General features: G+C 63.1%; 48 protein-coding genes and 1 tRNA gene (2 of these 49 cut by a window edge). 27 read left to right on the plus strand and 22 right to left on the minus strand.

Features of this window, described 5'->3' with window-relative positions; genetic code table 11:
• The 4 genes from CQ13_RS02110 to CQ13_RS02125 form a co-directional block, all read left to right on the plus strand.
• Positions 1–645, plus strand: partial view of a 2-dehydro-3-deoxygalactonokinase gene (locus CQ13_RS02110; RefSeq protein WP_057841333.1) — the 3' portion only. It extends 267 nt beyond the left edge of the window; 645 of the gene's 912 nt are visible here — the last part of the coding sequence; the start codon falls outside the window, past its left edge; the stop codon is at positions 643–645.
• 12 nt (positions 646–657) lie between these two features.
• A complete protein-coding gene (locus CQ13_RS02115) occupies positions 658–1296 on the plus strand; it encodes a 2-dehydro-3-deoxy-6-phosphogalactonate aldolase (protein WP_057841334.1) in 639 nt (212 codons plus the stop codon).
• A 318-nt stretch (positions 1297–1614) separates the two neighbouring features.
• Complete coding sequence (locus tag CQ13_RS02120; RefSeq protein ID WP_082637263.1) at positions 1615–2190, plus strand: TRAP transporter small permease subunit; 576 nt, start codon at positions 1615–1617, stop codon at positions 2188–2190.
• 6 nt (positions 2191–2196) lie between these two features.
• Complete coding sequence (locus CQ13_RS02125) at positions 2197–3732, plus strand: TRAP transporter large permease (RefSeq protein WP_057841336.1); 1536 nt, start codon at positions 2197–2199, stop codon at positions 3730–3732.
• 77 nt (positions 3733–3809) lie between these two features.
• Here the strand turns inward: CQ13_RS02125 and CQ13_RS02130 are convergent, their stop codons facing one another.
• Both CQ13_RS02130 and CQ13_RS02135 read right to left on the minus strand, forming a co-directional pair.
• Positions 3810–5033: a TRAP transporter substrate-binding protein gene (locus CQ13_RS02130; protein WP_156433439.1), complete on the minus strand. Its 1224-nt coding sequence runs from the start codon at positions 5031–5033 to the stop codon at positions 3810–3812.
• 151 nt (positions 5034–5184) lie between these two features.
• Positions 5185–5274 (minus strand) — tRNA-Ser (locus CQ13_RS02135).
• Positions 5275–5471: 197 nt separating this feature from the next.
• Here CQ13_RS02135 and CQ13_RS02140 point away from each other — a divergent pair.
• Entirely contained in the window at positions 5472–5819 is a 348-nt protein-coding gene (locus CQ13_RS02140) for a hypothetical protein (RefSeq protein WP_057841338.1), read from the plus strand.
• Positions 5820–5992: 173 nt separating this feature from the next.
• Here CQ13_RS02140 and CQ13_RS02145 read toward each other — a convergent pair whose 3' ends face one another.
• The 3 genes from CQ13_RS02145 to CQ13_RS02155 form a co-directional block, all read right to left on the minus strand.
• Positions 5993–7453, minus strand: a complete 1461-nt coding sequence (locus CQ13_RS02145; RefSeq protein WP_057841339.1) for a trehalose-6-phosphate synthase — start codon at positions 7451–7453, stop codon at positions 5993–5995.
• Positions 7454–7649: 196 nt separating this feature from the next.
• Positions 7650–8486 (minus strand): trehalose-phosphatase, encoded by an 837-nt coding sequence (gene otsB / locus CQ13_RS02150; protein ID WP_057841442.1) that lies wholly within the window; start codon positions 8484–8486, stop codon positions 7650–7652.
• Between the two features lie 15 nt (positions 8487–8501).
• Positions 8502–10001: an MFS transporter gene (locus CQ13_RS02155; protein ID WP_082637265.1), complete on the minus strand. Its 1500-nt coding sequence runs from the start codon at positions 9999–10001 to the stop codon at positions 8502–8504.
• Between the two features lie 275 nt (positions 10002–10276).
• On the opposite strand from CQ13_RS02155, the gene CQ13_RS40095 reads away from it, so the two are divergent.
• Positions 10277–10678 (plus strand): DUF3175 domain-containing protein, encoded by a 402-nt coding sequence (locus CQ13_RS40095; RefSeq protein WP_082637266.1) that lies wholly within the window; start codon positions 10277–10279, stop codon positions 10676–10678.
• A 151-nt stretch (positions 10679–10829) separates the two neighbouring features.
• Here CQ13_RS40095 and CQ13_RS02165 read toward each other — a convergent pair whose 3' ends face one another.
• Positions 10830–12800: a methyl-accepting chemotaxis protein gene (locus CQ13_RS02165; RefSeq protein ID WP_082637273.1), complete on the minus strand. Its 1971-nt coding sequence runs from the start codon at positions 12798–12800 to the stop codon at positions 10830–10832.
• 542 nt (positions 12801–13342) lie between these two features.
• Between CQ13_RS02165 and CQ13_RS02170 the strand changes: the two genes are divergently transcribed.
• The 4 genes from CQ13_RS02170 to CQ13_RS02185 all read left to right on the plus strand — a co-directional run bounded on the left by CQ13_RS02170 (position 13343) and on the right by CQ13_RS02185 (position 18350).
• Positions 13343–13828, plus strand: coding sequence for a (2Fe-2S)-binding protein (locus CQ13_RS02170; protein ID WP_057841342.1), 486 nt, complete (start codon positions 13343–13345; stop codon positions 13826–13828).
• Positions 13829–13913: 85 nt separating this feature from the next.
• Positions 13914–16259: a xanthine dehydrogenase family protein molybdopterin-binding subunit gene (locus CQ13_RS02175; protein ID WP_057841343.1), complete on the plus strand. Its 2346-nt coding sequence runs from the start codon at positions 13914–13916 to the stop codon at positions 16257–16259.
• Between the two features lie 15 nt (positions 16260–16274).
• Positions 16275–17075: an FAD binding domain-containing protein gene (locus CQ13_RS02180; protein WP_057841344.1), complete on the plus strand. Its 801-nt coding sequence runs from the start codon at positions 16275–16277 to the stop codon at positions 17073–17075.
• A gap of 162 nt (positions 17076–17237) precedes the next feature.
• The gene (locus tag CQ13_RS02185) at positions 17238–18350 is read left to right on the plus strand and encodes a CaiB/BaiF CoA transferase family protein (RefSeq protein WP_057841345.1); all 1113 of its coding nucleotides are present in this window, start codon (positions 17238–17240) and stop codon (positions 18348–18350) included.
• A gap of 132 nt (positions 18351–18482) precedes the next feature.
• Here the strand turns inward: CQ13_RS02185 and hppD are convergent, their stop codons facing one another.
• Entirely contained in the window at positions 18483–19601 is a 1119-nt protein-coding gene (hppD, locus tag CQ13_RS02190; RefSeq protein WP_057841346.1) for a 4-hydroxyphenylpyruvate dioxygenase, read from the minus strand.
• Positions 19602–19723: 122 nt separating this feature from the next.
• On the opposite strand from hppD, the gene CQ13_RS02195 reads away from it, so the two are divergent.
• Both CQ13_RS02195 and CQ13_RS02200 read left to right on the plus strand, forming a co-directional pair.
• Positions 19724–20188: an Lrp/AsnC family transcriptional regulator gene (locus CQ13_RS02195; protein ID WP_057841347.1), complete on the plus strand. Its 465-nt coding sequence runs from the start codon at positions 19724–19726 to the stop codon at positions 20186–20188.
• 111 nt (positions 20189–20299) lie between these two features.
• Positions 20300–20611: a DUF1272 domain-containing protein gene (locus CQ13_RS02200; protein WP_057841348.1), complete on the plus strand. Its 312-nt coding sequence runs from the start codon at positions 20300–20302 to the stop codon at positions 20609–20611.
• Positions 20612–20742: 131 nt separating this feature from the next.
• Here the strand turns inward: CQ13_RS02200 and fahA are convergent, their stop codons facing one another.
• The 5 genes from fahA to CQ13_RS02225 form a co-directional block, all read right to left on the minus strand.
• Positions 20743–22014 carry a fumarylacetoacetase gene (gene fahA, locus CQ13_RS02205; protein ID WP_057841349.1) on the minus strand — a complete coding sequence of 424 codons (1272 nt, stop codon included), beginning with the start codon at positions 22012–22014 and terminating at the stop codon, positions 20743–20745.
• A 72-nt stretch (positions 22015–22086) separates the two neighbouring features.
• A complete protein-coding gene (gene hmgA / locus CQ13_RS02210) occupies positions 22087–23433 on the minus strand; it encodes a homogentisate 1,2-dioxygenase (RefSeq protein ID WP_057841350.1) in 1347 nt (448 codons plus the stop codon).
• Positions 23434–23436: 3 nt separating this feature from the next.
• Entirely contained in the window at positions 23437–24393 is a 957-nt protein-coding gene (locus tag CQ13_RS02215; RefSeq protein ID WP_057841351.1) for an MBL fold metallo-hydrolase, read from the minus strand.
• A 36-nt stretch (positions 24394–24429) separates the two neighbouring features.
• Positions 24430–24651, minus strand: a complete 222-nt coding sequence (locus CQ13_RS02220) for a DUF2783 domain-containing protein (protein ID WP_057841352.1) — start codon at positions 24649–24651, stop codon at positions 24430–24432.
• 9 nt (positions 24652–24660) lie between these two features.
• On the minus strand, positions 24661–26274 hold the full coding sequence (locus CQ13_RS02225; protein WP_057841353.1) for an FAD-dependent oxidoreductase: 1614 nt from the start codon (positions 26272–26274) through the stop codon (positions 24661–24663).
• Between the two features lie 179 nt (positions 26275–26453).
• On the opposite strand from CQ13_RS02225, the gene CQ13_RS02230 reads away from it, so the two are divergent.
• Entirely contained in the window at positions 26454–26981 is a 528-nt protein-coding gene (locus tag CQ13_RS02230) for a MarR family winged helix-turn-helix transcriptional regulator (protein ID WP_057841354.1), read from the plus strand.
• 24 nt (positions 26982–27005) lie between these two features.
• On the opposite strand, the gene CQ13_RS02235 is transcribed toward CQ13_RS02230, so the two are convergent.
• From CQ13_RS02235 to CQ13_RS02245, 3 genes are read right to left on the minus strand one after another with little or no spacing between them, the layout of a single operon-like run.
• Positions 27006–27350 (minus strand): RidA family protein, encoded by a 345-nt coding sequence (locus tag CQ13_RS02235; RefSeq protein ID WP_057841355.1) that lies wholly within the window; start codon positions 27348–27350, stop codon positions 27006–27008.
• A 12-nt stretch (positions 27351–27362) separates the two neighbouring features.
• Positions 27363–28241, minus strand: a complete 879-nt coding sequence (locus CQ13_RS02240) for an NAD(P)-dependent oxidoreductase (RefSeq protein WP_156433441.1) — start codon at positions 28239–28241, stop codon at positions 27363–27365.
• 12 nt (positions 28242–28253) lie between these two features.
• Positions 28254–29060, minus strand: coding sequence for an N-acyl homoserine lactonase family protein (locus tag CQ13_RS02245; protein ID WP_057841357.1), 807 nt, complete (start codon positions 29058–29060; stop codon positions 28254–28256).
• A 462-nt stretch (positions 29061–29522) separates the two neighbouring features.
• Here CQ13_RS02245 and CQ13_RS02250 point away from each other — a divergent pair, with 462 nt between their 5' ends.
• From CQ13_RS02250 to CQ13_RS02265, 4 genes are all read left to right on the plus strand, one after another.
• A complete protein-coding gene (locus tag CQ13_RS02250; protein ID WP_057841358.1) occupies positions 29523–30998 on the plus strand; it encodes a caspase family protein in 1476 nt (491 codons plus the stop codon).
• A gap of 148 nt (positions 30999–31146) precedes the next feature.
• A complete protein-coding gene (locus CQ13_RS02255; protein ID WP_057841359.1) occupies positions 31147–31824 on the plus strand; it encodes an OmpA family protein in 678 nt (225 codons plus the stop codon).
• 144 nt (positions 31825–31968) lie between these two features.
• Positions 31969–32892 carry an efflux RND transporter periplasmic adaptor subunit gene (locus tag CQ13_RS02260; RefSeq protein WP_057841360.1) on the plus strand — a complete coding sequence of 308 codons (924 nt, stop codon included), beginning with the start codon at positions 31969–31971 and terminating at the stop codon, positions 32890–32892.
• Positions 32892–36041, plus strand: a complete 3150-nt coding sequence (locus CQ13_RS02265; protein ID WP_057841361.1) for an efflux RND transporter permease subunit — start codon at positions 32892–32894, stop codon at positions 36039–36041. The genes CQ13_RS02260 and CQ13_RS02265 overlap by 1 nt, the downstream gene beginning before the upstream one ends.
• A 52-nt stretch (positions 36042–36093) precedes the next feature.
• Here the strand turns inward: CQ13_RS02265 and CQ13_RS02270 are convergent, their stop codons facing one another.
• The gene (locus CQ13_RS02270) at positions 36094–36768 is read right to left on the minus strand and encodes a Crp/Fnr family transcriptional regulator (protein ID WP_057841362.1); all 675 of its coding nucleotides are present in this window, start codon (positions 36766–36768) and stop codon (positions 36094–36096) included.
• Positions 36769–36985: 217 nt separating this feature from the next.
• Between CQ13_RS02270 and CQ13_RS02275 the strand changes: the two genes are divergently transcribed.
• The 3 genes from CQ13_RS02275 to CQ13_RS02285 all read left to right on the plus strand — a co-directional run bounded on the left by CQ13_RS02275 (position 36986) and on the right by CQ13_RS02285 (position 42896).
• A complete protein-coding gene (locus CQ13_RS02275) occupies positions 36986–39022 on the plus strand; it encodes an AsmA family protein (RefSeq protein WP_057841363.1) in 2037 nt (678 codons plus the stop codon).
• Positions 39023–39280: 258 nt separating this feature from the next.
• The gene (locus tag CQ13_RS02280; RefSeq protein ID WP_057841364.1) at positions 39281–41728 is read left to right on the plus strand and encodes an adenylate/guanylate cyclase domain-containing protein; all 2448 of its coding nucleotides are present in this window, start codon (positions 39281–39283) and stop codon (positions 41726–41728) included.
• A gap of 268 nt (positions 41729–41996) precedes the next feature.
• Complete coding sequence (locus tag CQ13_RS02285; RefSeq protein ID WP_057841365.1) at positions 41997–42896, plus strand: efflux RND transporter periplasmic adaptor subunit; 900 nt, start codon at positions 41997–41999, stop codon at positions 42894–42896.
• A gap of 147 nt (positions 42897–43043) precedes the next feature.
• Here the strand turns inward: CQ13_RS02285 and CQ13_RS02290 are convergent, their stop codons facing one another.
• A complete protein-coding gene (locus CQ13_RS02290) occupies positions 43044–43880 on the minus strand; it encodes a caspase family protein (RefSeq protein ID WP_057841366.1) in 837 nt (278 codons plus the stop codon).
• Between the two features lie 413 nt (positions 43881–44293).
• On the opposite strand from CQ13_RS02290, the gene CQ13_RS02295 reads away from it, so the two are divergent.
• The 7 genes from CQ13_RS02295 to CQ13_RS02325 all read left to right on the plus strand — a co-directional run bounded on the left by CQ13_RS02295 (position 44294) and on the right by CQ13_RS02325 (position 51929).
• On the plus strand, positions 44294–46024 hold the full coding sequence (locus CQ13_RS02295) for a hypothetical protein (RefSeq protein WP_057841367.1): 1731 nt from the start codon (positions 44294–44296) through the stop codon (positions 46022–46024).
• Positions 46025–46174: 150 nt separating this feature from the next.
• Positions 46175–46906 carry a thermonuclease family protein gene (locus CQ13_RS02300; protein WP_057841368.1) on the plus strand — a complete coding sequence of 244 codons (732 nt, stop codon included), beginning with the start codon at positions 46175–46177 and terminating at the stop codon, positions 46904–46906.
• A 77-nt stretch (positions 46907–46983) separates the two neighbouring features.
• The gene (locus CQ13_RS02305; protein ID WP_057841369.1) at positions 46984–47787 is read left to right on the plus strand and encodes an LssY C-terminal domain-containing protein; all 804 of its coding nucleotides are present in this window, start codon (positions 46984–46986) and stop codon (positions 47785–47787) included.
• 152 nt (positions 47788–47939) lie between these two features.
• Positions 47940–49124: a pyridoxal-phosphate-dependent aminotransferase family protein gene (locus tag CQ13_RS02310; RefSeq protein WP_057841370.1), complete on the plus strand. Its 1185-nt coding sequence runs from the start codon at positions 47940–47942 to the stop codon at positions 49122–49124.
• Between the two features lie 32 nt (positions 49125–49156).
• Positions 49157–49357, plus strand: a complete 201-nt coding sequence (locus CQ13_RS45140; RefSeq protein ID WP_057841371.1) for a hypothetical protein — start codon at positions 49157–49159, stop codon at positions 49355–49357.
• Complete coding sequence (locus tag CQ13_RS45145) at positions 49354–49647, plus strand: hypothetical protein (protein WP_057841372.1); 294 nt, start codon at positions 49354–49356, stop codon at positions 49645–49647. The genes CQ13_RS45140 and CQ13_RS45145 overlap by 4 nt, the downstream gene beginning before the upstream one ends.
• A 164-nt stretch (positions 49648–49811) precedes the next feature.
• Positions 49812–51929 carry a S9 family peptidase gene (locus tag CQ13_RS02325; RefSeq protein ID WP_057841373.1) on the plus strand — a complete coding sequence of 706 codons (2118 nt, stop codon included), beginning with the start codon at positions 49812–49814 and terminating at the stop codon, positions 51927–51929.
• Between the two features lie 53 nt (positions 51930–51982).
• Here the strand turns inward: CQ13_RS02325 and CQ13_RS02330 are convergent, their stop codons facing one another.
• The 5 genes from CQ13_RS02330 to CQ13_RS02350 all read right to left on the minus strand — a co-directional run.
• Complete coding sequence (locus CQ13_RS02330; protein ID WP_057841374.1) at positions 51983–52702, minus strand: ribonuclease activity regulator RraA; 720 nt, start codon at positions 52700–52702, stop codon at positions 51983–51985.
• Between the two features lie 98 nt (positions 52703–52800).
• Entirely contained in the window at positions 52801–53892 is a 1092-nt protein-coding gene (locus CQ13_RS02335) for an SMP-30/gluconolactonase/LRE family protein (RefSeq protein WP_057841375.1), read from the minus strand.
• 136 nt (positions 53893–54028) lie between these two features.
• Positions 54029–55765 (minus strand): L-arabinonate dehydratase, encoded by a 1737-nt coding sequence (araD, locus tag CQ13_RS02340; protein WP_057841376.1) that lies wholly within the window; start codon positions 55763–55765, stop codon positions 54029–54031.
• Complete coding sequence (locus CQ13_RS02345) at positions 55762–56625, minus strand: ABC transporter permease (RefSeq protein WP_057841377.1); 864 nt, start codon at positions 56623–56625, stop codon at positions 55762–55764. The genes araD and CQ13_RS02345 overlap by 4 nt, the downstream gene beginning before the upstream one ends.
• A 12-nt stretch (positions 56626–56637) precedes the next feature.
• Positions 56638–57369: the 3' portion of an ABC transporter ATP-binding protein gene (locus CQ13_RS02350; RefSeq protein WP_057841378.1), read on the minus strand. It continues 33 nt past the right edge of the window; the window shows 732 of its 765 coding nt (coding positions 34–765); its start codon lies beyond the right edge, outside the window; it ends in the stop codon at positions 56638–56640.

Genomic DNA, 57369 nt, shown 5'->3' on the forward strand with positions numbered 1-57369 from the left:
TCGATCCTGAAGCAGGCCGTCGTGGTGCAGGGACAGGACCGTGATATCCGCATCCTCCCGGGAATAGCGCAACGAGACCCCAAGGCGCCAGACGTCATGCGGGGCGAGGAAACACAGTTGCTCGGCGCCTTGGGCGTCGACGCGGCCGACGACGCGCTCGTCTGCATGCCGGGCACCCATTCGAAATGGGTCAGGGCGAGTGGCGGCACCGTCGAGCGGTTCGCCACATTCATGACGGGCGAGCTGTTCGACGTCGTGTCGCGCGAAACGATCCTGTCTCACGCGGTGGCCGGCGCCGATGAAGGCGAAGATGTCGATGCATTCAAGTCAGCGGTCGTTGCCGCCTTTGAGGCGCCAGCGTTCGCTGCCAATCTGTTGTTCCAGGTGCGATCGGGTCAGCTGCTCTACGGCGGCACGCCATCCTCGGCCCGAGAAAAAATATCGGGCACGCTCATTGGTCTTGAACTGGCGGCGGGGCTCGCCGAAGCTCCCAAGGCAGGCATCATGCTGGTGGCCTCAGGTCGGCTCCAGATGCTTTACCAGTTGGCGTTTGACACGACTTCCGTACCTGTCCGATCAATCGGTGCCGAGGATGCGGTCCGTCGCGGTCTTGCTATGGCCGCTCACTCGATTTGGAACGTATGAAGGATCAGACGAATGAGCGTTGTCCCATTTCCCCCGATGAAGCGTCCGCTGGTCGCGATCCTGCGCGGCGTGAGGCCCCAGGAGGCGGCGGATCTTGTCAGCGTGCTGATCGACAGCGGCATGACGGCAATCGAGATCCCGCTCAATTCGCCGGACCCGTTCCGCTCCATTGAGATCGCCGTCAGGAGGGCGCCCGCCGGAATCCTGGTTGGGGCTGGCACGGTCTTGACGCTGGAAGCTGTCGAGCGGCTCCACAATGTTGGCGGCCGGCTTCTCGTAACTCCCAACATCGATCCTGAAATTATTGCCGGCGCCCGGGCACGCGGCATGGTTACGATGCCCGGCGTCTTTAGTCCAACGGAGGCGCTTCTCGCCGCCAAGGCGGGCGCCTCGAGCCTCAAATTCTTTCCCGCGAGCGTGCTTGGCGCGGCGGGCATCACCGCCATCCGCGCTGTTCTCCCTGCAGACCTGATGATCGCCGCCGTGGGCGGCGTCTCCGACAAAAACTTCGCGGATTACATGAAGGCCGGCATTCTGGCGTTCGGCCTCGGCAGCAGCCTCTACAAGCCCGGCATGACGGCAGCGGAAGTAGCCACGCGCGCCAAGGCAACGATCGAGGCGTACGACGTGGCTGTTCAACAGGTGGCGTAGATCAGCGAGAGTCGGTCCCCGCCCGCCCTCGCTGCTTCGCAGCTATGGCGCGGCACCCGCCTTCGCTTGCTTTCCGTAGTGCCCAGAACCAGACATTCGGCCCCTGCGGGGCGCCTAACCAGCAGGGACCTCTATTCATCTGTATGTCGCCTTCGGATTGTGCATCGCAATCCTGACCGGATCGCCGCGGCCATTCATCCGCTGGTACGCAGACGGCCGCTAAGCTAACATCGGGATCATTTGAGAGAGCGGTGGGTCGCACTGGACGGTTATCCTTATGGGGAAGTCCAAGGCCGGGCGCCGTCTGGGCATACAGCAATGGCCAACATTCCTGCTCCGCCAAAGCCCATGCCACCCCGCAGCTATTTGGCCATCATCCGTAGCATCGACAAGTTCACGGAATTGACCGGGTATCTCTTCGTCCTCTCGATCATTCCCCTGATTTGCGCCAATGTGGTCGAGGTTTTTGCCCGCTACGTCCTGGGGGATCCGACGATCTGGGCCCTCGATGTGACGACGATGTCCTACGCGACCTTGTTCATGCTGGGCTCGGCATTGGCGCTCCTGAAGGGCGCTCACATCCGCACCGATGTACTGTGGGAAGCGTTCTCGGATCGCACGAAAGGCATGATCGACAGCCTGGCGTTCCTGCTGTTCTTCCTGCCGACAATGGTCGTGCTGTTCTTCCTCTCAATAGACGATTTCCTGTACTCGCTCTCGATCAACGAACGCGGAAGCTCCGGCGCGTGGACGCCGGTCCTGTGGCCGCTGCGCGGGGTTATTCCGCTGACGGCCTTCATGCTGTTCTTGCAGGGCATCTCGGAGTTGATGAAGAGCCTCTGGGCTTGGCGAACCGGCGCATTCTTGGCCAAACACGAGAAGATCGAGGTCTGAACAACCATGACCGCGGCCGAAGCTCTCGGACTTGCCATGCTCGTCGGTATGGTCTTCGTCATTTTCATCGGCTTCCCGATTTCCTTCACGCTGCTGTTTCTCGCCCTTGTTTTTGGTGGCATTGGCCTCGGGTGGGAACAGACTTTCAATCTCGGCTACCTGCAGATCTGGGGCACGATGAAAGACGAGATCTTTCCCGCCGTGCCGCTGTTCATCTTCATGGGTTACATGACCGAACAGGCCGGACTCATGGAGCGGCTGTTCGTGGCTTTGCGCAGCGTTCTCGCGCCGGTGCGCGGATCGCTCTATGTGGCCGTAATTCTAACGGCGACTATTTTTGCGATGGCGACCGGCATCGTGGGCGCCGCGGTGACCGTGCTCGGCATCATGGCCGGATCGATGATGATCAAAACTGGCTATGACGCGCGGCTATCAGCGGGTGCAATCGCCGCCGGCGGTACGCTCGGCATTCTGGTCCCTCCGAGCATAATGCTGGTAGTCATGGGCCCGGTCATGGGCGTGCCCGTCAATCTTCTCTATTCAGCGGCGTTCGGCCCGGGCTTTCTGCTCGCAGGCTGTTATATTGCCTATACGCTCGTCCGCAGCTTGATCAATCCGAAGCTCGGTCCAGCCATGACCATGGAGGAGCGCACAGCCACCTATGATGCGATGACCACGGAAAAGGTAGGCGCTCCTGTAGTCGGATTGGGCCTCGCGTGCTTGGTCGCATTGGCGTATTTGCTGCTCGATTTGTTATTAAGCCAAGCGCGTGTGCCGCGTCTGTCGTTTACGATCGGACCGCTTAGCCTATCGGCCGTCGCTTCGGTGTTAGCTATTTTGACGGCTTACCCCTACTTCCGGAACGCCTACTTCCGCGCCGTCATGCTCGGCGTTGCGCCTTTGAGCGCGCTGATTGGATTTACCCTGGGAACCATCGTCGGTGGAATCGCCACGCCGACGGAGGCAGCCTCGTGCGGAGCTTTCGGCGCTATCCTCCTTGCACTCTTTTACGGCCGGCTCAGCATGCAATCGATCACCAATGCGGCCATCGGCACGATGGTGACCTCGGCCATGGTGCTGTTTCTGGCGGTGGCCTCGACGGTGTTTGGCGCGGTCTTCACCAAGCTGGGTACGGCGAACTTGATTACCAACTATCTGCTCGCACTTCCGTTGAGTGACTGGTGGAAGCTGGCGTTGATCATGGCGATCTTTTTCGTCCTCGGCTGGCCGTTTGAATGGCCCGTGATCATCCTGGTCTTTCTTCCGATCGTTTTGCCGGTGGTCGAAAAGCTTCAGTTTGGCTTGAACAAGCTCGACCTGCTGATCTGGTTTGGCGCACTGATCGCCGTCAATATGCAGACGTCGTACTTGAGCCCGCCCGTTGCAATGTCGGCGTACTACCTGCGGAACGTCGTTCCGCAGTGGAGCTTGAGCACGATTTACCGGGGCATGTCCGACTATATAGTGATTCAGGTCGTAGTTCTGGCGCTGCTGCTGTTGTTCCCGCAAATCGCACTGTGGTTGCCGAACCTTGTCAGGTAAGCGCGATCGGCTGCTTATCACACCAAGAAGGGCGGCCGAGGCCGCCCCTCCAGCTATGTCCTCCAGTCAAGGCCGTCTTATTCTTTAACAGGCCAATAGTGGTCCGCCTGCAAAGCGTAGGGCGGGAACATGAAGCGCTTGGCGGGCACGACCTTGGCGGCGTAGGCCTTCTGAGATTCGTAGACTTTCTTGAAGAACGGGTTCTTCGCGGCCTCCGCCGCGGCAAACTCATCCCAAGCCTTGAGGAAGGCCTGATTGACCTCGGGCGGTGTAGTGAGAAGCTTAACTCCGTGCTTCTCCTTAAACTCTGAGATCGCGTCCGCGTTTTGTCGCTGGAAGCTGGCCCACCACCGCAGGAACGTCTCTGATGTGGCCGACTTGATGGCTTCCTTGTTCTGATCCGGCAAGCTGTCCCACACGTCCTTGTTGATCGCGATCTCAGCGACAGAGGCGCTCTCATGCATGCCGGGTGTGTAGTGGTATTTCCAGACCGTATGCAGACCGAGGCGCTGATCCTCAATTCCACCGACCCACTCGGCACAATCGATCGTGCCGCGCTCTGCGGCGGGCAGGATCTCACCACCCGGCATGTTGACAACCGCCATACCCATTTTGGCGTAGAGCTGGGAGACGATGCCGGTCTGCCGGCACTTCATTCCCCTGAAGTCGGGCAGGTCCTTGATCGGACGCTTGAACCAGCCGAGTGCCTGCGGGCTCGGCGGAATGCTCGGAAATGCCACCAGATTGAGCTTGAGCTCCTTCTGGTAGAACTCGTTCCACAGATCGAGGCCGCCGCCCTCGTAGACCCATCCAATGAAGTCGACAGCATCCATGCCGAAAATGCCCGCCGGTGTATTGGCGAACAGCGTCGCGGTGACGCTCTTGCCGTACCACCAGTAGGAGATGCCATAGGCACCGTCGATCACCTTCTTGTGCGTGGCATCCAGGATCTCGAACGGCGGAACGACCGCGCCGCCCGGCAGCGCCTCGATCTTGAGATTGCCGCCGGTCAGCTTGTCGACGCGGTCGGCAAAAAACTTGAGAGCATCGTGCGTGGTGGATGACGGCGGAACCGCCGATTGTATCTTGAGGACCCGAGGCTGTTGGGCGAGCGCTGTGCCCGCGAACGCCAACGTGGCGGAGGTTGCTGCGAACAGAGCGACTTTCCTAAGCGAACTCATTTTCATCGACGTCTCCCTCCCCTTTTGCTTTTTCTCCCTTTTGGCAGAGTGCGGGCGACCCAGGGGCGGCCAGCACACGAATAGCCTACAGCGGTGAGGTGCTGTCAGCCAGTGCGGCACTCTGGCTCGTAAGCTGCCCGTAAGATGAACCCGCAGGCCATTAAAACAGCGGTCCGGCCGCCGTTTCAGGATTGGATCAGACAGCCGCTTGGGGCCCCTGGCAGCGGCGAAGCTGTTCAGATGGATCGGCTAGCTAGACATTTTGGGAGTCTGGCGGAGAGAGTGGGATTCGAACCCACGGTACGGTTTCCCGCACACACGCTTTCCAAGCGTGCGCCTTAAGCCACTCGGCCATCTCTCCGGAGGCCCTCTCTTGAAGGGGCAGCACTGATTTTGCAAGGGACGCCGGGCACAGCCCTCAAAATTTCCCCAATTCATTGAATTTGCTTAGCAATTTGGCACGTTCAGCGCCGGATGATCAGTGCTTCCCGGGACCCTTGAACCGGAATCCGGCCACGATCGACGACCACGGTGGCAACGCAATTGGTGGAGGACGGCATGATCATCGCGCGGGCGCTTCTGTTCGCTATCCTTTTGTCGGCGTTTGCGGGCGCCGCGGCGGGCCCGGCAATGGCGCAGGCCTGCACGCGTCAGGGCGTGGATGTCAGCTGCGATGACGGCCGGCGCGGCATCTTCGCGGGCGACGCCATCGTGTGGGCCGACGGCTCGCGATCGAGGCTGGCCTCGCCGCATCCGAGCGTCATCATCGGCAACAAGTCATCCGTCGTCATCGGCCCCGGCGTGTTCGCCGGCTCAGGCAAGGGCGGCATGGTGCCGATGGAGAATCCGAGCGCGCCGAACAAGGCGCGCTGCCCGGTGCTGGATGGCGTGTCGTATTGCCATTAAGTGCGGCTTGGGTTGCCGAGCACTTTGATTTCGAACTCAGGATGAGGCGTTAGCTCGCTTGAGCTGGGGCCCTCGAACCCTTTCGGTTCTGATTGAATCAGAACCGGGCTCTAGATTCTTGTTTTGACGCGTTTTCTTGACGCGAACCGGTGTCCACTTCGCTGGAAAACGCTCTAGTGATACCGCGCGTTGGTGTTGCTGGCGGAACGAAGCGGCCATAGCGGGGGCTCCGCCAGAACAGGCGCCAGTTCGCTGCGATCGAGCTGGCTTTCGCGCAACGCGTCGGTGAAGTCGGCGAACCATTGCTGGATGGTATGGCCGCGCAGCTTCGCCATCATCGCCTCCCAGCGCATCCGCCGTTCGGTTAGCGGCATCGACAGCGCGATCGCAATGGTGCGCGCCATGCCGTCGATGTCGTGCGGATTGACCAAGAGGGCAGTGTCGAGTTCGTTTGCGGCGCCGGCAAATTTCGACAGCACAAGCACGCCAGGGTCGACCGGGTTTTGCGCGGCGACATATTCCTTGGCGACGAGATTCATGCCGTCCTGCAGCGGCGTGACCACGCCAACCTGCGCGGTGCGATAGAGGCCGGCGAGCACGGCCTGGCCGTAGCCCTTGTTGAGATAACGGATAGGCGTCCAGTCGACTTCGCCATGAACGCCGTTGACGTCGCTGACCAACCTTGCGACATCGCTCTGCAGATTGCCGTAGGCCTCGATCGCACCGCGCGACGGCGTTGCGATCTGCAGCAACGACACCGTGCGCGACAGCGACGGGTGCAAGGTCCACATCCGGTCGAACGCCTTGATGCGGTTGATCAGGCCCTTGGAATAATCCAGCCGGTCGACCCCGATCGCGAGCTTCTCGCCATTCAGGCTGCGCCGCAGCCGCGAGACATCCGGATGGGTCGACGCCTTCGTTGCCAACTGCGCGAATAGCTGGGGATCGATGCCGATCGGAAATACCGCAGCGCGCGTTCGGCCGTAGCGCGAAATGATGACGCCGTCATGCACGACGAGGCCGAGGTCGGACTGCGCGTAAGCCAGGAAGTTCTCGCAGTCTTCCTCGGTCTGGAAGCCGATCAAATCATAGGCCAGCATCGCCTCGACCAGCTCGCGATGGTGCGGCACGCCGCCGATCACTGCGCGGGCCGGCCACGGCGTATGGAGGAAGAAACCGATCGGCTCAGTGACGCGGAGATCGCGCAGTTCGGCGCCGAGCGCGAGGAAATGGTAGTCCTGAATCCAGAACGCCGAATCCGCTTTTCGGAATCGCAACAGCGCGCGCGCCATGAAGGCGTTCACCTCGCGATAGCTGAGATAGTCCTCCTGCGAGGCGCGGATCAGATCGGCGCGCGAATGCAGCGCCGGCCATAGTGCGGAATTCGCAAAACCTTCGTAATAGCCGCCGTAATGCGCGGCCGGCAGGTCCAGCATCGCCAGTGCGCCGGCGCCGAGCGCTTCGATCTCGGCAAATGGTTCCTTCAGGTTCCCGTCACGAACCCGGCCGCTGGAGCCGACCCAGATGGCGCCCAACTTCTCGACAATCGGCAACAATGCCGCCGCGAGTCCCCCCGTCATGGGTTCGTTGGGTTTTCCGCGCGAAACGCGGTTAGAAACGACGACGAGGTTCACAGGTCCCCTCCCGTTGATACGCCCGCATTAACAGCCATTCATCAATATGGTTCCTGATCACCCTTTCAACGAATTGAAACCAAATTCGGGCTGCAGCGTGCAGGAACTCACCGGAACTCACGAAAAATAAAATTTGCCGCGAACCTCGGCGTCAAGCGCGAGAATCTGTGTTCGAATCTCGTCGAGACGAAAAACATTATGGCAGTGTTGCGTCCCTTTCGTCATCAAGCAGGTGTGTAAGGAATTCCCTGACGTCGCTGGGCGCATCGAAATGCCCGGCCACGCCTTTGGCACGGCGGCCGACGGAGAAGGCGAGGCCATCGAGGTCGGGCATGATCGCAAAGACGCTCTCGTCGGTAACGTCGTCGCCGATGAAGAACGGACGGCGCCCCTTGAACGGCTCGCGCGTCATCAATTCGCGCACGCCGCTCGCCTTGGTGAAGCCGGAATGCTTGATTTCGCAGACACATTTGCCCGGCAACACTTCAATCGGCGCATTGGGCAGATCGGCCCTGATCAGCGACACCGCGGCATAAATCGCCTTCTCGGCATGCGGCGCGAGGCGATAGTGCAGCGCCAGCGAGTAGCCCTTGTCCTCCAGCAATATTCCCGGGCTCAGCTTTGCGATCGCCGCCAGCCGGCGCTTCAACTCCCTATCCATCGGCGGGGCGTGGGCGGCCACCGAGTCGCTGTCCGGTTCGATCCGCATTTCGGCGCCGTGGCCGCCGACGGCCGGGAATTGATCGGGCGCGAAAATCAGGTCGATATCGTTGAGCGAGCGGCCGCTGACCAGCGCCAGCGCGCCGTTGGTCCTGACCAGCAGGCGGTTCAATGTCTTCGCCAGCCCCGGCGGCACCCACACTTCGCGCGGCGTCGGCATCAGATCGAGCAGCGTGCCGTCAATGTCGAGCAGAATGGCGGACTCGCTTAAGTGCGGCACCATCGAGCGTGGCACCGGAACAGTTTCCAGCGCGGCATCGTCTTCGCGGGCAATATCGTCTTCCAATGACATTTCGGCCAGATCCTGATTCATGTCGTCCATCTCATCCTACTCCACACATGCGAGCGGCCGTGCGACAGATTCGAGCGATTTGCGCTCGGCCGCAATGGCATACCGCCACGCGACAGCGGCGGCCACGATCATCAATGCCGACCCGAACAGGTAGCCGGCGAAAACGCTGTTGCGCGATCCAGTATCGATCAGCGCACCGAACAGGGCCGGTCCCACCACGCCGCCGACGCCCGTTCCAATCGCGTAGAACAGCGCAATCGCGAGCGCGCGCACCTCCAGCGGAAATGTCTCGCTGACGGTCAGATAGGCCGCACTCGCCGCCGGCGAGGCAAAGAAGAAGATCACCATCCAGGCGATGGTCTGGGTCTGCGCGCTCAAGGCGCCAATCGAGAACAGGTAGCCCGACAGCGCGAGCAACAGGCCGGAAATGCCATAGGTCGCCGCGATCATCGCGCGGCGACCGATCGTATCGAACAGCCGGCCGAGCAACAACGGCCCGAGGAAATTGCCCGCCGCAAAAGGCAGGATGTACCAGCCGACGTCATTTGACGGAATGCCGAAGAAATCGGTCAGCACCAGCGCGAAGGTGAAGAAGATGGCGTTGTAGAAGAATGCCTGCGAGGCCATCAGCACCAATCCAACCATCGAACGCCGCCGGTAGGTCGTGAACAGCGTATGCGCCACCTCACCAAGCGGCGTGTGGCTGCGCATCCGTAAGCGGATCTTCGGGAATATTTCGTCGGCCTCATGATCAGGATGCCGCTTCGAGGACCTCTCGATGCCGTCAACAATCGCGTGCGCCTCCTCGGGACGGCCATGGATCATCAGCCAGCGCGGGCTTTCCGGAATCCACATCCGCATCACGAACACAATCAGGCCGAGTGCGGCGCCAATGAAATACGCCATACGCCAGCCGAGATCCGGCGCCAGCACGTTGGGATCGAGCAGCACGATGGCGGCGACCGCGCCGATCGCAGCCCCAATCCAGAAACTGCCGTTGATCACGAGGTCGGTCCAGCCACGATAACGCGCCGGCACCAACTCCTGAATCGTCGAATTGATCGCGGTATATTCGCCGCCGATGCCCGCCCCCGTCAGGAAGCGAAACAGCGCGTAACTCGCGACGTTCCACGACAGCGCGGTGGCGGCGGTCGCGCTGAGATAGACCGCGAGCGTGATGAAGAACAGTTTCTTGCGCCCGATCCGGTCCGTCAGCCAGCCGAAACCGAGAGCGCCGAGCACGGCGCCGGCGAGATAGGCGCTGTTGGCGAGACCAACATCAAGATTCGAAAATTGCAGCGTCGGGCTCTCCTTCAGCGCGCCCGACAAGGCGCCGGCCAGCGTGACTTCCAGCCCGTCGAGAATCCAGGTGATGCCGAGTGCGGCCACGACGCGGGTATGAAAGCCGCCCCAACGCAGGCAATCGAGCCGCGTGGGTATGCTGGTCTCGATGACGCGAGCATTGTCCTGCTCCAGCGACGTAGTGGACGCGCTCTCAGCCACTGCCGCCCCCCGCCATATCGCTTTCACATCCATCGGATTTAGCCAATGAAAAAGCACCCCGGAACGCCCCAGCCCCAGGGTTTTCACGCTCAATTGCGGCAAACATGGTGCCCGCCGTGAAGATAACGCCTTTCAGAGGGTGCGGTTCCGGAGACTTTCGCATGGCGAAATTGCATAGCTGTCGCCGTGCTCTGCGTATCGTGCGGGGCCGATCGACATCATAGCGAGCGCAACTCACAACGACTGTCATACTCCGCGAAGGCGGTATTCAGCACGCACGACTGAATACGACTTCGCGTTCTCGACGCATCAAGGGAACCGAACAATCAGGCGGCCGTTTTCGGCAAAACAGCAATGGAGTCGAACATGGCCGAACGGCGAAACCACGGACGACCGCAGCCCGGAAGAGCAGCCGCACGACAACGGCGAAGAAACCATCGCCGAAACGGTGGTCGCAACGAGTAACACGGGAAAGCGACGCGCTCGATCTGAAGCGCGGCGTCTTCAAGCAGACCAGTGCGAAGAAGATCGCGGCATCGCTCAAGCGCTCCGCCGAGCACAGTGCGCGCCGCAAGTCGGGCGCCTATCGCTCGGCACTGTCGATGCTGACCTTCTACATCAACCGCGCCGGCAAGACGTTGCCGAAAACACAGCGCGCGCGACTGGAGCGCGCGAAGGTGGAACTGAAGCACCAGTTCGGGAGGGAGTGATCTGTCGTCCCTTGCGAGCGCAGGGACCCCGAGCGTGAGCGCAATTGCGCTCATCGCGGCGCCGCGGCCACTTGCAAGAGGCACTCGGGTTGGTTGCTCGGCAACAATGGTCTGCGGTGGTTATGAGCCCCTGCGTTCGCAGGAGCGACAATCATGCTGCCCTGATATTCGCCATGAAGCGATCGAGTTCTTCGCGAAGGCGCGTGCTTTCGCTGGATAGCGTGCGGGCCGAATCCAACACTTCCTCGGACGCCGATCCGGTTTCAGTCGCGCCGCGATTGACGTGCATGACGTTGGCGGCGGCCTCCTGCGTGCCTTGCGCGACGTTCTGGACGCTGCGCGCAATTTCCTGCGTTGCCGCGCTCTGCTGCTCGACGGCGCTGGCGATCGTCGCGGCGATGTCGGAGATCCTGCCGATGGTGCCGCCGATCTCCTTGATCGCGGCGACCGATTCCTGCGTCGCGCCCTGCATGCCCGAGATGTGACTGGAAATCTCGTCGGTCGCCTTCGCGGTCTGACTGGCGAGCGATTTGACTTCGGATGCAACCACGGCAAAGCCGCGGCCGGCATCGCCCGCGCGGGCGGCCTCGATGGTGGCGTTCAGCGCCAAAAGGTTGGTCTGCTCGGCAATCGCCGTGATCAGCTTGACCACGTCGCCGATCTCCTGCGCGGCACGCGACAGCTTGCCGATCCGCCCGTCGGTCTGTTCGGCCTGACGCACGGCGGCCTTTGCAATCTGGCTGGATTCCTTGACGCGCCGCCCGATCTCGTCGACGGAAGCCGACAGTTCCTCGGTCGCGGACGCCACCGACTGCATGTTGGTGGAGGCTTCTTCCGAGGCGCCGGCGACCTGGCTTGAGAGGCTCTGGGTGGTTTCCGCCGTCCGCGTCAGCTTGCCGGCAGCGGATTCGAGTTGCACGGCCGAGGACGACACGTTGGAAACGATGGCGCCGACTGCAACTTCGAATTCGTCGGCGAAGCGAATGAGTTCGGCGCGGCGCGCAGCACTCGCCGCCTTGTTCTGCGCTTCCTGGGTGGCGGCATCGCGCTCGGCGCGGGCAATCGCCTGCACCTTGAACTCCTCGACCGCGCTTGCCATCTCGCCCAGTTCGTCCTTGCGGCCGAGGCCGGGCAGCACGACTTCGAAATTGCCGGCGGCGAGTTCGCGCATCGCGTTGCACATCGCAATCATCGGCCGGGAAATACCTTTGCCGAGGAAGAAGGCCCAGACACAACCGAGCAAAAAGCCGCCGGCGGCAAGGATCAGGATCAGCCGCTCGGTCTCGCCGATGGTCGCGTCCGACTCGGCTTCGAGCCGTTTCTGATCGGCCAGGAGGTCCGACTTCATGGCGCCCGAGCCCTTGTTGATAGCGGCGGCCGATTCCGTCATTTCCAGCGTCAGCTCGTCGATCTCCTTGGAATTGTCGACCAGCTTGGCGAGCGACTTCTGGTATTCCTCCAGCATGCCGGAGATTTCCTTGATCCCCTCGCGGATCTTTTCGTTGTTCGACGAAATCGCCTTGAGCGCGTTCTCGACGAATTTCAGGCGCGCCATTGCGCTGGCAGCGACCGTCTTATCGGAATTGACCACGAACGTATTGGCAAGCGCAGTGACCGCCTGAAACTGTTCGGTCACCTTCTTCGCGCCGAGCGTGATCACCGGCATTTCGTCATCGTCGGCATTGCTCGGGAGATCGTCCAGCTTGTAGCGCAGCGAGTTGCCGGTGCGGGTGAGCTGGTTCTGCGTGACGCGCGCACTCTCGTCCTTGACCTTGACGATGTCGGCGAAAATCTTGGTGAAGGCGCGGAACTCCCGCTCCAGTTTCGCGACCTGCTCGAGCCGCGTCGGATTGGTGGTCCCCTTCATCGAGGCAATGATTGCGTCCTTCAGGCCGGCCTCGGCAGCTAGCGCCGCCTTGCCGTCCTCTTCCTTTCCGGTCGCCACGAAATAGCGGGCGAGCGACCGGTAGGAAATCAGTTCGCGGTCGATGTCGCGTGACAGATCGGCCTCCAGCACGCTGCGCCGGTAGGACTCCACGCCGGCCGAAACCCGCTCGAACCCGAGATAGGCAAACCCCATGCTGGCGGCCGAAATCGCCAGCACGACGGCAAAGCCGAGCATTATCTTGGCGCGGAACCGCAGGGTCGGGAGCTTGAAAGACGAGCCGCCACGCTTCAGAAATCGCACGTCACCCCCCGTTTTCGTTCTGAAAAACAGGCATCGGAAGCCCAGCCCCCGATCCGGTGCGCAAAGTTAAGGCAGAATGGATAAGGGCGGGTAAATCTGGGCAAAACTTGCAAGGGGTTGCTCTTATCCTCCCCTGGAGGGGTCCGAGACGAGCAAAGCTCGCTCGTGGGTCGGTTCGCGTGGAGCGAAGCGAAATGCAAAACGGGGTGGGGTGGTCTCTCCACTCGGGCACTGATCGTGAGGTGATACCGTCACCCCACCCCGCCACGCATCTTACGATGCGCGGCGACCCACGAGCGAGCTTCGCTCGTCTCGGACCCCTCTAGGGGAGCGTAAGAAAAATTCGCGTCGAGAGTCTTCGGCACGAAGCCGCGCCAATGTCATCACAATGACAGCGCCGACCAAAATCCTAGTTGCAAGTTCCTTCGCCGCTGTTTCTAATTGGAATAATTATAAAACATCGGGAGGTACCACGCGTGTCTACAGTCAAGCTGACGGTAAACGGCAAGGCCGTCTCGGCCGAGGTCGAAGACCGGACCCTTCTCGTCCATCTCCTTCGCGACCATTTGAACCTGACAGGCACGCATGTCGGCTGCGACACCAGCCAGTGCGGCGCCTGCGTCGTCCATATTGACGGCCGGGCGGTGAAATCCTGCACCGTGCTGGCCGGCCAGGCCGCAGGCTCGACCGTGACCACCATCGAGGGCATCGCCAAGGGCAACGAACTGCACCCGATGCAGGCAGCGTTCCGTGACAATCACGGCCTGCAGTGCGGTTACTGCACCCCGGGCATGATCATGTCGGCGATCGATATTGTGCACCGCCACAACGGCAATCTCGACGAGGCAACCGTCCGGCACGAGTTGGAAGGCAATATCTGCCGCTGCACGGGCTACCACAACATCGTCAAGGCGGTGCTCGACGCCGCCGGACGCATGAAGGTCGCACAGGCGGCAGAATAACTGGCGCAGGCCAGCATTTTCCGAATTCGACACCGCGGCTCGAGAGAAATCGCGGAAACAATAATTCCGGTCGGGAGGACAGGACATGGGCGTTGAAGGCATTGGCGCAAGCGTCGTGCGCAAGGAAGACCGCCGTTTCATCACAGGCAAGGGCCGTTACGTCGACGATATCAAGCTGGTGGGCATGACCCACGCACACTTCATCCGCAGCCCGCACGCACATGCGAAGATCAAGAGCATCGACACCTCGGCGGCGATGGAGATGCCGGGCGTGGTCGGCGTGCTGACCGGCCAGCAGATCGTCGACGACAAGATCGGCAATCTGATCTGCGGCTGGGCGATTACCTCCAAGGACGGCACCGGCATGAAGATGGGTGCATGGCCGGCGATGGCGCCGGAGACCGTGCGCTTCGTCGGCCAGGCGGTCGCGGTGGTGATCGCCGAGACCAAGAACCAGGCCCGCGACGCGGCCGAGGCCGTGGTCGTCAACTATGAGGAATTGCCGGCCGTTCCGGACATTCGCGCCGCGATCAAGCCGGGCGCGCCGCAACTGCACCCCGAGGCTCCGGGCAACGTGATCTACGACTGGACCATCGGCGATGAAGCCGCGACCGATGCCGCATTCAAATCCGCAGCCAACATCGTTTCGCTCGACATCACCAACAACCGCCTGGTGCCGAACGCGATGGAGCCGCGCGCGGCGATCGCGGAATATAACGAACCTGAAGAGCATTTTACGCTCTACACGACCTCGCAGAATCCGCATGTCGCCCGCCTCGTGCTGTCGGCGTTCTACAACATCGCGCAGGAGCACAAGCTGCGGGTGGTGGCGCCTGACGTCGGCGGCGGTTTCGGCTCAAAAATCTTCATCTACCCCGAGGAGATGGTGGCGCTGTGGGCCTCCAAGAAGGTCGGCCGTCCGGTGAAGTGGACCGGCGACCGCACCGAAGCCTTCCTGACCGACGCGCATGGCCGCGATCACCTCACCAAGGCTGAGATGGCGTTCGACAAGGACAACAAGGTCACCGGCTTGCGCGTGAAGACTTACGCCAATCTCGGCGGCTACATGTCGCTGTTCTCCTCCTCGGTGCCGACCTATCTCTATGCGACGCTGCTGTCGGGCCAGTACAACATTCCCAACATCTTCGCCGAGGTGATCAGCGTCTACACCAACACCGTTCCGGTCGACGCCTATCGCGGCGCGGGCCGGCCCGAGGCAAGTTTTGTGGTGGAACGGCTGATGGAAACGGCGGCGCGGCAGTTGAATGTCGATCCGGCCGAGTTGCGGAAGAAGAATTTCATCACGCAGTTTCCGCATCAGACGCCTGTGATCATGGCCTATGACATCGGTGACTTCCACGCCTCGCTCGATGCCGCAATGAAGGCGATCGACTATGCGGGCTTCCCGGCCCGCCAAGCAAAAGCGAAATCCGAGGGCAAGCTGCGCGGCCTCGGCGTCTCCTGCTACATCGAGGCCTGCGGCATTGCGCCTTCAAAGGCGGTCGGCAGTCTCGGTGCCGGCGTAGGTCTGTGGGAATCGGCGGAAGTGCGCGTCAATCCGGTCGGCACCATCGAGGTCCTGACGGGATCGCACAGCCACGGCCAGGGCCACGAGACGACGTTCTGCCAGCTCATCGCCGAGCGCCTCGGCGTTCCCATCAGCCAGGTCCAGATCGTCCATGGCGACACCGACAAGGTGCAGTTCGGCATGGGTACCTACGGCTCGCGCTCTGCGGCGGTCGGCCTCACTGCGATCCTGAAGGCGATGGAAAAAGTCGAAGCGAAGGCCAAGAAGATTGCGGCCCATCAGCTCGAAGCATCGGAGAACGACATCGTCATCGAGAATGGCGAGTTCAAGGTCGCCGGCACCGACAAGTCGCTGGCGCTGCCGATGGTCGCGCTCGCGGCCTACACCGCGCACAACCTGCCTGACGGCATGGAGCCAGGCCTGAAGGAGGGCGCATTCTACGACCCGACCAACTTCACCTTCCCGGCCGGCGCCTATATCTGCGAGATGGAAGTGGATGCCGGCACCGGAAAGAGCACCTTCGTCAACTTCGTGGCGGCGGATGATTTCGGCCGGCTGATCAATCCGATGATCGTCGAAGGCCAGGTCCATGGCGGCCTCGCCCAGGGCATCGGCCAGGCGCTGCTGGAGGGCGCGGTGTACGACTCATCCGGCCAGCTCGTGACCGCGTCGTTCATGGATTACACCATGCCGCGCGCGGACGACCTGCCCTCCTTCAAGCTGTCGCACACGACGACGCTATGTCCGGGCAATCCGCTCGGCGTAAAGGGCTGCGGCGAGGCGGGCGCGATCGGCGCGTCGGCCGCCGTCATCAACGCCATCACCGATGCGATCGGCAACAACAAACTCGAAATGCCGGCGACGCCCGATCGGGTGTGGCATGCCATTCACGGCAACGCGTAAAAGGGGAGCACAGCCATGTACCAGACAACCTATCACCGCCCCTCTTCGGTCGACGAAGCAGCAAGCCTGTTCACCAAGGGTTCCGACGCGAAATATTTGGCCGGCGGCCACACGCTGATTCCGGTGATGAAGCAGCGGCTGGCCTCGCCGTCCGACGTCATCGATCTCGGCAAGATCAAGGAGTTGGTCGGCATCGAGCCAACCGGTGACGGAATAATGATCAAGGCGGCGACGACCCATCACGACGTGGCCTCGAGCGAAACGGTGCAGAAGGCACTCCCGGCGCTGGCTTACCTCGCCTCCCTGATCGGCGACCCGGCGGTGCGGCATCGCGGCACCATCGGCGGCTCGCTCGCCAACAACGATCCCGCGGCCGACTATCCGGCGGCGGTGCTGGCGCTCGGCGCCACCGTGAAGACCAACAAGCGTTCGATATCGGCGGATGATTTCTTCAAGGGCCTGTTCTCCACGGCGCTCGATGACGGCGAAATCATCACCGCCGTGTCGTTCCCGGTTCAGGCCAAAGCGGGCTACGCGAAGTTCAACCATCCGGCGTCGCGCTTTGCCCTGACCGGCGTGTTCGTCGCAAAAACCCCGGCGGGTGACGTCCGCGTCGCCGCCACCGGCGCATCGCAAGACGGCGTGATGCGAGTGCCCGCGATCGAGGCGGCGCTGAAGGCCAACTGGTCGGCCGCCGCGCTCGATAACGTCAAGATTTCCGCCGACGGCCTGATGAACGACATTCACGGCACCTCGGACTATCGCGCCAACCTGATCAAGGTGATGGCGCAGCGCGCGGTGACCGCCGCCGGCTGATCAGCGCCTGCACGCGACTTTGACATGAGCGGCGCGCAGCGATGCGCGCCGCTTTCGTATTTTGGCTCGATTCTCGGCAAAAGAAGCTTGCCAGGGCCTCGCTTCGGCGGGACAATTTAGCTAATCAACTAATTAAGACGTTCCCTTGGGAGAGAAAACAACGTGCTCGATCAACCAGCCCCCCAATCCGCCACCCGCACCTCCGGCCCGCTTACAGGCTTCCGCATCGTCGAATTCGCCGGCATCGGCCCGGGTCCGTTCGCCTGCATGATGCTGGCCGACATGGGCGCCGAAGTCGTAACGCTTGACCGCATCGGCGCGAAGAAGAATCTGAAATCGGTGGCGGGTCGCGGCCGCAAAGTCGTCGAGCTCGATCTCAAGGACAAGGCTGCTGTCGCGCAGGTGCTCGACCTGCTTAGCAATGCCGACGCGCTGATCGAAGGTTTCCGTCCCGGCGTGATGGAGCGGCTGGGCCTCGGACCCGATGTGGTGATGGCGCGCAATCCGCGGCTGGTGTTCGGCCGGATGACCGGTTGGGGCCAGGAAGGCCCGCTGGCGCACGCGGCCGGCCATGACATCAACTACATCTCGGTCACCGGCGCGCTTGCAGCGATCGGCACCAAGGAGAAGCCGGTGCCGCCGCTCAACCTGGTCGGCGATTTCGGCGGCGGCGCGCTCTATCTCGTGGTCGGCGTGCTGGCGGCGCTATTGGAAGCGTCGAAGTCCGGCAAGGGCCAGGTGGTGGATGCGGCGATGTGCGACGGCGCGGCGTCGCTGATGTCGATGTTCTTCGACATGACCGCGATCGGCCGCTGGGTCGAAGGCCGCGAGCAGAATTTCCTCGACGGCGGCGCGCATTTCTACGGCATCTATGAATGTTCCTGCGGCAACTTCATTTCGATCGGCTCGATCGAACCGCAGTTCTATGCGCTGCTGCGCCAGCATGCCGGCCTCACCGACGCCGATTTCGACGCCCAGATGGACCGCAAGGCCTGGCCGGCACTGAAGGAAAAGCTGACAAAAGTGTTCAAGAGCAAGACCCGCGAAGACTGGTGCAAGATCATGGAAGGCACCGACATTTGCTTCGCGCCGATCCTGACGATGGCCGAAGCGCCGAAGCATCCGCACAATGCCGCGCGAAATATTTTCGTCGAGCGCCACGGCGTAATGCAACCGGCGCCCGCGCCGCGATTCTCGCGCACGCCGTCGGCGATCCGGGATGCGGAGAAGGCGGATATCGGGGAGTTGACCAGCGCGTGGAGGGCGGGGAGGTAAACTCTCCGTCGTCCCCGCGCACACGCGCGGATCCATAACCACAGGGTTTGCTTGTGAGACGCAACTCACTCCCGCGCAAAATCGTGAAATCACGCGGTATGGGTCCCGGCTCAAGGCCGGGACGACAACAGGCTACGCTGCATTCCCCACATTCAACACGCCTCGCCGGATCTGATCCTCCTCGATCGATTCGAACAGCGCCTTGAAGTTGCCCTCACCAAAGCCGTCATCGCCCTTGCGCTGGATGAATTCGAAGAAAATCGGCCCGATCGCGTTCGCGGAAAAGATCTGCAAGAGCACCTTGGTGTGGCCACCATCAACCACGCCCTCGCCGTCAATGAGAATGCCGTGGCGCTGCAGGCGGGCGACGTCCTCACCGTGCTGCGGCAGGCGTGCGTCGATCTTCTCGAAATAGGTATCCGGCGGCGACGGCATGAACGGTAATCCGGCCTCGCGCAGCGTCTCGACGGTACGGTAGATGTCCCGCGCGCCGCAGGCGATGTGCTGGATGCCCTCGCCGCGATAGATGTTGAGATATTCCTCGATCTGTCCGGAGTCACCGGCATCCTCGTTGATCGGGATCCGGATCTTGCCGTCCGGGCTGGCCAGCGCACGCGAGAACAGGCCGGACGCGCGGCCCTCGATGTCGAAGAAGCGAATCTGGCGGAAGTTGAACAGCTTTTCGTAGAAGCCGGTCCAGACGTCCATTCGGCCGCGATGGACGTTGTGGGTGAGGTGATCGATGTAATAGAGCCCGGCGCCGACGGGCCGGGGATCGCGCGCGCCCAGCCATTCGAACTCGAGATCATAGGCCGATCCCTTGGCGCCGTAACGGTCGGTGAAATAGAGCAGGCTGCCGCCGATGCCCTTGAGCGCGGGAACGTCGAGCGTCTTCTGAGCGGACGAAACATCGGCCGGCTCCGCGCCGAGCGAGAGCGCCCGCTCGTAGGCCAGCTTGGCGTCGACCACGCGAAACGCCATCGACGGTGCGCAAGGCCCATGCGCCGCGACGAAGCCATGGCCATGGGTGCCAGGCTCCTCGTTGACCAGATAATTGATGTCACCCTGGCGATAGACCGTGATCTTCTTGATCTTGTGGCGGGCAACAGGCGCAAAGCCCATCAGCTTGAACAGCGCGTGCAGCTCTTCCGGGTTCGGATGCGCATACTCGACGAACTCGAAACCGTCGGTGCCCATCGGGTTGTCGGCGCTGATGGTGGCGGCCGGCGCATCGTGCGGAAACGGACCCATGGCTAAACTCCCGTAGATTGATCCAGACCAATATCGGGCGAAACGGGCGCAAAGTGTATGCAAACCGAGGGGCGTTAGGCTATCATCTCGCACAGTTCGTGCACGAAACCGGCAGTTGACGCATGATTCCCGTGGATGCCTTCGACCTCAAAATGCTGGCCGCGCTGCAGGACGACGGCCGGCTGACCAACCAGCAACTCGCCGACCTCGTCGGCCTGTCCGCCTCGCAATGCTCGCGGCGGCGGATGCGGCTCGAGGACGAAAAGGTCATCGCCGGCTACCACGCCGACCTCGCCGGCGAGGCGCTCGGCTTCAACCTCATCGCCTTCATTCACATTACGCTGGCGACGCATTCGCCCGACAACGCCAAGAAATTTCGCGCACTGGTCAACCACGTCGACGACATTCAGGAGGCCTATTCGCTCACGGGCGACGCCGACTATGTGCTGAAAGTGGTGCTGCGCGACTTGAAGGACCTCTCCGATCTCGTCAACAACGTGCTGATGCCGCATCAGAGTGTCGCGCATGTCCGCTCGTCGGTCGTGCTGGACCGGCTGAAGGAGAGCGCAAGGCTGCCGTTGAAGTGAGCCGGTTCGATGAGGCACTGGGGCCGCATGGCCCAAATCGAGGGAAATTCGTCATTCGCGTTCCCGATCCCATTTGCGATGATCTGTAGGAATCACCCCACGAGACCCCGCATGGCGCTGCAACTCCGACCAAACTGCGAATATTGCGACAAGGACCTGCCACCGAATGCGATGGACGCGCGGATCTGTTCCTACGAATGCACGTTCTGCGCGGATTGCGTCGAGACCAAGCTGCATAACGTTTGCCCGAACTGCGGCGGCGGTTTTGAGCGGCGGCCGATCCGGCCCGCGATCGAGCGACGGCCGGGCGTGTGCGTCGTCAAGCACCCGCCGTCGGACAAGCGAGTGCATTTGAAGTACAGCCTTGAGGATATTGCCGCGCACTGTGCGCGGCTGCGGGATATACCGTCACAGGAGCGCTGAACTATCCGCGTCATTGCGAAGTTGAGTAGGGTGGGCAAAGCGAAGCGTGCCCACCATTAGATCCGCATCGGGATAGATGGTGGGCACGGCCCTACGCACCTTTGCCCCAACCTACGGCCTCACAATGACGGCTACCCCACCGCCAAAATCGTCCCCTCAACTTCGCCAAAGCCGACGCGGTAGCCGTCGCCCTGGCACCAGCCGCGCATCACGAGCGAATCGCCATCCTCCAGGAACGAGCGCTTCACGCCCTCGGCCAGCTCGACCGGCTCGGTGCCGTTCCAGCTTATCTCCAACAGGCTGCCGCGCTGGTCCTTCTCCGGACCGGAGATGGTGCCGCTCCCCAAGATATCGCCGACATTCATGGCGCAGCCTGAAGACGCATGGTGCACGAGCTGCTGCACCGACGACCAGTACATGTATTTGAAATTGGTGCGGCTGATATTTTTCGGCGCGTTCATCGGCGCGGCGCGCAAGTCCACCTCCAGCGCCATGTCGTAGTTGTTCGGCTGCGTCTGCTGCAAGTACGGCAGCGGCTTCGGATCCTGCACAGGGCCGTTGAGGCGGAACGGCTCCAGCGCCTCGCGCGTCACCACCCACGGGCTGATCGAGGTCGCGAACACCTTGGCCTGGAACGGACCGAGTGGGACATATTCCCACTGCTGGATGTCGCGCGCGCTCCAGTCGTTGAGGATCACGAAGCCGAAGATCATTTCCTCGGCCTGCTTCTCGGTGAGCATTTCGCCCATCACCGATGGCTGGCCGACCACCAGGCCCATCTCCAGCTCAAAATCGAGCCGCTTGCAGGGGCCGAAACTCGGCATGTCGGCCGTCGGCGGCTTCAATTGGCCGCGCGGCCGGCGCACCGGCGTGCCGCTGACAACAACCGTGGAGGCGCGGCCGTTATAGCCGATCGGCATGTGCAGCCAGTTCGGCTGTAGCGCATTGTCCTTGCCGCGGAACATCACGCCGACATTGGTGGCGTGCTCCTTGGACGAATAGAAATCGGTGTAGCCGGAGACCGCGAACGGCATGTGCAGCTTCACGTCCGCCATCGGCACCAGCGCGCGCTTGCGCAAGGCTTCGTTGTCGCGGAGCTCAGGATGATCGTGCCGCAAAAGCTCGCTGATCCGCGCCCGCGTGCTCGACCAGACCTTCGGCCCCAGCGCCATGAACGCATTGAGCTGCGGCGCGGCGAACACCGCCGGCTCGACGAGATCGAAGCGGCAGTCCTGCGCGAGCTGCCAGAGATCGAGCACGTAATCGCCGATCGCGACACCGATGCGTGGGGCGAGCCCGTCCTTGGCGGAGAACACGCCGTAAGGGAGATTCTGGATCGGGAAATGGGAAGTGGGCGCGACGTCGATGAAGGAGCGGAGTTTGGGATCGTTGGGGTGGGGCATGGTTTTCCCGTGAGACGCAGAGGGTACTTTTGTCACTCTCCCCTGGAGGAGCCCTTCCAGGGGAGGGTAAGATCACGGCTTGTTCGGATCGAACCGCTTCTCAAGTCCCTTCCAGCAATCGGCGTAGTCATCCTGCAGCGTCGCCGACGTCGCCGCGTGCTCGGTCACCCGCTGCGGGAAACGCGTCTCGAACATGAAGGCCATGGTGCCGGTCAGCTTTACCGGCTTCAGCTCGCCATTGCTGGCGTGATCGAAGGCTTCGCGGTCGGGACCGTGCGGCAGCATCATGTTGTGCAGCGAGATGCCGCCGGGCACAAAACCCTGCGGCTTGGCGTCGTAGACGCCGTAGATCAGCCCCATGAACTCCGACATGATGTTCATATGATACCAGGGCGGGCGGAAGGTGTTTTCGGCGACCGCCCAGCGCTCCGGGAAGATGACGAAGTCGATATTCGCGGTGCCTGCGGTCTCCGACGGCGAGGTCAGCACCGTAAAGATCGAGGGGTCGGGGTGGTCGAAGCCGATGGCGCCGACCGGCGAGAACGTGCGCAGATCGTATTTGTAGGGCGCGTAGTTGCCGTGCCAGGCCACCACGTCGATCGGCGAATGCGGCAGCGTCGCCTTGAACAGCGAGCCGCCCCATTTCACGTAGAGCTCCGTTGGCGTGTCCTTGTCCTCATAGCTAGCGACCGGCGTGAGGAAGTCGCGCGAATTGGCGAGGCAGTTGGCGCCGATCGGCCCGCGCTCCGGCAGCGTGAAGGCGCCGCCGTAATTCTCGCAGAGATAGCCGCGCGCAGGTCCATTCGGAATCTCCACCCGGAATTTCACGCCGCGCGGGATCACTGCGATCTCGCCCGGCTCGATGTCGATGCGGCCGAACTCGGTGACGAGGCGCAGGTTGCCCTGCTGGGCCACGAACATCATCTCGCCGTCGGCATTATAGAAATGCTGATCGATCATCGACTTGGTGATGAGATAGACGTGCGCGGCCATGCCGGCCTGCGTATTGGCGTCGCCCGCCGTCGTCATGGTCTGCACGCCCTGCAGGAACGTCTTGTCTTCCTTCGGGATCGGCGCCGGATCCCAGCGCAGTTGCGCGATCGGCAAATCATACTCATGGCACGGCGCGGTGCGCCACAGCCCGGCATCAACTTTCGCAAAACGGCCCGAATGTTTCACCGACGGGCGGATGCGATAGAGCCAGGAGCGCTCATTGCTGCCGCGTGGCGCGGTGAACGGCGAGCCGGAGAGCTGTTCGGCGTAGAGCCCGTAGGCGCAGCGCTGCGGCGAATTGCGGCCCATCGGCAGCGCACCGGGCAAGGCTTCGGTTTCAAAACTGTTGCCGAAACCGGACATATAACCCGGCGTCAGTTGTGCGCTGCTGCGAACGATCTGATCAGGCGAGGTGTTGATATTCATGGTCTATCCTCCTCCTTGCAGGGCGGCCCACATTTCCTGGTCGCGCTTGTCGGTCCAGATCACGGGATCGTCTATTCCCGAAGCCTCGTCGAACGCGCGTGAGACGTTGAACGGCAGGCAGTGCTCGTAAATGGCGAAGCTGGAAAATTTTGGATCCATCACCTCGCGCGTCGCGGCAAAGGTCTCTTTCAGCGTGCGGCCCTTGGCAACCGAGCTTTCCGCGGCGCCATAGAGCGTTGTGACGAAGTCGCGCGTCATCGCGATCGCGTCGCGCCCGGTTGAAAGTCCCTTCAGCGCGTCGCCGCGGCCCGGCGCGATCGCCTTCGGATTGAAGGCGCGAATTTCATTCAGCGTCATCGGCCATTCACGCAAATGCGCATCGCCGCAATAGCAGGCCGAGTGATATTCGATGAGGTCGCCGGAAAACATCACCTCGGCATCCGGCACCCAGGCCACGATATCGCCCGACGTATGCCCGGCGCCGAGCTGCATCAGCCGCACCTCGCGCTTACCTAGAAAGATCGACATCTCGCCTTCAAATGTCAGCGTCGGCCAGGTCAACCCGGGAATGCTCTGCGCATCCTGGAACAGCCGGGGAAAGCGGCCGTACTCAGAATCCCAATCCTGCTGGCCGCGCTCCTCGATCAGCCGGTAGGTTTCGGCCGACGACACGATGCCCTGCGCCTTGTAGGCGGAGGCGCCGAGCACGCGGACGGCGTGATAGTGCGACAGCACGACATATTTGATTGGCTTGTCGGTGACGGTGCGCACCCGCTCGATCACTTTGTTGGCCATCGCCGGCGTCGACTGGGCGTCGAACACAAGGCAGCCGTCGTCGCCAACGATGATCGCGGAGTTCGGATCGCCCTCGGCGGTGAAGGCGTAGAGATCAGTGCCTATCTCGGAGAAGGTGACCTTCTTCTCCGCCAGATCGGTGGTAGACGCGAAACCTTTAGCCATCAATTCGATTCCTGACTTCGTTTAAGGGACGAATTACTATTGCTGTTGCTGCTGCTGGCTCGCATCGAGCATCCGCCGAGCGGCGAGCGCGATCGCCTCCTTCAGCACATCGAGGTCGCCGATGTGATTGGCGAGGATGAGAACCAGTGCCGCATCAAGATCGGCGCTTTGCTCGTCGTTCAGTCCACGATGCGCCTCGACGATGGCGCGGAACGCGTCATCAGGCTTGGCAAAGTTCGAACTGGTCGATAGCGCCATGACGAAACCTCAGTTGTGGCCGGCGGCACGCGCGAGCGCGGCGTCGAGTGCCGCCCGGGTCGGACGCCGAAAGCGCGCCGCGATGTAGCCATCGGGACGCAGCAAATAGGCCGTGCCGGGCTCGGCGTTGTAGCGACTGGCGGCAAGACCTGCAGAATCGGCAAGGCCACCGTTGCCGCCGACCCGGATATTGCCCAATCGTTCCGGCAGCTCCGGCGCAGCACCATTGCTAAACTCCAGCAGCGTGAACCCCGTTCCCGCCCGGATGAAAGCATCGGTGAGATACATCGGTTCGCCGCTCCGGCCTGCAACGGGCGCATCCGGCATCGAGGCGCCGGGACGCGGGCCGCCGCGCCAGGAATCGCTATCGGCGGTCGAAAGCGGCGTTTCGTAGATCGACGGTGTCGAGAGACGCCCCGCATTCACCATCCGCTTGCCGAACTCGGTTTCCCTGGCGAGCGACAGCACTGCCTTGCGCAACCGCGCCTCCTGGTGCGAGTTGGGCGCCATGAAATCGGTCGAGCGGGTGGATTCACGGATATTCTCGTCGGCCGCGGCGCTGCGCTCGATGTGGTAGCTCTCGAGCAGCGCCTCGGGCGAGATACCCCGCAGCACGCGATCGAGTTTCCACGCCAGATTCTCGGCGTCCTCGAGCCCGGAATTGGCGCCACGCGCGCCGAACGGCGAGACCTGATGCGCGGCATCGCCGGCAAAGATCACCCGGCCATGAATGAACTTGTTCATCCGCCGGCACTGGAATTTGTACAGTGATATCCATTCGAAATCGAACTTGTCGTGACCGAGCATGCGGGCGATGCGTGGCCGCACGTTCTCCGGCAGCTTTTCAACGGCCGGATCGGCGAAGCGATTAAGCTGCAGGTCGATCCGCCAAATGTCGTCCGGCTGCTTGTGCAGGAGCGCGGAGCGCCCGGCGTGGAACGGCGGATCGAACCAGAACCAGCGCTCGGTTGGAAATGCCGCGGTCATCTTAACGTCGGCGATCAGGAACTGGTCTTCGAACACCTGGCCCGCAAACTCCGCCCCCACCATTTGCCGCAGCGAGGATCGGGCGCCGTCGCAGGCGACCACGTATTGCGCCGCCAGCCGATAGGGGCCGTCCGGCGTCTGGATCGTCAGCACCACATGGTCGTTGTGCGGCTCGAGCCCGGTCACCTTGTTGCGCCAGCGCAGGTCGATCTCGGGGAGTTCCTCGACACGATCGACCAGATAGGCTTCCGCGTAGAATTGCTGCAGGTTGATGAAGGCTGGCCGCTTGTGACCCTCCTCGGGCAGCAAATTGAACTGGTAGAGCTGGGAGTCGCCGTGAAAGATCTTGCCGACGCTCCACACCACGCCCTTGTCGACCATGCGCTGGCCGATGCCAAGCCGGTCCCAGAATTCGAGCGAGCGTTTGGAGAAGCAGATCGCCCGCGAGCCCTCGCCGATCCGGTCAGCGTCGTCGAGCAGCACGACCGCTTGCCCGCGCTGCGCCAGATCGATCGCCAGCGACAGCCCAACTGGACCAGCGCCCACAACGACGATCGGATGCTCGGCCACGTTCGCGCCTGCCCGATCCTGGTCGGAGTGGCGACGATAGCCGAATTGGGTTTTAGTCAGCGCCATGCGGGTCAACCCTAGAGATCTTGTTCTGACGCGTTTTCTTGACGCGAACCGGTATCCACTTCGCTCGAAAACGCTGGCTAGCGGCCTGCAACCCTGCTAATTAGTCTCACGTGCAACTATCTTAAACCCCTGGCCGGGTCCGGCGTCAACTCAAATCGAGGCGATTCTTGCCAAAAGCGATGTCAGGCGAAATGGCGGCCGGTTCGCGGGAAGAAAGCGCGCCGAAAAGGGCCGCACGACTGGACCTCTTCAAGTTCGTGCCGTTCCGGCTCAACCGGCTGGCGGCGGAAGTCAGCTCCGCACTCTCGGCCGAATATGCGGCGCGCTATGGGCTCGATATTCCGGAATGGCGCGTGCTGGCGACGCTCGGCTTCCGCCACGATGCCTGCAGCGCGCAATACATCGCCCACTGCACCCGCACCCACAAATCCACCATCAGCCGCGCGGTCACCTCGCTGATGAAGCGGCAGATCGTCGAGCGTGTCGAGAACGAGGACGACCGCCGCGAATTCCGCCTGCGTCTGACGCACAAGGGCGAAGCGCTCTACGAGGAATTGATCCCGCGGCTGCTGCGCAGGGAACAGGAGATTCTCTCCTGTCTGTCCGCGCAGGAGCGCAAGGATTTCGCGCGGCTGCTGGGGAAGATCGAGGCGAGCCTCGACCTGGTGCAAACTAGCGAAGAGGCTGACGCGAAGGAAGCTTACTGACCGGCTTGAGCGCTGTGCCGAGGCTCACTTCACGGCCGTCACCACGATCTCCACGATATGAGGCGGCTCGAGATCGACGCCGATGCAGGCGCGCATTGGCGGATTTTTGGTATCGACCCATTCGTCCCAGGCGCGGTTCATCTCGCCCTTCCGATTGATATCGGTGATGTAGACGATAGCCGAGAGAATCTTGCTCTTGTCCGTGCCGCACAGCGCGAGACTTTCGTCGATCCGGGCGAGTGCCTTTACACTCTGCTCGTACATCGACGGGGTAACGGGGTCGGGCGCGACAGCCACCGTGAACACCAGATCGTCGTGCGCGACGGCGCGGCTGCGGGTTGGTGTAAGCCCGGCAAAGCGTTGAATCATGATTATCTCCGATTAGCGGCCAATATGTTTCGCGATGACCGGGAAATAATTATCGCCCGATCCGGCATCGATCGCCTCCTGCAGAATCGTTCTGACCAGCTCCGCACCGCGGATTTTCAATCCCGCATCGGCTGCGAGCTCCAGCGCATAGGAAAGATCCTTCAGCGCATATTCGGTCGAGAACGCGCGCTCCGGAAAATTGCCCGGCACGATCGCCTTCATGCCGTGATTGCGTAGCGCAAAGCTGTCGGCCGAACCCTTGGAGAGCGTGTCGAGCAACAGCTTTGGGTCGACGCCATTCTGCTTCGCGACAGCGACCGCCTCGGCGAGCGCGTTGACGGTTTCGAACAGCACCATGTTGTTGAGAATCTTCGTCACCTGCCCCGAGCCGACGTCGCCGCAATGGGTGACATCAGTGGCAAAGCAACCGATCAGTGGCTCGATCTCGGTGTAAAGCGCGGGCGTCGCGCCAACCATCACGCTCAGCGTGCCGTCCTGCGCCGCCTGGCGCGTACGCGCGATCGGCGCGTCGGCCCAGGACGCATCCTTGGCCTGCAGCAGCTTGGCAAACTCCCGGGTTTGGCCGACTGACGACGTGCCGAGATCGACGACGATTTGGCCGCTGCGGATGTTCTTCAGGATGCCGTCGCCCTCGAACACCGCACGCACATGTTTGGCGCTGGGCAGGCAGAGGAACAGCCAATCGCTTTGCCTGACGACGTCGGCGACGGAGCCAGCGGCCTTCGCGCCCTCGGCCTGCAGCCGCGCCAGCGGCTCGGCCGCAACATCGAACGCGATCATGCGCTTACCGCTCTTCTTCACGAGATTGCGGCAGATCGGCTCGCCCATCACGCCGAGGCCGATGAAGCCGATCGTGTTGTACGCTGGCATCATAACAGTCCGCTATTTCGTGAAAGAACGCGACGGTGCTAGGTGCAGCGCGAATGCGTCGACCTTATCGCTGGCGCGCGGGTAGATCTCGCTCACGATCGGATCGTGACCGGGAATGAAGCGGTCGGGATGGCCGGCCAGGCGCTCGACGATTTCCCAGCCCTGCGCCATGTCGCCGACATTGTAGACGATCGGAAACGGGCTGCGCTTGTGCAAATTGGCGTAGTAGTGCGAAGCGTCCGACGCCAGCACCACCGGCCCCCGCGCAGTTTCGACGCGCACGACCTGCAGGCCATCGGAATGGCCGCCGACGCGATGCACCGTCACGCCGGGGGCGATCTCGCCGTCGCCGGAATGGAAAGTGACGCGCTCGCCATAGACGTGGCGCACCATGGTGGTGACGTGCTCGACCGAAAACGGATGCCGCAACATGCCGTTGCACATGCAGCGCCCGGTCGCGTAGCTCATCTCGCGGTCCTGCAGATGAAACCGCGCGTTCGGGAAGCGATCGAGGTTGCCGGCGTGATCGTAGTGCAGATGGGTGACGATCACGTCTCGAATTGTATCGGCGGCAACGCCGAAATCCGCCAGTGCGTCGACCGGATTGAGCGTGAGTTTGCGCGAACGCGCTTTTGCCTCCTCGGCATTGAAGCCGGTGTCGACCAGGATGTCGCGGCCGCTCCCTCGGATCAGCCAGACGAAGTAATCCAGGTCCTGCGCCGTGGTGTCGTGCGGATCGGGGATCAGAAAATTCAAATGAGGAGTGCGGGGCGACATCGTCGCATAGCGCAGGGCATAGATCTCGTAGGCGTTTCCCATCGGTGTCACTTTTCTTTGTGCTGAACTTTTCTTTGCTGAACTTGGCCGGTACCGGCAGCAAGCCATTGTCATCTGCGAAGGTCAAACGCGGTGCGCGAATGACGACCGCGTGGCATTGCAGAGCACTATGTGAGAGGGGTCACATTTCCATGGTGGTCGTAACCCGCGGGTGACCCGGGTATGACCGTCACATTCGGAAGCAGCCGGGTATCACGAAAGGATGGTCGAGCAGATCGGGAACCGGTTGCACAGACCCAGTCCGCGCGCGGAGGTGTTGCCGCCCGTCAACATTGTTTATTCCCTTCACCCACGCGGTGCGGTCGCGGTTAATTGTCGCAATTAGTGACGAGATCGCAAGCGGTTGACGTGCTGTGCGCGCGGTTTGATAATGCAGAGTGCGTAGAGTAAGGTCGCCGCGGCGCAAGCTGGTATCGGCGCCATTTTGGCTGGATTGCCGTCAATATGAAAACCCGCCTTGTATTGCTCCTATCCCTGATTTTTGCGGTCGCGTCGGTAGCCCCGTCGCTCGCAGCCGGCGAACGTTATGCGCTGGTGATCGGCAACGCGAAATATCCGGACGCCGAGGCGCCCCTGAAGGAACCGATCAATGATGCCCGCGACATCGCCGAAGAGCTCAAGCGCGACGGCTTCAATGTCGATATCGGCGAGAACCTGACCGGCGAGCAGATGCGCCGCGCCTTCGAGCGGCTGTACGGCAAAATCAAGCCCGGCTCGGTCGCCCTGATATTCTTTTCGGGCTTTGGCGTGCAGTCGAGCCGCCAGAGCTACATGATCCCCGTCGATGCGCAGATCTGGACCGAGGCCGACGTTCGCCGCGACGGTTTCAGCCTCGAAACCGTGCTGGGGGAGATCAACAGCCGCGGCGCGGGCGTCAAGATCGCGCTGATCGACGCCAGCAGGCGCAATCCGTTCGAGCGCCGGTTCCGCAGCTTTTCCGCTGGCCTTGCCCCTGTTATCGCACCGAACGGCACGCTGGTGATGTATTCGGCCGCGCTCTCGTCGGTCGTTTCCGACAATGGCAGCGACCGCAGCCTGTTTGTGAAAGAGCTGCTGAAGGAAATCCGCACCCCCGATTTGATGGCGGAAGAAACGCTGAACCGCACCCGCGTCGGCGTCACCCGTGCCTCGCGCCAGGAGCAGGTGCCGTGGATATCGTCGTCGCTGGCCGAGGATTTCTCCTTTATTCCCAGCGGCGGTCCGCGGCCGGCGAGCCCGCCGCCAGCTCCGGTGGCCGCAGCGCCAACGACCGCCGCGCCTGCACCCGCCCCTGCTTCCGCACCTGCCGCGCCCCAGGTGGCCACGCCTGCTCCGCCACCACCTCCTCCGGCGCCCCCGAAGCCGGCGGTTGAAACCGCGATTCCTCCGCCTCCGCCGCCGGCCAAGCCAGCCGAGAGCCCCAGCCCGACTGCGGTTGCGCTGGCCGACGACCCGACCATCAAGAACCTGACCACCAGGCTCAACGACAATCCGGACGATGCCGCCGCGCTGTACCGGCGCGGACAGGTCTATGCGAGCAAGGGCGCCTACGAGCTCGCCATCAAGGACTTCAACAATTCGCTGCGGCTGAATCCGAAGGATGTGGAAGCTTACAACAACCGCTGCTGGGCCCGCACGGTGATCGGGGATCTGCAGGCGGCACTGAAGGATTGCAACGAGGCGTTGCGGCTGCGGCCGAATTTCGTCGACGCGCTCGACAGCCGCGGCCTCGTTAACCTGAAAAGCGGCCTAAACAAGAATGCAATTGCTGATTTCGACGCCGCCCTCAAGATCAACCCGCGATTGACGTCGTCGCTGTACGGCCGCGGTCTTGCCAAGAAGCGCAACGGCTCGATTTCGGAAGGCGATCTCGATATTAACAATGCGAAGGCGATGGACCCCAATATCGTCAAGGAATTCGCCGATTACGGGGTGCAGTGACGATTTTTTAGGTATGAAGGCTGGCGGCGCCTCGAACCCTGCGGCGGGCGCCCAGACTAAAGTAAAGCAGCCGGCCGCAAACCAAGGTGCGGCAGCTCATTTGGATGACCTTAGAACCGCGTGGGAAGCCCGCAGGAGGGGACTGGGAATGGCAAATTTCTCAACAACGAAGGCTCTTACCGCAATCGTTTCGGTTGCGGCGCTCGGCGCCGCAATCGGCTTAAGTGTGGGAACTGCCCTCGCGCAGGAGAGGAACGTCACTGAAGATCAGATCGTCCGCGCGCTGGCGCCGGAGAAGAAGCCGCTCACCCGCGGCCTTTCGGTCGGCCCGCACCAAACCGTCGATCCGACCGCTGCCGCTGCCGAAAGCAAATTCGTCCAGAAGATCCGCGGCCGCTCCACGCGGTCGCTCTCGACCGCCGAGCGCGAGGAAATCGCCGCCATCGTCAAGGACAAGCCGAAGATCGATCTGGAAATCAATTTCGACTACAACTCGGCCGACATCAGCGCGAAGTCGCTGCCGTCGGTTCAGGCGCTCGGCCGCGCGCTCACCAACAATGATCTGAGGGGCTCGACCTTCGTGGTCGCGGGCCACACCGACGCGGCCGGCGGCGAAGCCTACAACCAGGATCTGTCCGAGCGCCGCGCCGACGCGATCAAGCGCTATCTCGTCGACAAATACGGCATCAACGGCACTGATCTCGTCACCGTCGGATATGGCAAGAGCAAGCTCAAGGATCCGAGCCAGCCGATGGCGGAAGTGAACCGCCGCGTCCAAGTCGTGAACATGGAAAACAAGGCCACGGCGTCGAACGCATCCAAGTAAGGGCGTGGCGCCGAGCAATAGTTTCCGGCTACAATACGTCCCGCAGCACAAATGCGGGACGTATTCGTTTTGGGCGAGATCGCAGGCCTTCGGCCAGCCAATGCGCCCTGTTTGATTTGACTTCCAGTCTGGATTGATCCGGCAATGAAATTCTCCGAATACTTCAAACCCGCGCTCGGGGTGACCTTCGTTGCCGTTGTGGCCGTCGGCTATTACTGGTTCGAGCACCGTCCGCGCGCGGAAGAAAAGGAAACGCCGGGCCAGGCGCTGGTGATCGTGACCAAATCCACCAATGCCTGTTTCTCCGACATGGTGCGCGTCACCGGTTTTATCGTGCCGCGGCGCGAGGCCCAGATCGGCGTCGATCAGGAGGGCTCCAGGGTCACTGACCTGTTCGTCAAGGAAGGCGATACGGTTACCGAAAATCAGGAGATGGCGCGCCTCACCCCGCCGCCACAACAGCCGGGAGCCCCGGGAGGCCGGTCTGGACCGATATTGCTTCGCGCCCCCGCTGCCGGTCTCGTCACCGAAGTGAGGACTGCGGTCGGCGCGCCGGCTTCGCCGCAGGCCGGCCCGATGTTCCGTGTCTCCGTGAACAATGAAATCGAGCTCGAAGCCGAAGTGCCGAGCGTTCATCTGCTCAAGCTCAATCCTGGTGCGACGGTACGCATCAGCCGTGACGATGCGCCCGATGTCGTCGGCAAGGTCCGGCAGATCTCGCCGCAGATCGACCGCACTACCCAACTCGGCAAGGTCCGGATTTCGCTGAACAACAATCCCTCGCTCAAGGTCGGCATGTTTGCCCGCGCCAATATCGATGCCAAGCGCTCCTGCGGCGTAGCCGTCCCGCGCACCGCCATCGACCGCCTGACCCTGCAGGTGGTAAAGGGCAACACCATCGAGACGCGAAAGGTGCGGGTCGGCCTGACCTCCGAAACCTCAACTGAAATTCTTGAAGGCCTCGACGTCGGCGAAACCGTCGTGGCCGATGCTGGCACCTCGCTGCATGACGGCGACCAGGTCAAGACCATGTTCGCCGATGAACTCGAGCGCACGCGGGCACGCTAATGGCTTTGAACATCTCGGCTTGGTCGATCCGGAACCCGCTTCCTTCGGTCGTCTTTTCAATCATTCTCCTGGTGCTCGGCTGGGTCAGCTTCACCAAGCTCGCGGTGACGCGGCTGCCGAGCGCCGACATCCCCGTGATCTCGGTCGCTGTCGCGCAATTCGGCGCTGCTCCCGCCGAACTGGAAGCACAGGTCACCAAGACCATCGAGGACGGCGTATCCGGCGTGGAAGGCGTTCGGCATATTTCGTCCTCAATCACCGACGGCCTATCGGTGACGACGATCCAGTTCGCGCTCGAGACCAACACCGATCGCGCGCTGAACGACGTCAAGGATGCCGTCACCCGTGTACGCGCCAACCTGCCGCAGAACGTCAACGAGCCGCTGATCCAGCGCGTCGACGTGATCGGCCTGCCGATCGTCACCTATGCCGCGATCTCGCCCGGCAAGACGCCGGAACAGCTTTCCTATTTTGTCGACGACGTCGTCAAGCGTGCGCTGCAGGGCGTCCGCGGCGTTGCGCAGGTCGAGCGCATCGGCGGTGTCGAGCGCGAAATTCTCGTTTCGCTCGATCCCGACCGGCTGCAGGCGGCGGGGCTCACCGCCGTTAATGTCAGCCAGATCCTTCGCGGAACCAATGTCGACCTCGCCGGCGGCCGTGCCGAAATCGGCAAGAACGACCAGGCGATCCGCACGCTGGCAGGCGCCAAGACGCTGAACGATCTCGCCGGCACGATGATCCCGCTGTTCGGCGGCGGCGAAGTCCGGCTCGACGACCTCGGCACCGTCACCGACACCATTGCCGATCGCCGGACCTTTGCCCGCTTCAACGGCGAACCGGTGGTGGCGCTCGGCATCAAGCGCTCCAAGGGCGCCAGCGACGTCGTGGTGGCGGAGGCCGTGCAGAAGCGCATCGATGCGCTGAAGGTCGCCTATCCCGACGTCGACCTAAAGCTGATCGACACCTCGGTCAACTTCACCAAGGGCAACTACGATGCGGCGATCTCGACCTTGTTCGAAGGCGCGATCCTCGCGGTGATCGTCGTGCTGCTGTTCCTGCGCGATATCAGAGCCACCATTATCGCCGCGATCTCACTGCCGTTGTCGATATTCCCGGCGTTCTGGGCGATGGACCTGCTTGGCTTCTCGCTGAACCTCGTCTCCTTCCTCGCCATTACGCTGTCCACGGGCATTCTGGTCGACGACGCCATCGTCGAAATCGAGAACATCGTGCGCCACATGCGCATGGGCAAGTCGCCCTATCGCGCGGCGCTCGAAGCCGCCGATGAAATCGGTCTCGCGGTGATCGCGATTTCGCTGACCATCATTGCGATCTTTGCTCCCGCCAGCTTCATGTCCGGTATCGCGGGACAGTTCTTCAAGCAGTTCGGCATCACCGTGTCGGTGCAGGTGTTCTTCTCGCTGCTCGCCGCGCGCTTCGTCACGCCGGTGCTCGCCGCTTACTTCCTGAAGGATCACCCGCACGAAGACCCCCCGCCCGGACGCATCCTGCAGACCTACTCCAAACTCGTGACCTGGTCGGTGAAGCACTACTTCATCACGGTGCTGATCGGCTTCGGCGTCTTCGCCGCTTCGATCTGGAGCATCACGCTGCTGCCGCAAGGCTTCCTGCCTGCGCAGGACACCGCGCGCTCGCTGCTGGCAATGGAATTGCCGCCCGGCTCGCAGCTTGCCTACACCGAAAAGGTCACTGAAGAAATCGTCGCCCGGCTGCGCAAGCGCCCCGAGGTGAAGAGCATCTTCGTCGACGGCGGGCGCGTGCCGCCGGGAACGCAGGAAGTCCGCCGCGCCGCGCTGATCATCAACTATACGCCGAAGGCCGATCGCAACATCACCCAGCGGCAGCTCGAACTCGAGATCGGCCAGGAGTTGGAAAACGTTCCCGATATCCGCTTCTGGTTTCTTGACGAGAACGGCCTGCGCGCGATTTCTCTTGTCGTGACCGGCACCGACAGCAACATTGTCAACAACGTCGCCAGCGAGCTGGCGACGCAGATGAAGCGGATCCCGATCATCGCCAACGTGATCTCGGAAACCGCGCTTGACCGGCCCGAGCTTCGCATCCGTCCGCGGGCCGAACTGGCGGCACGTCTTGGCGTTTCGACGGAGAGCCTGTCGCAGACGATTCGTGTAGCCACCATTGGCGACGTCGGTCCGGCATTGGCAAAATTCGACGCTGGCGACCGTCAGGTGCCGATCCGGGTCCAGCTCGAGGACAGTGCGCGCAGCGACCTGCAGATGCTGCAGCAATTGCGGGTGCCGCTCGGCCAGCGCGGCGAACGCGGCGGCGTGCCGCTATCTGTCGTCGCCGACATCCAGCTCGATCAGGGCCCGACCAGCATCAACCGTTACGACCGCGAACGACAGGCGACCGTCGCCGCCGACCTCGTCGGCACCGCGGCGCTCGGCGACGCCACCAAGTTGATCTACGACCTTCCGGTCATGAAAAGCCTGCCGAAGGGCGTGAAGGTCAGCCCGTCGGGCGACGCCGAGAGCCTCAACGAATTGTCAGAAGGCTTTGCGACTGCGATCACTGCCGGCCTGATGATGGTTTATGCGGTGCTGGTGCTGTTGTTCGGCACCTTCCTGCAGCCGATCACGATCCTGTTCTCGCTGCCGCTCTCGATCGGCGGCGCGATCGCCGCATTGCTGCTGACCGGCAAGCAGCTCACAACGCCGGTGTGGATCGGCATCCTGATGCTGATGGGCATCGTCACCAAGAACGCCATCATGCTGGTCGATTTCGCCACTACGGCGATCCGCGAGGGCAAGAAGCGCGAAGACGCCATGATCGATGCCGGCATGAAGCGCGCGCGCCCGATCGTGATGACGACGATTGCGATGGCGGCGGGCATGATGCCGTCAGCGCTGGCGTTCGGCGCCGGCGGCGAATTCCGCTCGCCGATGGCGCTCGCGGTGATCGGCGGCCTGATCTTCTCCACCATCCTGTCGCTGGTGTTCGTGCCGGCGATGTTCATGGTGATGGACGATGTCGGCGCCCTGTGCTGGCGCCTCGGCAAGAAGCTGATCGTCTCCAGCGCGGAGACGGAGGATGCCAGCCACGGACCGGACCACAAGGAGCCGCCGGCCAAGGGCCCGCCGCCAGCGATGTCGCCTGCGGCGGAGTGAGGAGCAGTCCTGGCCGATCCAAGCGATTCCCGCTACCTATTGACCCCGCGGTCTACTCGTTCCTCGCCACCGCCGTCAGCTTGGTCATGTTCTGCAGCAAAATCCGCCCGCGCTGCAGGTCCAAGATGCCGTCCTTGCGCCAGAGCTGCAGTTGCCGGTTGACGCTTTCACGGGCGGCGCCGACGAAGACGCCGAGTTGCTCCTGCGAGATGTGCACTTCGGAACCGAAATCCGAAGCGAGCGCACAGAGCCTCCGCGCCAGCCGAACCGGCAGCGGCTGCAGCACCGATTCTTCCATCCGCTCGCTCTGCCAGCGGATGCGCTGGCACAACAGCGTGATGATCTTGATCGCGACCTTGGGCTCGCGCTCCAGGAAGGCGAGGAAATCCTCGCGCCGCAGCACGAACAGTTCCGACGGCTCGCCGGCGGTGGCGTCCGCGGTGCGGCTCTGGCCGTCGAGCACGGCGACTTCGCCGAAGAGATCGCCGGAGCCCATGAAATTCAACGTCAAGCGGCTGCCGTCGGAGGCGCCGGTTTCGATCCGGATCTGGCCGCGGCGGACGCCGTACAGGGCATCGCCGGGATCGCCCTTCTGGAACAACATTTCGCCGACGCCGAGCTGCTGGGTGTGGCAAAGGCCGGAGATGCGCTGCAATTCGTCGGCGCCCAAATCCGCAAACATCGGGTTCATTTTCAAAATGACCGCAAATTCGGCCTGTTTAGTCATTGTATCGCCTTCCAGATCGGCTCCACCGCCCCCGAACGCCGTTAGCAGGATTCCCCTGCCCACGAGTGTGTCATAAGTCACATAACTTTGCAGTACCCCCGGATTATTTTTGGCTGCTTTGGGCGCTATCCCTTTCCGGGATAAGCTCGCCCGACCGGTTGCGACGGCGTGTCGAGCCACCGAAATAAGAGCCGTTTGCGCGGTCTGGAATGTCGATATGAGAGCACTGAAAATTGCCGGCGCCATCATTGCCGCCGTGATCGTCGTCATCGCGCTGCTGCTGGTGACCGGCATCCCCTCGGGCTACTTGAAGGCCGAGATCCAGGAGAGGATCGAGCGCGAGACCGGCTACAAGCTCGCCATCAATGGCGGCGCCAAGATCGGCCTGTGGCCGCAGCTCAATATCCGGCTGAACGATGTCACGCTGCAGGATCCCAGGGATCGGGACATCAACCATCGTTTCACGGCTTCGAGCATCGAGGCGGACGTGACGCTGGCGAGCCTGTGGGCCGGCCGGCCGCAGATCACCGAACTCGTCATCATTCGCCCGGTGGTGAATTTGCCCCTGAGGCGCGAGCGCGTGAGGGAGGCCAATCCTCCCTCGAAGCCCGCCGGCGGCAAGGCGACAGACGCCTTTTCGATCGAGCATGTCAGCGTCACCGGCGGCACCATCGTGTTCTCCAATTTGCGCGACCGCGTCGAGAACAGGATCGAGACCGTCAACGCCGACATCACGATTGATGCCGACCGCAAGGTTACGCTGACCGGCAGCGCGCGCAGCGGCGGCCATTCGCTGAAATTCGAGGCCAAGGCGGCGCTGCCTGCGGCCCCGGTCGAACGGCAGAATATTCCGGCCGAGATCAAGATCGACGCGCCAGGCCTGTTGCACGCGCAGCTCATGGCCAAGGCCGAAGCCCGGCTCAACGGCTCGGTCGTGATGATCAACGGCGTCACCGGCGCCCTCGGCGACGGCGCGTTCAACGGCTGGGCCTCGGTCGATCTGTCGAGCAAGCCGCTCGTGAAGCTCGACCTCGATTTCCAGAAGCTCACGGTCGCGATGTCGCGCAGCACCGATTCTTCCTCGGCGCAGTCCTGGAGCAACGCGACGATCGACGTCAACGGGCTCAACTACGTCGACCTGCAGGCGCGGATTTCCGCGGCCGAACTCAAGATCGGCGACGCGCGCTTCACCCCCGCCGCGATCGACGCCACGCTCGCAAGCGGCGTCCTGAAGGCACAGGTTTCCAATGTTGGCGCCTATGACGGCAACGCCAATGGCGACCTGACCGTCGATGTCTCCACCGCCAATCCCGCCTACACGATACGGGCCGACCTCACCGGCGTACGCGCGCTGCCGCTGCTGGATGGCCTTGCCGATTTCGACAGGATCGACGGCAGGATGCAGGCGAAGATCAGCGTGCGCTCCTCCGGCACCAGCCAGCGCGCGATCATGTCGAACATCGCGGGCACCGCCTTCGTCGTGTTCCGGGACGGCGCCATCAAGGGGCTCAACGTCGCACAGATGATCCGCTCGCTTACTGCGAGCACCTTGTCCGGGTGGCAGGCGAGCGATGAGAAGGCGACGGATCTTTCGCAATTGTCGGCGTCGTTCAAAATCGACAAGGGGCAGGCGCAGACCACGGATCTCAACCTCGTCGGCCCGCTGGTGAAGATGACCGGCGTCGGCACCATTGATCTCGGCACCAAGCAGATCGGCTTCCGTGTCGAGCCGAAACTGGTGATGACCACCGAAGGCCAGGGCCGCGTCAGCGATCCGGTCGGGCTCGGCATTCCCGTGATGATCGAGGGACCGTGGGGGAGCCCGCGGATCTATCCGGAGATGCAGGGCATTCTCGACAATCCGGAGGGGGCCTATGCCAAGCTGAGGGAAATGGGCAAGGGCCTGTTCGGCGCGAACGGCGGCGGGCTGGGCGCTGCGATCGGCAACCTGCTCGGCGGCGGACAACAGGGTGCGGCCGGACAAGGCACTGCGCCCGGCAGCGGCCAGACGGGCGGCCAGCTTGGTGAGACCATCGGCAATCTCATTCAGGGCTTGGGTGGATTGGGCCAGAATCAGCCGCAAGGCGGCGCGCGCCCGGGCGGTCAGCGGAGCCTGACGCCGACTTCGCCAGCCGAGGCGCCAACGCAAGCCGCGCCGGCCGAGCCGGCGCCTCCAGCAGCGCCGAGCGACACAACCACGCAGCAGGACAGCCAGCCGATGAACGAGGTGTTGCGGCAGTTGTTCAATCGCTGAGGTTGATACTCCCTCGCCCGGCGCTTCGCGCCGACCTCTCCCCGCGAAGAGCGGGGCGAGGTTAAGCGGGGGCCTACGCATGCCGACGAATTCGCGGATTCCTGCTCGAAATCCGGGCTAACCATGCTGGCCGAGGGCCCGCCGGTCCCCTCAATTCGTGCTAAACAGGCCCTCATCCGGGGCCAGCGATTGCGGCTGGCCCCGCAGCAAGCGACGAACGGATGCGCATGCTTAAGGGCGTGGCGCACGAGGGTCCGGATGAGCGAGGGCAACGATAGAGCAAGGTTTCTGCGCGAGGGGCTGTTTGCCAAATACGTCGTCGCGCTGGTCGGGCTTGTCGTGTTCGTGCTGGCCGTCAACGGCGCGATGGAAATCTGGATCACCTATCGCGGCATCAAGAGCTCGCTCCACGACGGCATGTCTGACAAGGCGGAGGCGACCGCGAAGCGGATCGCGCAGTCGGTCTCCGAGCTGGAACGGCAGATCTCCTGGGTGACGCGCGCCTCCGCCAAGACGATCGAGGATCGCCGCGCCGACTACACCCAATTGCTGCGGCAGGTGCCGCAGGTCGGCCAGCTCTCGCTGCTTGGCAGCAACGGCCGCGAGCAGCTCCGCCTGACGCGGCAGACCGTCACGCTCGGCAGCAACGCCGATTTTTCCCGCGATGTCCGCTTCACTGAAACCGTCTCGCGCGGCACCAGCTTTGCGCCGGCCTATCTGCGCGACCAGCAGCCGTTCATGTCGATCGCGCTGTCGCATGCCGACGGCAGCATCACGGTCGCCGAGATCGACCTCGATTTCCTCTCCGAATTTTTGATCGACGCCCAGGTCGGCAAGGTGGCGTATGCCTATGTCACGGACTCCAAAGGCGAGGTGCTGGCCAGGTCCTCGAACGGGCCCGAGGTCGGCAAGAACCTGTCGACGCTGCCGCAGGTCGCTGCCGTCAGCAAGCCCGGCGGCGTCGCGCCGGCGTCGGGCCTGGATGCCAATGGCGACGCCGTGCTGACGACGTCGAGCCTGGTGCCGAAACTCGGCTGGCGCGTGTTCTTCGAACAGCCGACGGCGCAGGCGCTGACGCCGATCCGCGACCAACTCGTGCGGATCGCGCTTTTGATCGCGCTTGGCCTCGTGGTCGCGATCATCGCCGGCACCATCATGGCGCGGCGCCTGCTGGTGCCGATCACCGCGCTGCAGGCCGGCGCGCGGCGGCTCGGCGCCGGCGATTTCGGCCATCGCATCGAGGTGAAGACGTCGGACGAATTGGAGGAGCTCGCCAACCAGTTCAACGGCATGGCGGGGCAGCTCGCCGAGACCTATTCGAACCTCGAAACCAAGGTGAACGAGCGGACGCGGGATCTGGCGCAATCGATCAACGAGCTCAAGGTGCTCGAGGAGGTCGGCCGCGCGGTCGCCTCCTCGCTCGATCTCAACGCGGTGCTGCCTACGGTCGCCGCGCGCGCGCTCGAAATTACGCATGCCGACGCCGTGCTGATCTACGGCTATGACGCCGGCAATCACCAGTTCAGCCTGACCGAGGCGATCGGCATCGACAAGGCTGCCGAAGGCCGCCATCGCGCCATCGACGCCGACCATTCGCCGCTCGGCGAGGCCGCGACCAGTGGCGAGCCGATCGCCATTCCCCAGCTCGGCGCGATCCCCGAACATCCGCTGCGCGATGTCGCGACCGAAGCCGGCTTCCACTCGGTGCTGGTGGTGCCGCTGGTCGACCAGACCGGCATCTTGGGATCGCTGGTGGTGCTGCGGCGGAACCAGGGCGAATTCTCCGCCAACCTGATCGGCCTGATGAAGACGTTTGCGCACCAGGCGGTGCTGGCGATGCGCAATGCGCGCCTCTTCACCGAAGTGGACCACAAGAGCCGCGAGTTGCTCGCCGCCAACGACATCGTGCGCGAACAGGCGAGCAAGCTGCAGGAGCAGACCGACCAGCTCCGCGACTGGAATCGCTCGCTGGAGCAGCGGGTGGAGACGCAGCTCGGCGAGATCGAGCGCATCCGGCGGCTGGAGCGTTTCCTGGCGCCGCAGGTGGCGCAGCTTATCGCCTCCTCCGACGGCCATGAGGGCCTGCTCGACAGCCACCGCCGCGAGGTCACCGTGGTGTTCTGCGATCTGCGCGGCTTTACCGCGTTCACCGAGACCACCGAGCCGGAAGAGGCGATGAACGTGCTGCGCGAATATCATGCGGCGCTCGGCGAACTGATCTTCAAGTATGAGGGCACGCTCGACCGCTATGCCGGCGACGGCGTGATGATCCTGTTCAACGCGCCGATCCAGTTCGAGGACCACACCGCGCGCGCGGTGCGGATGGCGGTGGAGATGCGCGACACCATCGGCGCCCTGACCGAGAAGTGGCGCAACCGCGGCCACAATCTCGGCTTCGGCATCGGCATCGCGCTCGGCTACGCCACGCTCGGCCAGATCGGTTTTGAGCAGCGCCTGGAATACGCCGCGATCGGCAGCGTCACCAATCTTGCCTCGCGCCTCTGCGACGAAGCCAAGGCCAACCAAATCGTGGTGAGCCGGCGCGTCTATGGCATGGTCGAGCCACGGGTCGAGGGTCGGCCGATCGATGATTTGAATCTGAAGGGATTCAACCATCCGATTTTGGCGGCGGAGATCACGGCCTGGCGCGAATCGGTCGACAACGTCGTCGATGCCGCCACGGCGCGACGGAAGAAGATGCAATAGCCGGTGCGGTAGGGTGGGCAAAGCGCAAGCGTGCCCACCCTGCCGTGCTTGATGTCAAACAGACCTATCAGGGCTTCGCGAAAAAGCCTCGCGAAAAGCTTGATGAGATGCGCGTGGGCGTGAACCCTCTGTCGAGAATCTGTGACTAACACTGTGGCTGAGTCCGCCTCCTTCATCCTTAACATACGTCACACACGGCTTCTTCGCGCTTGGCGCGCCAACCACCCTTCTGGTATTTATGATTTTGATAACTAGGAACAAAACTTCGATGCCTCCCCTCCGTGCGCGCGACCTTTCACCTGTTCTGGCCACGCTGCTCGTGGCGGGTCTGCTCTCCGTCCCCTCCCCCCTCCTCGCCGCCGACGACGCCGACCCCGCCGCGCCCAAGGGCGCCGCGGTCACCGTGCTCAAGGCCGCGAAATCCTGTTTTGCCAATATCGTCGAGGTGTCCGGCAACATCATTGCGCGCGAGGAGACGCAGGTGCGGCCCGAGCGGATGGGACTGAAGGTGGCCGAGGTGATGGTGGATGCGGGCGACAGCGTCACCGCGGGGCAGGTGCTGGCGCGGCTGGCTTTGCCGGAAGGCGGGCAGATTTCGGTACAGGCCCCCGTGGGCGGCGTGATCTCGGCCACGACCGCTGCCGTCGGCGCGATGGCGGGCGCCAAGGGCGAAGCGCTGTTCTCGATCATCGCGCGCGGCGAGTTCGACCTGGTCGGCATGGTGCCGACGCGCGATATCGCGAAACTCCAGGTGAACCAGACCGCGCGGATCAAGGTGATCGGCGCCGGCGAGGTCGACGGACGGGTGCGGCGGCTGTCGACCACGGTGGAGCCGAACAGCCAGCTCGCGCAGGTGTTCGTCGGCGTCACCACCCCCCGGCGGCTGCTCGTCAATTCAAGCGGCCGCGCACAGATCAGGACCGGGCAGAGCTGCGGCGTCGCAGTGCCGCTGACCGCGATCCTCTACGGCACCGCCGGCACCGTGGTGCAGGTGGTGCGGCGCGCCCGCGTCGAAACGCGGCGGGTCGAGACCGGGCTGATGTCGGCCGGCCAGGTCGAGATCACCTCGGGCCTGCAGGAAGGCGACGTCGTGGTGGCGCGCGCCGGCGCGCTCTTGCGCGAGGGCGATCCGGTGCGCGCGGTGACGGCGAGCGCGGACGGGAAGTAGGTGTCCGTCGCCCCTGCGCGCAGCGGCCCATACGCCGCGGCCCGCGCAAAGGGCACGCGGGGCGACGGCTGCGCTTCGGCACAATGAGACTGGTGGTTATGGGTCCCTGCGGTTCGCAGGGACGACGTGGAGAGAGTTCGGCGCGCCTTACCCGCCGAGGCGGACGTCTTCCAGCAAGGACGACGACACCTGCGGCACCTGCTCGCCGTCGGAGGCGCGGGAGATGGAGATGCGGGTCTTGTTGAAGGCGCTGGCGACGCCGGACTGCGAATTCAAATTGTTGAGCAGCTCGGTGACCAGCACGCTGTATTGGCCCTTGCCGTCGTCGGCCACCTTGCCCGGCGTGGCCGAGGTCAGGATCAGCGCGTTCTCCGGTGTGGAGATCGGGGCGAGGCCGTGGGAATAGGAGCGGAAGCGGCGCTCATAGGGGTTGCGGCGGGAGGCGTCGACGACGACGAGCTTGGCGCTGGCGCCCTTCTCGGTCATCGTATCAAGCACCTGCTCAATGCTGACGCCGTCGCGGCGCACATCGGCCTCCTTCCAGATCGCGGCATCGACCGGGATCATGAAGCTCTCGCGACCGACCTGGACGCCATAGCCGCCGAAGAACAGCATCGCGACCGTGTCCGGCTTGATCTTGTCTTTCAGGCGGGCGACGGCGCGGGCCATGTCGTCCTTGGTGGCGTCCTCGACCACGTCCACGTCAAAACCCTTGGCACGCAACGCAGCCGTGAGGCCGCGGGCATCGTTGATGGGCTGGGACAGCGGCGCTGCCGCATCCGGATAATGGCCGTTGCCGATCACCAGGGCGACGCGGGCGGAGGTGCCGATCACGCCGGTCTGCTCGGTGCCGATCGCCTTGGCGGCGTCGAGCGAACGCTTGTTCAGCGCGGCATGGGCGCCGATCGCCAGCGACACCAGGCCGATAAGAGCAACGGCAATAGTGACGGTGCGGCGGGAAATGCAGAGCTGACCAAGGTTCATCGCGTTTCCATTCCCAAGTTTGTCCATAGCGCCAAGCAAGACCGCGCCAGTTAGTCGCGTGCGGACCGTTCAGGTTTGATGGGGTTGCCGGGTGTGTGCCGTCTAATTGCGCTCAATTTGCGGCGCCGCAACAACGGTCTTTTAGCCTGTCGGGCCCTTCCGGACAACCTCATTCAACGCATGGAACCAATTGCAGCCGACTATGGAAAAGGGTTAACGCCAGGTAAGTGACCCATATCACATTGTGTTCCTCGCCGGATTTGGTTAGTTCTCAAGGGCTTGCAGGCCCATCCGGCCGGCGGTGGCTGCGTGGACTCCCCATCGAGCCCGTTCCAAAGCCCCGGGACTACCGGGGTTTTACGGATCGTGCTCAACGTGGCCCTCCCTTCACCGTTCCGGCGGAAAGAAACTGCATGGGCTTTTCTACCATCGCCGGCGCCGCATTTCGGGCGCTGACCGCGCGGAAAGACGGCCCGTCGCTCTATGACGTCTGCGACCCCGTGCTGCTGAAATACCGCGGCGGCGACCCCCATCTGGGAAAATTCTATCGCACGGCGCTGGGCAACCCGGCGCTGCGGCCGCTGTTGCGGCGAACCGGGCATCCGGCCTTGCGCGACCAGAAGCGGTTGGGCGCCCTGCAGGAGGCGCTGCGACGGGCGCGCGACGATGCCGAGCCGGACTGGGCCGCGGTGGGGCAGCCGATCGCCGAGCTGATGGCCGATATTAATGTCCGCCACCCCGCCCCCGGGCCGGTGGCGGCACCGGGCCGCCCGCCCGGGCGACGCGAAATCGACCGGGTGATCCGCCGCTGTGGCGCGCATCTGCACGGCTCATTCGCCAAAAACGGCTTCATCCCGACCTATGCCGCCTTCAACCTGATCGGCGATGCCGACATGGGCGGGCGCGAGATGCTGATGGCGCTGACCGGGCTGAACTCGCGCGGCTACAAGAACTCGACGCTGTTATTCAGCCTGGCGCGGATCTTCATCGCGCATTCGCCGGCGCGCGCGCTGATCAATCCGCCGTGGCGAGGGATTGCCGAGCCGATGTGGCAGCCGATGCAGATCCGCCACCGCTCGGCCTATTACGACGCCTTTTTCACCGAGGCGCTGCTCAGCTACGTCGAAACCGGGCTGGCGTCTTCGGACGAGGCCGCGGCCTCAAGGCGCGCGATTTCGGAGATGGTCGATTTTTGTCTCAAGACCTCAGCCGAGGAAGTGCCCGCGCATGACGGTACCACCGTGAACGTGATCACGGCCCTGGCGCCGCTGCCGCATCCGCGGTTCTCAAAATTCTTCTCGCAGATCAAGCAGGATTTGGGCTTCGGCATCTACGTGCCGGACTGCGACACCACGGCGTGCTCGTTCTCGGCCGCCACACAAGCCGGCTGCACCGATCCGATCCTCGACCAGCCGCTGCTCGACTTCTACCGCGGCTACCAGGTGCGCGAGGGCGCCAACGAGCCGCGCGTCACCGTGCCCTTGAACGACAATATCGACTACGAGGGCGGCGTCGTCACCTGGATCGACAATCTCGCGGGCGACCGGCCTTACGGCAACGATCTCGATCCGACGCTCAACCTCGATATTCTCGAAGTAAGCTTCCGCAATCTGGCGCGCTGGAAGATTTTGGAGACGCCGCAGCGGCTGGAGACGGTGCATCGCATCCTAAGCTTCCAGCGGCGGCTCGCCGAAAGCGGCGCGTTCAAGAATCCGCGCTCGCACATCTATTACCTGCCGGAACTCTACTCCGCCTATTTCGGCCGCTGCCATGCCGCGTTCATGGCATTGCCCGAGCCCGCGCGGCAGGCGATCGATCCGGACGGCACGTTCGCGCTGATCCGCAAGAAGGTGCTCGCCTATGTCGAGGGTGAATTGATCGCGCGCGAGATGAACCCGTTCGACGCCGCGCTGGCGCTGATGGCGCTGGCGCATCTCGGCGCCGACGTCTCGACATTCGCGCCGGCGCTGCACGTCATCGTCGCAAGTCTCGGCGAAGGCGGCAGGCACGGGCCGTACCGGGCGTACGAGTGGAACAAGATGAAGACGCCGACGCGGATTCTGGTCGGCGGGCCCGAGGTGACATCGGCGTTCGTGTTGATGGGCCTGGCGTTGGCGCGGCGGAAGCTGGCGAATAGCGAATAGCGAATGGCGAGTGGTGATTCGGCCTTTTCCATTCGCTACTCGCCATTCGCCCATCAATGACGGGAAGTTGAAAGCGGTGCGACACCCCCGCTCTGGCAAGACGGCTCCATTGTCCGCACAATCCGCATCATTTTGCCACCGGGATTGCCGATGAAATTACGGACGTTGCTTTCCGCGTTCCTGCTGCTGTCACTGCCCGCCACCTCGCACGCGGCCGACATCACCGGCGTTCCGAAAATCCGCGGAGGCGATCAGCTCCAGATCGGTAACCATCGCATTCGCCTCGGCGGCATCGACGCGCCTGCCGTCGATCAGCTCTGCCTCAACACCAAGGGCGAGCGCTGGACCTGCGGCGCCGCCGCGCGCGACGAGCTGATCAAGCGTTTCGGGGCTAAGAGCTGGACCTGTCGTACACGAGCAGTGGCCGATCGCCGCGGCCGCACGGTGGCGCGCTGCGAGGCCGACGGTGAGGACATCCAGAAATGGCTGGTGTCGAACGGCTGGGCGTTGGCGCAGACGCGCCTCTCGCGCGACTACGAGGCAGACGAGAAGGCGGCGCGCGAGGCCAAGGCCGGCATGTGGCAGGGCGCGTTCATCGCACCGTGGGACTGGCGCATTCGCAACAAGAAAACCGCCGTTCTCGGCGCCGTCCAGCCGCCGGAGAATGCCCGGGCGGTCCTCTTGGCCTCGGCATCCGGACCGGTGGCGCCCTCGCCCGACTGCACCATCAAGGGCAACGTCAATCGCTCCGGCGAGTGCATCTATCACCAGCCGACAAGCCGCTGGTATGCGAAGATCGAAATGAAGATCTCAAAAGGCACGCGCTGGTTCTGCTCGGTCGAGGAGGCCGAAGCCGCCGGTTGTCGCGAGACGCGGCGGTAGCGGTTGTAGTTAACCTCGCCCGCTTCTGGGGAGAGGGAGCGGTATCTACGGTGTCCGATCAACGCATCGAAAAACGAATGCGGCAACGACGCGGCTTGCGGCGGGCAATGTTGCTCGCGCTCGTCATCCTCGGCGGTTACGGCCTGCTCGCCTATCTGGTGCTGCCGGGCTTCTGGACGCATTACGAGCATCAGCGCGGGCTGACCAGCATGCCGATGGTGACGCGCACCGCGCAGGGCATTCCCGGCGATCCCATGAATGTCGGGCTTATCGGAGACCAGCGCGACGTGGTCTGCGCGATGCATGCTGCGGGGTGGTATCCGGCCGACCGGATCACGCTGAAATCCTCGATCGAGATCATCGGTAGCGTGCTGCTCGACAGGCCCTACAAGGACGCGCCGGTGAGCAACCTCTATTACCTCGGTCGCCGCGAGGATCTCGCCTATGAAAAACCGATCGGGAGCAGCGCCGACCGCCGCAACCATGTGCGCTATTGGAAGGTGCTGGAGAGCGGCGAGGAAAAGCGCCCGGTCTGGCTTGGAGCTGCAACGGAGGATCGCGGGGTCGGCGTCAGCCGATACACCGCCGCCGTCACGCACCACATCTCGCCCGATCTCGACGCCGAGCGCGCGCTGCTTGCGACTGACCTGGGAAATGCCGGCATGGTGGACGCGAAATACCAGGTCACCGGCATCGGCCCCACGATCGCAGGGCGGAACGGCGGCGGCGACGCCTATTACACCGACGGCGAAATCTGGGTGCTGCGGCTGGTCGAGGCCTGCAAGAAGCGCGAGGGACCTGCGGTGACGATCCCGAGCCCGCCGGCGACCGAGCTCAAAGATCAGATCTGGCGCGCGATCGCGAATGCCGTCGGCAAATAGCCCGTCAAGAGCGGAGCAATCAGAGCAATTTGATCTTTTTGCGACTCCGGATTGCTTCGCTGCGCTCGCAATGACCGCTGCGATCCAATATTGTGTTGCCAAGTCTCCAACGCCTCGATTTCGCGTATCTGCCGATTAAGGAAAACCAACAAATGACCGTTCGCGCGGGCCGGGAATTTCTGGCCATCCCGGGACCTACCACGATGCCCGACGAAGTGCTGCAGGCGATGCATCGCCCGGCGCTCGACATCTATTCCGACCAGATGCTGGAATTGACCGACGGCCTGCTCGCCGATCTCTCAAAGCTGTTCGCCACCAAAGGCAAATCCTACATCTACATCGCCAACGGCCATGGCGCGTGGGAAGCGACGCTTTCCAACGTGCTGTCGCGTGGCGACAAGCTGCTCGTGCTGGAAAGCGGACGCTTTGCGATCGGCTGGGGCCAGGCGGCCGCCGCGATGGGCGTCGAGGTCGAGGTGCTCAGGGGCGACTGGCGCCGCGCGATCCGCGCGAGCGAGGTCGAGGCGCGGCTGCGGCAGGACAAGGACCACACCATCAAAGCCATCGTCGCCGTGCAGGTCGATACCGCGTCCGGCGCCTATAACGACATCGAAGCGATCGGCAAGGCGATCAAATCGACGGGGCATCCCGCGCTGTTCATGGTCGACACCGTGGCTTCGCTCGGCTGCATGCCGTTCGAAATGGACGCCTGGGGTATCGACGTCGCGATGTCCGGCTCGCAGAAGGGCCTGATGACGCCGCCCGGCCTAGGCTTTGTCGCCGCCAACGACCGTGCCCGCGAGGTGCATAAAAAGGCCAACCTGCGCACGCCCTATTGGGATTGGACCGAGCGCGAGGGCAGCGAGCATTACCGCAAATATGCCGGCACTGCCCCGGTGCATCTATTGTTCGCGCTGCGCAAGGCGATCGACATGCTGCAGACGGAAGGGCTGGAGAACGCGTTTCAGCGCCACCGTTTGCTCGCCGAGGCGGTGCGCCGCGCGGTCGCGGTCTGGAGCGAGGGTCAGGTGATCGGCTTCAACATCGCCGAGGCCAATGAGCGCTCCAACACCGTGACGACGGTGACCATGAACGGCTACGATCCGGCCGCGCTGCAGCGCTACTGCAAGGAGAAATGCGGCGTGGTGCTCGGCACCGGCATCGGCGATTTGTCCGGCCAGGCTTTCCGCATCGCCCATATGGGCCATGTCAATGCGCCGATGATCCTGGGCACGCTCGGGGTCGTCGAGGTCGGCCTCAACGCGCTCGGCATTCCCCACGGCAAGGGCGGAACCGAGGCCGCGATCGAGTATCTCGGGGAGAACGTCGAGGCGTAAAGGTTGTCGTCCCTGCTGTCGGCGAGCGGCTGGTGCCGCCCTTCGTGCTCTATGGCACGCTGTGGATCCTGCTGCTGGCGTTTCTCACCATCAATTTGCCGTCGGCCTATCAGCAATTGCAGGCGGCGTTCGCGACCATTTATCCCGAACTGGAGGACGCCAGCCGCTTTCTCGGCGCGAGCCGGCTTCAATCGCTGCGCCAGATCACCGCCCCCTGCTGCGCACCGGCGTGATCGCGACCTGGTGCTTCATCTTCATCGGCGTGATGCGGGAGTTATCCGCCGCGATCGTACTGTTCACCTCGCAGACCAAGGTGCTGTCGGTTTTGATCTACGACCTCAACGAAAGCGGCGACCTCGCCGCGATCTCAGTGCTTGGCATCGCCATGCTGGGATGTTCGGGGGACACGCAGCGCGCAACGCACGCCGAATGTGATCACCTTTGCGGTGGTGCTCGCGGTGAACCGAATCCCGATGTTTGGCGGCGGTGCGGGGGCGAGGTTAAGGAACAGTTAGCAACCTAGAACCGTAAGTAGGGTGGGAAGCGTAGCGTGCCCACCGTTCAGGTTGGATTCGGCGATAGATGGTGGGCACGCATCGCTTTGCCCACCCTACAGATCGGTGCATCTGGTAATCCGCCCGTTTGCCACCGATATAAGGCTCGATCATTGAGCCAGACGAGGACCGCGTGACACAAGCCGCCGCCAAAAAGCCCGCCCTCTTGCCGCCGGCCGCCCCGCGCCGGCCGCATACTTTCACCACGCACGGCATCACCGTGCAGGACGACTATGCCTGGCTGAAGGACCCGAAATGGCAGGAAGTGCTGCGCGACCCCTCGATCCTCGACCCGGACATCCGCAAATATCTGGAAGCGGAGAACGATTACACCGAGAGTTTGCTCGGCCACACCGCCTTGCTGCAGAAGAAGCTGGTCGCCGAAATGCGCGGGCGGATCAAGGAAGACGATTCCAGCGTGCCGTCGCCGGACGGCCCGTTCGCCTATTTGCGAAAATTCCGCGAGGGCGGGCAGCACGAAATGTTCGGCCGCACGCAGCGCGATGGCGGCGCGGTGCAGATCGTGCTCGACGGCGACGCCCTCGCCAAGGGCCATGAGTATTTCAAATTCGGCGGCGCGCGGCATTCGCCTGACCATAGACTGCACGCGTGGAGCGCCGATACCAAGGGCTCGGAATATTTCTCGATCCGCGTGCGCGACTGGGAGACGGGGATCGACCGCGACGACCTTGTCGAGGAGACCGACGGCGGCATCGTCTGGAGCAAGGATTGCCAAAGCTTCTTCTATGTCAAACTCGACGACAACCACCGTCCGATGCAGGTGTGGCGGCACCGGATGGGCACCAAGCAAGCCGACGATACGCTGGTCTATGAGGAAAAGGATTCCGGCTGGTTCACCCATCTGCACGAGAGCTCTTCGGGACGCTTCTGCGTGATCGCCGGCGGCGATCATGAGACCTCGGAACAGCGGCTGATCGATCTCGCCAATCCCGAAGCGCCGCCGCGGCTGGTGGCGGCACGCGAAGAAGGCGTGCAGTATTCGATCGCCGACCGTGGCGATGAACTGTTCATTCTAACCAATGCGGACCATTCGATCGACTTCAAGGTCGTCACGGCGCCGCTCGCCTCGCCCGAGCGCGCCAACTGGCGCGATTTGATTCCGCATCGCGCCGGCATCTATGTGCTCGATGTCGAACTCTATGCCGGCCACATGGTGCGGCTGGAGCGCGCCAATGCGCTGCCCGCGATCGTCATCCGCGATCTCGGTAACGGCGAGGAACATGCCATCGCCTTTGACGAGGCGGCGTATTCGCTGGACACCATGGGCAGCTACGAATTCGAGACCACCAATCTGCGGTTTTCCTATTCGTCGATGACGACGCCGTCGGAAGTCTATGACTACGACATGGCGAAGCGAACGCGCGTCTTGCGCAAGCGGCAGGAGATTCCGTCCGGGCATGACCCGGCCGACTATGTCACCACGCGGATCATGGCGACGTCGCATGACGGCGCGCTAGTGCCGGTCTCGATACTGCATCGCAAGGACCTCGTGCGCGATGGCAAGGCGCCGCTGTTGCTCTATGGCTACGGCTCCTACGGCATGGCGATGCCGTCCTCGTTCTCAACCAACCGGCTGTCGCTGGTCGATCGCGGCTTTGTCTATGCGATCGCGCATATCCGCGGCGGCGCGGACAAAGGCTGGGGCTGGTATCTCGACGGCAAGCGCGAGAAGAAGACCAATTCATTCGACGATTTCGCCGCCGCGGGCCGCGCCCTGATCGAGGCAAAATACACCAGCGCCAAGCGCATCGTCGGTCATGGCGGCAGCGCCGGCGGCATGCTGATGGGCGCGGTTGCCAACCGCGCGGGCGAATTGTTCGCCGGCATCGTCGCCGAAGTGCCGTTCGTCGATGTCTTGAATACGATGCTCGACGATACGCTGCCGCTGACGCCGCCGGAATGGCCGGAATGGGGCAACCCGATCGAGAGCGAAAAGGATTTTCGCACCATCTTGTCGTACTCGCCCTACGACAATATCGCGGCGAAGGAATATCCCGCTGTGCTCGCGATGGGCGGCCTGACCGATCCGCGCGTCACCTACTGGGAGCCGGCGAAATGGATCGCACGGTTGCGCGCCATGATGACCGGTGGCGGGCCGGTGCTGCTGCGCACCAACATGGGCGCCGGCCACGGCGGCGCGTCGGGCCGCTTCAACCGGCTCGATGAGGTCGCGATCGCCTATGCGTTTGCGCTATGGGCGGTAGGGTTGGCTGAGAAGGGTGAGGTTTAGATCCCCTCTCTCCGCAAGCGGGGAGAGGTTAAGGACGACTGCGCTTGGGCGAGTTACCGCCCGTTCTTCTTTCGCCACTCCGCGAAATCGGTCAGCGTCTGCGGATCGGTCGCGGGATAGAGCCCGAAAATGCCGCGGCCGTTCTGGACCTGCTCGGTGACGAAATCCTCGAACGCCGTCATCTCGACCGCCTCGTCGGCGATTTCGTCGGCCAGATGCGCAGGGATCACGATCACGCCGTCGGCATCGCCAAGAATAACGTCGCCGGGAAACACCGGCGCGTCGCCGCAACCGATCGGCACGTTGATCTCGATCGCCTGATGCAGCGTGAGATTGGTCGGCGCGCTCGGGCGGTGGTGATAGGCGGGGAAGCCGAGCTTTGCGATCTCCACGGAATCCCGAAAGCCGCCGTCGGTGATGACGCCGGCGCAACCGCGCTGCATCAGCCGCGTCACCAGAATGGCGCCGGCGGACGCGGCGCGAGCGTCCTTGCGGCTGTCCATCACCAGCACCGCGCCCGGCGGGCAATCCTCGATCGCCTTGCGCTGTGGGTGGGAGCGGTCGCGGAACACGTCGATCTTGTTGAGGTCCTCGCGCGCCGGCATGTAGCGCAGGGTAAAAGCCTCGCCGACCAACACCGGTTGATCGGGACCCAAGGGGTGCACATCCTGGATCATCTGAATGCGAAAGCCGCGCTTGAACAGCGCGGTGGCGACGGTGGCCGTGGAGACGGTTTTGAGTTTATTGCGGGTGGCGTCGCTCAGTTTTGTCATTGTGTTCTATCCCAGTTATTCCGTCATTCCGGGATAGTCCGAAGGACCAGACCCGGAATCTCGAGGTTCTCAGGTGCGCAACTGCGCATCATCGTGGCTCACACCGCCCCGTGTGCTTCCACGTACAGCGCATAGACCGAGTGGCAGCTTGTCATGTAGAGGCGGTTGTTCTTCGGGCCGCCGAAGGTGAGATTGGCGCACCGCTCCGGCAGGCGGATGTGGGCGAGCGGCTTGCCGGCTGGGCTGAACACCATCACGCCGTCGAGATCCTCTGGCTTGCCCTTGAGCTGAAACACCCGGCGGCCGCCAACCTCCGTCGGCTCGGGCTGCAGCGCGCCGTTGGAGCCCCAGCCGCACCATAGATTGCCGTCGCGGTCGACGCGGAAACCGTCGAGCGCGCCCTGATCCGCGGCGTCGATCAGCTTGGTCTTGTTGCCAACCGTGCCATCGTCGTTGAGGTCAAAGCTCCAGATGCTGCGGTTTGGCGTGCCCTTCCATTCCACGACATAAAGCTTCTTCTCGTCCGGCGAGAACGCCAGGCCGTTGGGATTGAAGATGTCGGTGATAACGGCGGTGAGCTTGCCGTCCTTGGTCAGGCGATAGACGTTGGTAGTCGCCTGTTCGGGCTTTTCCTTCTTGCCTTCCCACTCGCCGTTGATGCCGAACAAGGGATCGGTGAACCAGATGGTGTCGTCGGATTTCACCACGACGTCGTTCGGCGCGTTCAGCCGCTTGCCCTCGAACTTGTCGGCCAGCACGGTGATCTTGCCGTCCTTCTCCGTGCGGGTGACGCGGCGGGTAACCGAATGCTCGCAGGTGACGAGCCGGCCCTGACGGTCGCGCGCATTGCCGTTGGCGTAATTGGCATTGGCGCGGAAGACCGAGGTCTGGTTGGTCTTCTCGTCGAACTTCATGATGCGGTTGTTGGGAATGTCGGAGAACAGCAGATAGCCTCCTTCCGGAAAATACGCTGGCCCTTCGGCCCAGCGCATGCCGGTCGCAACCTGTTCAATGGTCGAGGAATAGATCCGGTATTTTGCAAAGCTCGGATCGAGGATCTGCACGGCGGGATCGGGATAGCGCTGGTTCGGCGTGAACGGGAACGATTGCGCGAGGGCGGAGCGCGCGAGCAGCGTCGTGGCGGCAGCGGCGCCGGCGCCTGCGAGCAGGTTGCGTCGGGTGATGTTCATTTGTCGTCCTCCCCTGTGATGCTTTTTGTTTGGTGTCGTCTATCCCCGTCATTGCGAGGAGCGAAGCGACGAAGCAATCCATTCTTTCTTTGAGTCGTGAGATGGATTGCTTCGCTGCGCTCGCAATGATGGAAGGCTAGTAAATCGGCGGCTCCTCCACCGGCGCGCCAAATCCGGTCTCCAGAAAATCGAAGTCGCAGCCTTCATTGGCCTGCTTGATGTGGCGGGTGAACATCCAGCCATAGCCGCGCTCGTAACGCGGCTCCGGCGCCTTCCACTCGGCGCGGCGCATTGCGAGCTCGGCCTCCGGCACATCGAGGTTGATGGTACGGGCGTTGACATCGAGCGTGATCTTGTCGCCCGTTCGCACCAGCGCCAGCGGCCCGCCGATGTAGGATTCCGGCGAGACGTGCAGGATGCAGGCGCCATAGCTGGTGCCGCTCATGCGCGCATCCGACAGCCGCACCATGTCGCGCACGCCCTGCTTCACCAGTTTGGTCGGGATCGGCAGCATGCCCCATTCCGGCATGCCCGGTCCTCCTTGCGGACCGGCATTGCGCAGGATCAGCACGTGATCCGCCGTGACGTCGAGATTGGGATCGTCGATCGCTTTCTTCATCGAGGGGTAATCGTCGAACACCAGCGCAGGCCCGGTGTGCTTGAGGAAGCGCGGCTCGCAGGCGCTTGGCTTGATCACGCAGCCGTCAGGCGCGAGATTGCCCTTGAGCACGGCGAGCGCACCTTCCTTGTAGATGGGATTCTCGATGGTGCGGATAACGTCGTCATCATAGACTTCGGCGCGCGCGATGTTCTCGCCGAGCGTCTGGCCGGTGACCGTCATGACGTCGAGATGTAGATGCTCCCTGATGCGGCTCATCAGGCCTGGCAGGCCGCCGGCGTAGAAGAAATCTTCCATAAGATATTTGTCGCCGCTCGGCCGCACATTGGCGATCACAGGCACCCTGCGGCTGGCCTTCTCGAAATCGTCGAGCCCGATGTCCTGGCCGGCACGCCGCGCCTGCGCGATCAGATGGATGATCGCATTGGTCGAGCAGCCCATCGCCATCGCGACCGTAATCGCGTTGTCGAAGGCTTGTCGGGTCTGGATCTTGTCCGGCGTCAGGTCCTCCCACACCATCTCGACGATGCGGCGGCCGCATTCGGAAGCCATGCGGATGTGGCCGGCATCGGCTGCGGGAATCGAGGAGGCGCCCGGCAGCGTCATGCCGATCGATTCCGCAATCGCCGTCATGGTCGACGCCGTACCCATGGTCATGCAGGTGCCGTAGCTGCGGGCGATGCCGGCCTCGACGTCGACCCAGTCCTTGTCGGAGATTTTTCCGGCACGGCGCTCGTCCCAGTATTTCCAGGCATCCGAGCCCGAACCCAGCGTCTTGCCCTTCCAATTGCCGCGCAGCATCGGCCCGGCCGGCAGATAGATGGTCGGCAGATTCATACTGGTGGCACCGAGCAGAAGGCCGGGCGTGGTCTTGTCGCAGCCTCCCATCAGCACCACGCCATCGACCGGATGGCCGCGCAGCAATTCCTCGGCATCCATCGCCAGCATGTTGCGGTAGAGCATGGTGGTCGGCTTCAGAAACGATTCCGACAGCGACAGCGCCGGCAGCTCCATCGGAAAACCGCCGGCCATCAGGATGCCGCGCTTGACGTCGTCGACGCGGCTCTTGAAATGCATGTGACAGGGCTGCGCATCCGACCAGGTATTGAGGATCGCGATGACAGGCCGGCCCTTCCATTCCTCCGGCGCGTAGCCCATCTGCATGGCGCGCGAGCGGTGGCCGAAAGCGCGGAGATCATCGGGCGCGAACCAGCGCGCGCTGCGGAGGTCCGTGGGGTTCTTCTTGATGCTCATGACTGCGTACCCCATTTCTGGACGGTGTTGCGCTCGATCGTGCGGAAGATCAGGTTCTCCACGATCAGGCCAATGACGATCACGGTCAACAGGCCGGCGAACACGGCGGGGATATCCAGCAAGTTTCGGTTCTCGAAAATGAACCAGCCGAGGCCGCCCTGCCCCGACGACACGCCGAACACCAGTTCGGCGGCGATCAGCGTGCGCCAGGCAAACGCCCAGCCGATCTTGAGGCCCGTCAGGATCGAGGCGAAGGCTGCGGGAATCAGGATGCGGAACACGTAAGGCAATCCGCGCAGGCCATAATTGCGGCCGACCATGCGCAGCGTGTTCGAGACGCTCTTGAAGCCGGAATGGGTGTTGAGCGCGACCGGCCACAGCACCGAATGGATCAGCACGAACACGAGGCTGCCATTGCCGAGACCGAACCAGATCAGGGCCAGCGGCAACAGCGCGATTGCCGGCAAGGGATTGAACATCGCGGTGATGGTTTCGAGGAAGTCGGTGCCGGTCCGGGTCGAGATCGCGAGAATCGTGAAGATGGCGGCCAGCGCAATGCCGGCGGCATAGCCCATGAACAGCACCTTCAGCGACGCCCAGGCGCGCAAGGGAATGGTGCCGTCGCGCACCTTGTCGAACATGGTGACGATGGTGTCGTGGAAGGTCGGGAACAGCAGCGGATTATTCAGGATGGTGCCGTAGGTCTCCCAGGCCGCGGCGAGAAAGATGATGATCACGGCCTTGCGCACAAAGCCGTCGTTCCACAACAGCTCCAGCACTGTCAACTTGCGCTCGACCTCGGCCGGCACCGCCGCCGTCAGTTCGGCGGCATCGCGCAACAGAATTCTGGCTTCACCCATCGCGCGCTACCTTTAGTGTGCCGTGACAGCGTCGGCGAACAAGAGATCATGGATCTGCTTTTCCAGCCGCGCCGCGCTGCCGTCCTCGCCGGAAACCTTGTCGACGTCGATCACCTCGGCCTTGACCCGCCCGGGATGCGGCGACAGCAGCAGGATACGGTTGCCGATCTTGATCGCCTCCGCGATCGAATGGGTGACGAACAGGACGGTGAATTTGGTCTCCGCCCAAAGCTGCAGCAATTCGTCCTGACAGGTGCGCCGCGTCAGCGCATCGAGGGCAGCGAACGGCTCGTCCATCAGCAAAATATCCGGCTCCATCGCCATGCCGCGCGCGATCGCCACGCGCTGCTTCATGCCGCCGGACAGCGTGTGCGGATAGGCATCGACGACGCGGGTGAGGCTGACTTTTTCGATATAGGCCCGCGCCCGCATCTCCGCGTCCTTGCGCGGCAGTTTTCGCGTCATCAGCAGCGGAAACATCACGTTTTCGAGCACCGTCTTCCACGGCAAGAGCTGATCGAATTCCTGGAAGATCATCATGCGGTCGGCGCCGGGCTCGGATATTTCCCGGCCCGAGATCCGCATCTTGCCTTCGCTCGGCTTCATGTAGCCGCCGACGGCTTTCAACAGCGTCGACTTGCCGCAACCGGAGGGGCCGAGCAGCACGAAGCGATCGGAACGATCGACCATGAAGCTGACCCGCTCGGTCGCGGTCACGACCGCGCTCGAGGTCTTGTAGCGCAG

Origin of the sequence: Bradyrhizobium retamae, assembly GCF_001440415.1 — a bacterium.
In the GTDB taxonomy this organism is placed as follows: domain Bacteria; phylum Pseudomonadota; class Alphaproteobacteria; order Rhizobiales; family Xanthobacteraceae; genus Bradyrhizobium; species Bradyrhizobium retamae.

What these genes read in the sequence shown, in the direction of transcription:
- CQ13_RS02115 (WP_057841334.1), top strand. Translation starts at nt 658, where the DNA reads ATGAGCGTTGTCCCATTTCCCCCGATGAAGCGTCCGCTGGTCGCGATC.
- CQ13_RS02120 (WP_082637263.1), top strand. Translation starts at nt 1,615, where the DNA reads ATGGCCAACATTCCTGCTCCGCCAAAGCCCATGCCACCCCGCAGCTAT.
- CQ13_RS02125 (WP_057841336.1), top strand. Translation starts at nt 2,197, where the DNA reads ATGACCGCGGCCGAAGCTCTCGGACTTGCCATGCTCGTCGGTATGGTC.
- CQ13_RS02140 (WP_057841338.1), top strand. Translation starts at nt 5,472, where the DNA reads ATGATCATCGCGCGGGCGCTTCTGTTCGCTATCCTTTTGTCGGCGTTT.
- otsB (WP_057841442.1), bottom strand. Translation starts at nt 8,486, where the DNA reads ATGAATCAGGATCTGGCCGAAATGTCATTGGAAGACGATATTGCCCGC.
- CQ13_RS02155 (WP_082637265.1), bottom strand. Translation starts at nt 10,001, where the DNA reads ATGGATGTGAAAGCGATATGGCGGGGGGCGGCAGTGGCTGAGAGCGCG.
- CQ13_RS02165 (WP_082637273.1), bottom strand. Translation starts at nt 12,800, where the DNA reads ATGCTCGGCTTTGCCGTCGTGCTGGCGATTTCGGCCGCCAGCATGGGG.
- CQ13_RS02175 (WP_057841343.1), top strand. Translation starts at nt 13,914, where the DNA reads ATGGGCGTTGAAGGCATTGGCGCAAGCGTCGTGCGCAAGGAAGACCGC.
- CQ13_RS02180 (WP_057841344.1), top strand. Translation starts at nt 16,275, where the DNA reads ATGTACCAGACAACCTATCACCGCCCCTCTTCGGTCGACGAAGCAGCA.
- hppD (WP_057841346.1), bottom strand. Translation starts at nt 19,601, where the DNA reads ATGGGTCCGTTTCCGCACGATGCGCCGGCCGCCACCATCAGCGCCGAC.
- CQ13_RS02195 (WP_057841347.1), top strand. Translation starts at nt 19,724, where the DNA reads ATGATTCCCGTGGATGCCTTCGACCTCAAAATGCTGGCCGCGCTGCAG.
- CQ13_RS02200 (WP_057841348.1), top strand. Translation starts at nt 20,300, where the DNA reads ATGGCGCTGCAACTCCGACCAAACTGCGAATATTGCGACAAGGACCTG.
- fahA (WP_057841349.1), bottom strand. Translation starts at nt 22,014, where the DNA reads ATGCCCCACCCCAACGATCCCAAACTCCGCTCCTTCATCGACGTCGCG.
- hmgA (WP_057841350.1), bottom strand. Translation starts at nt 23,433, where the DNA reads ATGAATATCAACACCTCGCCTGATCAGATCGTTCGCAGCAGCGCACAA.
- CQ13_RS02215 (WP_057841351.1), bottom strand. Translation starts at nt 24,393, where the DNA reads ATGGCTAAAGGTTTCGCGTCTACCACCGATCTGGCGGAGAAGAAGGTC.
- CQ13_RS02220 (WP_057841352.1), bottom strand. Translation starts at nt 24,651, where the DNA reads ATGGCGCTATCGACCAGTTCGAACTTTGCCAAGCCTGATGACGCGTTC.
- CQ13_RS02225 (WP_057841353.1), bottom strand. Translation starts at nt 26,274, where the DNA reads ATGGCGCTGACTAAAACCCAATTCGGCTATCGTCGCCACTCCGACCAG.
- CQ13_RS02230 (WP_057841354.1), top strand. Translation starts at nt 26,454, where the DNA reads ATGTCAGGCGAAATGGCGGCCGGTTCGCGGGAAGAAAGCGCGCCGAAA.
- CQ13_RS02235 (WP_057841355.1), bottom strand. Translation starts at nt 27,350, where the DNA reads ATGATTCAACGCTTTGCCGGGCTTACACCAACCCGCAGCCGCGCCGTC.
- CQ13_RS02240 (WP_156433441.1), bottom strand. Translation starts at nt 28,241, where the DNA reads ATGCCAGCGTACAACACGATCGGCTTCATCGGCCTCGGCGTGATGGGC.
- CQ13_RS02245 (WP_057841357.1), bottom strand. Translation starts at nt 29,060, where the DNA reads ATGGGAAACGCCTACGAGATCTATGCCCTGCGCTATGCGACGATGTCG.
- CQ13_RS02250 (WP_057841358.1), top strand. Translation starts at nt 29,523, where the DNA reads ATGAAAACCCGCCTTGTATTGCTCCTATCCCTGATTTTTGCGGTCGCG.
- CQ13_RS02255 (WP_057841359.1), top strand. Translation starts at nt 31,147, where the DNA reads ATGGCAAATTTCTCAACAACGAAGGCTCTTACCGCAATCGTTTCGGTT.
- CQ13_RS02260 (WP_057841360.1), top strand. Translation starts at nt 31,969, where the DNA reads ATGAAATTCTCCGAATACTTCAAACCCGCGCTCGGGGTGACCTTCGTT.
- CQ13_RS02265 (WP_057841361.1), top strand. Translation starts at nt 32,892, where the DNA reads ATGGCTTTGAACATCTCGGCTTGGTCGATCCGGAACCCGCTTCCTTCG.
- CQ13_RS02270 (WP_057841362.1), bottom strand. Translation starts at nt 36,768, where the DNA reads ATGACTAAACAGGCCGAATTTGCGGTCATTTTGAAAATGAACCCGATG.
- CQ13_RS02275 (WP_057841363.1), top strand. Translation starts at nt 36,986, where the DNA reads ATGAGAGCACTGAAAATTGCCGGCGCCATCATTGCCGCCGTGATCGTC.
- CQ13_RS02280 (WP_057841364.1), top strand. Translation starts at nt 39,281, where the DNA reads ATGAGCGAGGGCAACGATAGAGCAAGGTTTCTGCGCGAGGGGCTGTTT.
- CQ13_RS02285 (WP_057841365.1), top strand. Translation starts at nt 41,997, where the DNA reads ATGCCTCCCCTCCGTGCGCGCGACCTTTCACCTGTTCTGGCCACGCTG.
- CQ13_RS02290 (WP_057841366.1), bottom strand. Translation starts at nt 43,880, where the DNA reads ATGAACCTTGGTCAGCTCTGCATTTCCCGCCGCACCGTCACTATTGCC.
- CQ13_RS02295 (WP_057841367.1), top strand. Translation starts at nt 44,294, where the DNA reads ATGGGCTTTTCTACCATCGCCGGCGCCGCATTTCGGGCGCTGACCGCG.
- CQ13_RS02300 (WP_057841368.1), top strand. Translation starts at nt 46,175, where the DNA reads ATGAAATTACGGACGTTGCTTTCCGCGTTCCTGCTGCTGTCACTGCCC.
- CQ13_RS02305 (WP_057841369.1), top strand. Translation starts at nt 46,984, where the DNA reads ATGCGGCAACGACGCGGCTTGCGGCGGGCAATGTTGCTCGCGCTCGTC.
- CQ13_RS02310 (WP_057841370.1), top strand. Translation starts at nt 47,940, where the DNA reads ATGACCGTTCGCGCGGGCCGGGAATTTCTGGCCATCCCGGGACCTACC.
- CQ13_RS02330 (WP_057841374.1), bottom strand. Translation starts at nt 52,702, where the DNA reads ATGACAAAACTGAGCGACGCCACCCGCAATAAACTCAAAACCGTCTCC.
- CQ13_RS02335 (WP_057841375.1), bottom strand. Translation starts at nt 53,892, where the DNA reads ATGAACATCACCCGACGCAACCTGCTCGCAGGCGCCGGCGCCGCTGCC.
- araD (WP_057841376.1), bottom strand. Translation starts at nt 55,765, where the DNA reads ATGAGCATCAAGAAGAACCCCACGGACCTCCGCAGCGCGCGCTGGTTC.
- CQ13_RS02345 (WP_057841377.1), bottom strand. Translation starts at nt 56,625, where the DNA reads ATGGGTGAAGCCAGAATTCTGTTGCGCGATGCCGCCGAACTGACGGCG.